General features: G+C 71.5%; 48 protein-coding genes and 3 pseudogenes (1 of these 51 running past the window's edge). 23 read left to right on the top strand and 28 right to left on the bottom strand.

Annotated elements, in window-relative coordinates; genetic code table 11:
• Positions 1 to 16: 16 nt before the first annotated feature.
• Positions 17 to 505: an ATP-binding protein gene (locus tag QC385_RS21425; protein ID WP_443032964.1), complete on the bottom strand. Its 489-nt coding sequence runs from the start codon at positions 503 to 505 to the stop codon at positions 17 to 19.
• 271 nt (positions 506 to 776) lie between these two features.
• Between QC385_RS21425 and QC385_RS21430 the strand changes: the two genes are divergently transcribed.
• Both QC385_RS21430 and QC385_RS21435 read left to right on the top strand, forming a co-directional pair.
• Positions 777 to 1,007, top strand: a complete 231-nt coding sequence (locus tag QC385_RS21430; RefSeq protein ID WP_279543137.1) for a DUF397 domain-containing protein — start codon at positions 777 to 779, stop codon at positions 1,005 to 1,007.
• Between the two features lie 125 nt (positions 1,008 to 1,132).
• Positions 1,133 to 2,047, top strand: a complete 915-nt coding sequence (locus QC385_RS21435; protein WP_279542918.1) for a helix-turn-helix domain-containing protein — start codon at positions 1,133 to 1,135, stop codon at positions 2,045 to 2,047.
• A 51-nt stretch (positions 2,048 to 2,098) separates the two neighbouring features.
• Here QC385_RS21435 and QC385_RS21440 read toward each other — a convergent pair whose 3' ends face one another.
• A complete protein-coding gene (locus QC385_RS21440) occupies positions 2,099 to 2,926 on the bottom strand; it encodes an SAM-dependent methyltransferase (protein ID WP_279542919.1) in 828 nt (275 codons plus the stop codon).
• A gap of 199 nt (positions 2,927 to 3,125) precedes the next feature.
• Between QC385_RS21440 and QC385_RS21445 the strand changes: the two are divergent.
• The 3 genes and pseudogenes from QC385_RS21445 to QC385_RS21460 all read left to right on the top strand — a co-directional run.
• A pseudogene (locus tag QC385_RS21445) lies at positions 3,126 to 3,605 on the top strand (zinc-binding dehydrogenase); the annotation flags it as partial.
• Positions 3,605 to 4,304: pseudogene (locus QC385_RS44280) on the top strand (MBL fold metallo-hydrolase). The pseudogenes QC385_RS21445 and QC385_RS44280, both read left to right, overlap by 1 nt.
• 148 nt (positions 4,305 to 4,452) lie before the next feature.
• A complete protein-coding gene (locus tag QC385_RS21460) occupies positions 4,453 to 6,135 on the top strand; it encodes a hypothetical protein (protein WP_279542920.1) in 1,683 nt (560 codons plus the stop codon).
• Between the two features lie 8 nt (positions 6,136 to 6,143).
• On the opposite strand, the gene QC385_RS21465 is transcribed toward QC385_RS21460, so the two are convergent.
• Positions 6,144 to 6,335 (bottom strand): hypothetical protein, encoded by a 192-nt coding sequence (locus QC385_RS21465; RefSeq protein WP_279542921.1) that lies wholly within the window; start codon positions 6,333 to 6,335, stop codon positions 6,144 to 6,146.
• Positions 6,336 to 6,341: 6 nt separating this feature from the next.
• On the opposite strand from QC385_RS21465, the pseudogene QC385_RS21470 reads away from it, so the two are divergent.
• Both QC385_RS21470 and QC385_RS21475 read left to right on the top strand, forming a co-directional pair.
• Positions 6,342 to 6,675, top strand: a pseudogene (locus QC385_RS21470) (FMN-dependent NADH-azoreductase); the annotation flags it as partial.
• A gap of 81 nt (positions 6,676 to 6,756) precedes the next feature.
• A complete protein-coding gene (locus QC385_RS21475; RefSeq protein ID WP_279542922.1) occupies positions 6,757 to 6,930 on the top strand; it encodes a CsbD family protein in 174 nt (57 codons plus the stop codon).
• 103 nt (positions 6,931 to 7,033) lie between these two features.
• Here QC385_RS21475 and QC385_RS21480 read toward each other — a convergent pair whose 3' ends face one another.
• The 4 genes from QC385_RS21480 to QC385_RS21495 are packed head-to-tail and all read right to left on the bottom strand — an operon-like array spanning position 7,034 to position 12,533.
• Positions 7,034 to 8,035 (bottom strand): ABC transporter ATP-binding protein, encoded by a 1,002-nt coding sequence (locus tag QC385_RS21480; RefSeq protein WP_279542923.1) that lies wholly within the window; start codon positions 8,033 to 8,035, stop codon positions 7,034 to 7,036.
• Positions 8,028 to 10,037, bottom strand: coding sequence for a dipeptide/oligopeptide/nickel ABC transporter permease/ATP-binding protein (locus QC385_RS21485; RefSeq protein WP_279542924.1), 2,010 nt, complete (start codon positions 10,035 to 10,037; stop codon positions 8,028 to 8,030). The genes QC385_RS21480 and QC385_RS21485 overlap by 8 nt, the downstream gene beginning before the upstream one ends.
• A 14-nt stretch (positions 10,038 to 10,051) precedes the next feature.
• Positions 10,052 to 10,978, bottom strand: coding sequence for an ABC transporter permease (locus QC385_RS21490; RefSeq protein ID WP_279542925.1), 927 nt, complete (start codon positions 10,976 to 10,978; stop codon positions 10,052 to 10,054).
• Positions 10,979 to 10,991: 13 nt separating this feature from the next.
• A complete protein-coding gene (locus QC385_RS21495) occupies positions 10,992 to 12,533 on the bottom strand; it encodes an ABC transporter substrate-binding protein (protein ID WP_279542926.1) in 1,542 nt (513 codons plus the stop codon).
• Positions 12,534 to 12,751: 218 nt separating this feature from the next.
• Here QC385_RS21495 and QC385_RS21500 point away from each other — a divergent pair, with 218 nt between their 5' ends.
• A complete protein-coding gene (locus tag QC385_RS21500) occupies positions 12,752 to 15,913 on the top strand; it encodes a glycoside hydrolase (RefSeq protein ID WP_279542927.1) in 3,162 nt (1,053 codons plus the stop codon).
• A gap of 67 nt (positions 15,914 to 15,980) precedes the next feature.
• Here QC385_RS21500 and QC385_RS21505 read toward each other — a convergent pair whose 3' ends face one another.
• A complete protein-coding gene (locus QC385_RS21505; protein ID WP_279542928.1) occupies positions 15,981 to 17,426 on the bottom strand; it encodes a glyceraldehyde-3-phosphate dehydrogenase in 1,446 nt (481 codons plus the stop codon).
• Between the two features lie 169 nt (positions 17,427 to 17,595).
• On the opposite strand from QC385_RS21505, the gene QC385_RS21510 reads away from it, so the two are divergent.
• Positions 17,596 to 18,498, top strand: a complete 903-nt coding sequence (locus QC385_RS21510) for a hypothetical protein (RefSeq protein ID WP_279542929.1) — start codon at positions 17,596 to 17,598, stop codon at positions 18,496 to 18,498.
• Positions 18,499 to 18,660: 162 nt separating this feature from the next.
• Here QC385_RS21510 and QC385_RS21515 read toward each other — a convergent pair whose 3' ends face one another.
• Positions 18,661 to 20,061: a CitMHS family transporter gene (locus QC385_RS21515; protein ID WP_279542930.1), complete on the bottom strand. Its 1,401-nt coding sequence runs from the start codon at positions 20,059 to 20,061 to the stop codon at positions 18,661 to 18,663.
• Positions 20,062 to 20,235: 174 nt separating this feature from the next.
• Between QC385_RS21515 and QC385_RS21520 the strand changes: the two genes are divergently transcribed.
• From QC385_RS21520 to QC385_RS21545, 6 genes are all read left to right on the top strand, one after another.
• Entirely contained in the window at positions 20,236 to 21,159 is a 924-nt protein-coding gene (locus QC385_RS21520; RefSeq protein ID WP_279542931.1) for a LysR family transcriptional regulator, read from the top strand.
• Positions 21,160 to 21,299: 140 nt separating this feature from the next.
• Positions 21,300 to 22,505, top strand: a complete 1,206-nt coding sequence (locus tag QC385_RS21525; protein WP_443032965.1) for a CaiB/BaiF CoA transferase family protein — start codon at positions 21,300 to 21,302, stop codon at positions 22,503 to 22,505.
• Entirely contained in the window at positions 22,495 to 23,460 is a 966-nt protein-coding gene (locus QC385_RS21530) for an HpcH/HpaI aldolase/citrate lyase family protein (protein ID WP_279542933.1), read from the top strand. The genes QC385_RS21525 and QC385_RS21530 overlap by 11 nt, the downstream gene beginning before the upstream one ends.
• 179 nt (positions 23,461 to 23,639) lie before the next feature.
• A complete protein-coding gene (locus QC385_RS21535) occupies positions 23,640 to 24,077 on the top strand; it encodes a Fur family transcriptional regulator (RefSeq protein ID WP_279542934.1) in 438 nt (145 codons plus the stop codon).
• A 67-nt stretch (positions 24,078 to 24,144) separates the two neighbouring features.
• Positions 24,145 to 26,370, top strand: a complete 2,226-nt coding sequence (gene katG, locus QC385_RS21540; RefSeq protein ID WP_279542935.1) for a catalase/peroxidase HPI — start codon at positions 24,145 to 24,147, stop codon at positions 26,368 to 26,370.
• Between the two features lie 164 nt (positions 26,371 to 26,534).
• Positions 26,535 to 27,317 (top strand): carbonic anhydrase, encoded by a 783-nt coding sequence (locus QC385_RS21545; RefSeq protein WP_279542936.1) that lies wholly within the window; start codon positions 26,535 to 26,537, stop codon positions 27,315 to 27,317.
• A gap of 46 nt (positions 27,318 to 27,363) precedes the next feature.
• Here QC385_RS21545 and QC385_RS21550 read toward each other — a convergent pair whose 3' ends face one another.
• Both QC385_RS21550 and QC385_RS21555 read right to left on the bottom strand, forming a co-directional pair.
• Positions 27,364 to 28,797 carry a Tat pathway signal sequence domain protein gene (locus tag QC385_RS21550; protein WP_279542937.1) on the bottom strand — a complete coding sequence of 478 codons (1,434 nt, stop codon included), beginning with the start codon at positions 28,795 to 28,797 and terminating at the stop codon, positions 27,364 to 27,366.
• Positions 28,798 to 28,923: 126 nt separating this feature from the next.
• Positions 28,924 to 30,642, bottom strand: coding sequence for a VanW family protein (locus QC385_RS21555; RefSeq protein ID WP_279542938.1), 1,719 nt, complete (start codon positions 30,640 to 30,642; stop codon positions 28,924 to 28,926).
• Between the two features lie 219 nt (positions 30,643 to 30,861).
• Here QC385_RS21555 and QC385_RS21560 point away from each other — a divergent pair, with 219 nt between their 5' ends.
• The 3 genes from QC385_RS21560 to QC385_RS21570 all read left to right on the top strand — a co-directional run bounded on the left by QC385_RS21560 (position 30,862) and on the right by QC385_RS21570 (position 33,787).
• The gene (locus QC385_RS21560) at positions 30,862 to 32,130 is read left to right on the top strand and encodes a glycosyltransferase family 4 protein (protein WP_279542939.1); all 1,269 of its coding nucleotides are present in this window, start codon (positions 30,862 to 30,864) and stop codon (positions 32,128 to 32,130) included.
• Complete coding sequence (locus QC385_RS21565; protein ID WP_279542940.1) at positions 32,127 to 32,963, top strand: transferase; 837 nt, start codon at positions 32,127 to 32,129, stop codon at positions 32,961 to 32,963. Before QC385_RS21560 ends, QC385_RS21565 begins: the two co-directional genes overlap by 4 nt.
• Positions 32,964 to 33,124: 161 nt before the next feature.
• Positions 33,125 to 33,787, top strand: coding sequence for a YceI family protein (locus QC385_RS21570; RefSeq protein ID WP_086846458.1), 663 nt, complete (start codon positions 33,125 to 33,127; stop codon positions 33,785 to 33,787).
• Between the two features lie 27 nt (positions 33,788 to 33,814).
• Here QC385_RS21570 and QC385_RS21575 read toward each other — a convergent pair whose 3' ends face one another.
• From QC385_RS21575 to QC385_RS21600, 6 genes are all read right to left on the bottom strand, one after another.
• Positions 33,815 to 34,315, bottom strand: coding sequence for a molybdenum cofactor biosysynthesis protein (locus tag QC385_RS21575; protein ID WP_279542941.1), 501 nt, complete (start codon positions 34,313 to 34,315; stop codon positions 33,815 to 33,817).
• Positions 34,316 to 34,372: 57 nt separating this feature from the next.
• On the bottom strand, positions 34,373 to 35,383 hold the full coding sequence (locus QC385_RS21580; RefSeq protein WP_279542942.1) for an MASE1 domain-containing protein: 1,011 nt from the start codon (positions 35,381 to 35,383) through the stop codon (positions 34,373 to 34,375).
• Between the two features lie 51 nt (positions 35,384 to 35,434).
• Complete coding sequence (locus tag QC385_RS21585; RefSeq protein WP_279542943.1) at positions 35,435 to 36,265, bottom strand: PP2C family protein-serine/threonine phosphatase; 831 nt, start codon at positions 36,263 to 36,265, stop codon at positions 35,435 to 35,437.
• Between the two features lie 85 nt (positions 36,266 to 36,350).
• Positions 36,351 to 37,136, bottom strand: a complete 786-nt coding sequence (locus tag QC385_RS21590; RefSeq protein WP_279542944.1) for a DUF817 domain-containing protein — start codon at positions 37,134 to 37,136, stop codon at positions 36,351 to 36,353.
• 27 nt (positions 37,137 to 37,163) lie between these two features.
• Positions 37,164 to 37,793 carry a hypothetical protein gene (locus tag QC385_RS21595; RefSeq protein ID WP_279542945.1) on the bottom strand — a complete coding sequence of 210 codons (630 nt, stop codon included), beginning with the start codon at positions 37,791 to 37,793 and terminating at the stop codon, positions 37,164 to 37,166.
• A gap of 19 nt (positions 37,794 to 37,812) precedes the next feature.
• Positions 37,813 to 38,811, bottom strand: a complete 999-nt coding sequence (locus tag QC385_RS21600) for an inorganic phosphate transporter (protein ID WP_279542946.1) — start codon at positions 38,809 to 38,811, stop codon at positions 37,813 to 37,815.
• A 150-nt stretch (positions 38,812 to 38,961) separates the two neighbouring features.
• Between QC385_RS21600 and QC385_RS21605 the strand changes: the two genes are divergently transcribed.
• The 4 genes from QC385_RS21605 to tpg are packed head-to-tail and all read left to right on the top strand — an operon-like array spanning position 38,962 to position 43,031.
• Positions 38,962 to 39,561, top strand: coding sequence for a DUF998 domain-containing protein (locus tag QC385_RS21605; RefSeq protein WP_279542947.1), 600 nt, complete (start codon positions 38,962 to 38,964; stop codon positions 39,559 to 39,561).
• A gap of 46 nt (positions 39,562 to 39,607) precedes the next feature.
• Complete coding sequence (locus tag QC385_RS21610; RefSeq protein WP_279542948.1) at positions 39,608 to 40,198, top strand: kinase; 591 nt, start codon at positions 39,608 to 39,610, stop codon at positions 40,196 to 40,198.
• 22 nt (positions 40,199 to 40,220) lie between these two features.
• A complete protein-coding gene (gene tap / locus QC385_RS21615; RefSeq protein ID WP_279542949.1) occupies positions 40,221 to 42,464 on the top strand; it encodes a telomere-associated protein Tap in 2,244 nt (747 codons plus the stop codon).
• A gap of 12 nt (positions 42,465 to 42,476) precedes the next feature.
• Complete coding sequence (gene tpg, locus QC385_RS21620) at positions 42,477 to 43,031, top strand: telomere-protecting terminal protein Tpg (RefSeq protein WP_279542950.1); 555 nt, start codon at positions 42,477 to 42,479, stop codon at positions 43,029 to 43,031.
• 96 nt (positions 43,032 to 43,127) lie between these two features.
• On the opposite strand, the gene QC385_RS21625 is transcribed toward tpg, so the two are convergent.
• The gene (locus QC385_RS21625) at positions 43,128 to 44,126 is read right to left on the bottom strand and encodes a phosphotransferase enzyme family protein (protein ID WP_279542951.1); all 999 of its coding nucleotides are present in this window, start codon (positions 44,124 to 44,126) and stop codon (positions 43,128 to 43,130) included.
• A gap of 210 nt (positions 44,127 to 44,336) precedes the next feature.
• Here QC385_RS21625 and QC385_RS21630 point away from each other — a divergent pair, with 210 nt between their 5' ends.
• Positions 44,337 to 44,690, top strand: coding sequence for a hypothetical protein (locus tag QC385_RS21630; protein WP_279542952.1), 354 nt, complete (start codon positions 44,337 to 44,339; stop codon positions 44,688 to 44,690).
• A gap of 34 nt (positions 44,691 to 44,724) precedes the next feature.
• On the opposite strand, the gene QC385_RS21635 is transcribed toward QC385_RS21630, so the two are convergent.
• The 10 genes from QC385_RS21635 to QC385_RS21680 form a co-directional block, all read right to left on the bottom strand.
• Positions 44,725 to 45,555, bottom strand: a complete 831-nt coding sequence (locus QC385_RS21635) for an urease accessory protein UreD (protein WP_279542953.1) — start codon at positions 45,553 to 45,555, stop codon at positions 44,725 to 44,727.
• 23 nt (positions 45,556 to 45,578) lie between these two features.
• The gene (gene ureG, locus QC385_RS21640; protein ID WP_279542954.1) at positions 45,579 to 46,292 is read right to left on the bottom strand and encodes an urease accessory protein UreG; all 714 of its coding nucleotides are present in this window, start codon (positions 46,290 to 46,292) and stop codon (positions 45,579 to 45,581) included.
• A gap of 41 nt (positions 46,293 to 46,333) precedes the next feature.
• Entirely contained in the window at positions 46,334 to 47,008 is a 675-nt protein-coding gene (locus QC385_RS21645; RefSeq protein WP_279542955.1) for an urease accessory protein UreF, read from the bottom strand.
• A gap of 95 nt (positions 47,009 to 47,103) precedes the next feature.
• Positions 47,104 to 49,101 carry an urease subunit alpha gene (gene ureC, locus QC385_RS21650; RefSeq protein ID WP_279542956.1) on the bottom strand — a complete coding sequence of 666 codons (1,998 nt, stop codon included), beginning with the start codon at positions 49,099 to 49,101 and terminating at the stop codon, positions 47,104 to 47,106.
• Positions 49,094 to 49,771, bottom strand: coding sequence for an urease subunit gamma (locus tag QC385_RS21655; RefSeq protein ID WP_279542957.1), 678 nt, complete (start codon positions 49,769 to 49,771; stop codon positions 49,094 to 49,096). The genes ureC and QC385_RS21655 overlap by 8 nt, the downstream gene beginning before the upstream one ends.
• 481 nt (positions 49,772 to 50,252) lie before the next feature.
• Positions 50,253 to 53,186 (bottom strand): hypothetical protein, encoded by a 2,934-nt coding sequence (locus QC385_RS21660; RefSeq protein ID WP_279542958.1) that lies wholly within the window; start codon positions 53,184 to 53,186, stop codon positions 50,253 to 50,255.
• Between the two features lie 2 nt (positions 53,187 to 53,188).
• Complete coding sequence (locus tag QC385_RS21665; protein WP_279542959.1) at positions 53,189 to 55,045, bottom strand: HSP90 family protein; 1,857 nt, start codon at positions 55,043 to 55,045, stop codon at positions 53,189 to 53,191.
• 120 nt (positions 55,046 to 55,165) lie between these two features.
• Positions 55,166 to 56,152, bottom strand: a complete 987-nt coding sequence (locus QC385_RS21670) for a hypothetical protein (RefSeq protein WP_279542960.1) — start codon at positions 56,150 to 56,152, stop codon at positions 55,166 to 55,168.
• Between the two features lie 178 nt (positions 56,153 to 56,330).
• The gene (locus tag QC385_RS21675) at positions 56,331 to 56,723 is read right to left on the bottom strand and encodes a DUF2267 domain-containing protein (RefSeq protein WP_279542961.1); all 393 of its coding nucleotides are present in this window, start codon (positions 56,721 to 56,723) and stop codon (positions 56,331 to 56,333) included.
• A 310-nt stretch (positions 56,724 to 57,033) separates the two neighbouring features.
• Positions 57,034 to 57,115, bottom strand: partial view of a MarR family winged helix-turn-helix transcriptional regulator gene (locus QC385_RS21680; RefSeq protein WP_279542962.1) — the 3' portion only. 389 nt of this gene lie beyond the right edge of the window; the window shows 82 of its 471 coding nt (coding positions 390-471); its start codon lies beyond the right edge, outside the window — the gene reads right to left on this strand; its stop codon occupies positions 57,034 to 57,036.

Consider the following 57,115-nt stretch of genomic DNA (forward strand, 5'->3'; position numbering starts at 1 on the left):
TTCCGCGGCAGTCGTGTCAGATGGGTGGACAGGTCGACAACCTGGCCCAGACCGTCTTGCCCGCCGGAGGGAAGGGGGTCCAGCCCCATTCCTCGGACAGGGCGGCGACGAGGCACAGGCCCCTGCCGTGCTCCTCCAAGGCGGAGCCGGCGGGCGCGTACACGGGCGGGTGGTCGTCGGGGTCGGAGACGGTGACCAGCAGATGGGTGGGGTCCAAAAGGAATCCGAGCCGGATCTCCGGCACACCCGGCACGCCCGCCGCCGGTGCCGCGTGGGTCGCGGCGTTGGCGGCGAGCTCGGTGACGACGAGCGTCGTGTCGTCGTAGCGGTGGCCGAGCGACCAGACGTGCAGCGTGTCGCGGGTGAAGGACCGGACACGCGCGAACCCCTCCCTGCTGCACTCGACGCGCAGGGCGGCCGAGGCGGTCAGGGCACCGGAGGGCCGCGGCACCGTCTCCGGCATCGGGGGCGGGGTCCCGAACGGCGTCGTCTCGTACGACGTCACCGAGGGCGGGCCGGGCGGGAATCCGGTGCTCGTGCCGGGCGCGCCTGCGTGCGCCGCAGCCTCACTAGGCGGCCGGAGCACGTGCTGCGCAGCTGATGACACGGCATCTCCCCGATGCGAGGTCAGGTCACGGCGCCAGCACGGGGGTTGACGCCGCAGCTATTATCCACGCTGACGGCGCTCCCGTGCAATTGCACGAGAAATTGCGTGACAATCAAGCCGTGTTGGGTACACGAGCCGGGACGTGAACGAGAACAGCGAGGAGACCGCGGTGCCACCAGTGCAGAACGGAGTGCAGGCAAGCTCGTTGGAGGCCTGCTGGATCAAGAGCCGGCACAGCAACGCCGAGGGCAACTGCGTCGAAGTCGCCCCTCTGGTCGACGGCGGGATCGCGATGCGCAACTCCCGTGACCCCGACGGGCCCGCGCTCGTCTACACGGCGGCGGAGGTGGCGGCGTTCGTGGCCGGGGCGAAGGACGGCGAGTTCGACCACCTGCTGTGAAGCGCGTACGCCGTGGTGATGTGGAGCTCAACTCCCCACTTGGTGGGGCTTCTCCGGGGGATGCGGGGCGCCCGGCGGGGTGCGATAGTGTAAATCGCCCTTGTGCCGGTCTGCTGGGAGTCAGGATGTCCGCCGCGTCGCATCGCATCTCCCGTCTGGAACCCTATCTGGACAGGCCCGAGCCGGCGCCGACTCTGCTGAAGATGCTGGTCGGTGTACAGCTGGCAGGCTTCCGTGAGGACGCCGGGCTCGCCCAGGACCAGGCGGCGCGCGCTGTCGGCTTCAGTGCCGCGAAACTGTCCCGCATCGAGTCCGGCAAGGGCCGCCGCCCGCCGACGGAGAACGACGTCCGCGCGCTGCTCCGGCTGTACGGCACCGACGACTACGAGGCCTCGGTGCTGCTCAAGCTGTTGCAGCGCGCCGGCGAGCCGGGCTGGTGGCAACGGTACGACAAGCGGCTGATGCCCGAGTGGTTCGACCGGCTGGTCGGACTCCAGGAAGCCGCCGCCACGATCCGTACCTTCGAGATCCAGTACGTGCCCGGCCTCTTGCAGACACCCGCCTACACCAAGGCCGTGGTGGAGCGGGGCCTGCCGAACGCGCCGGCCGGCGAGGTGGAACGGCGTGTCGAACTCCGCCGGCACCGGGCGCGGTTGCTGTTCCGGCCGGACGCCCCGCAGCTGTGGGCGGTCATCGACGAGTCCGTGCTGCTGCGCGTCCTGGGCAGCACCGAGGTGATGCGGGAGCAGCTCGCGCACCTCGTCGAGATGGCCGAACGCCCCAACGTGACCTTGCAGATCGTCCCGCTGAACGTCACGAACGCCTCGGCGCCCGCCATCCCGGTCACGTACCTGCGCTTCGGCGGTCTCGATCTCCCCGACGTGGTCTACCTGGAGCACATCAAGAGCGCGAACTTCCTGGAGGACCTCGACGAGACGGAGGAGTACCGGGTCGCGCTGGACCGCCTCGCCGACGAGGCGCTCACGCCCCGTGAGTCCCTGGAACTGCTGCGCACCACGATGGAGCAGCGCTACGCGTGACGTGCGAGTGCCTCGCGCGGGACGAGCCGCCTCCCGCGCGAGGCACCTGAGTCACTTCTCCAGGGGAATCCGCCCCACGCCGCCGAACTCGATCCACTCCTGGGTGAGCTGACGGGGCGCCACCTCGGTGTCCGGACGCCACGTGGACACCTCCACCAGCCCCGGCTCCAGGATCTCCAGACCCTCGAAGTACCCGGCGACGTCCTTCTCCTCGCGCACGCGGCCCCAGTGCCCCTGCGTCGCCTGGTCCATGAAGTTCGTGACGAAGTCACGGACCTCGGGGTCCTCGCTGACGAGCTGGCACATCACCATGAAACTGCCGGGGGCGAGCCGTTCCCGCACCCGGCGGGCCACCGCGATCGGCCCGTCGGTGTCGCTGTCCGGAATGCAGTGGAACACCGAGTTGAAGAGCACGCACACCGGCTCGGAGAAGTCGATCAGCCGCTGGGTGTCGGGGTGGTCGAAGATCAGGTCGGTCTCGCGCATGTCCGCGTGGATGACGCTCGTGCGCTCGTCCTGCTCCAGCAGCGCGCGGCCGTGGACCAGCACCATCGGGTCGTTGTCGACGTACACCACGTGGGTCGTGGGGTCGATGCGCTGGGCGACCTGGTGCACGTTGTCCTGCGTCGGCAGGCCTGATCCGTGGTCGAGGTACTGCCGGATGCCGTACTCCTCGGAGAGGGTCCGCACGACCCGCTGGAGGAAGCGCCGGTTGTTCAGGGCCAGGCGGCGCGTGCTGGGCACGACCTTGTCGAGTTCCTCGCACGCGGCACGGTCGGCCGCGTAGTTGTCCTTGCCGCCCAGGTAGTAGTCGTACATACGCGCTGCCGTCGGCACGTTCGCGTCGATCTCGGTGGACAACTGCTTCTCGGGCTGCATCGTTCCCCCTGCGTGGTGCCGTGCCAACGGACTGGCTGGACAGGAAGTACATCCTAGGGAGCGGGAGTTGGCCGCTGCCAGCCCAGTGCGAAGGTGCCCACGATCGAACGACCGGCTGATCGTCCCCCGCGACACCGTGTGCCCCCTGTGCCCCTCTTGTGTACTGAGCGTCACCGGGGGCTTCTGTGGTCACGGCGGGGGCGCGTCCAGGATCATCGCGGTGGACATCGACGACCGCAAGCTGGCCACCGCACGCGAGATGGGCGCCACGCACACGGTCAACTCGCGCGAGGGTGACCCGGTGGAGGCGATCCGTGAGCTGACCGGCGGCTTCGGCGCGGACGTGGTGATCGAGGCGGTGGGCCGGCCGGAGACGTACCAGCAGGCTTTCTACGCCCGCGATCTGGCCGGCACGTTCGTGCTGGTGGGTGTGCCGACGCCGGAGATGAAGCTGGAGCTGCCGCTGCTGGACGTGTTCGGCCGGGGAGGGGCGCTGAAGTCGTCCTGGTACGGCGACTGCCTACCGAGCCGGGACTTCCCGATGTTGGTCGATCTGCACCTGCAAGGCCGCCTGCCGTTGGACAAGTTCGTCACCGAGACCATCCAACTGGACGGCATGGAGAAGGCATTCGAGCGGATGCACCACGGTGACGTGCTGCGTTCGGTCGTGGTGCTGTGATGAGCGCGCGCATCGAACACCTCGTCACCTCCGGCACTTTCAGCCTGGACGGCTGCAGCTGGGAGGTGGACAACAACGTGTGGATCGTGGGCGACGACCATGAGGTGATCGTCATCGACGCCGCCCATGACGCCGACGCCATCGCCGAGGCGGTCGGCGACCGACGGCTGACGGCCATCGTGTGCACCCATGCCCACAACGACCACATCGACGCCGCGCCCGCCCTCGCCGACCGCACCGGCGCACCTGTCTTCCTGCACCTGGACGACCGGCTGCTGTGGAAACACACCCATCCCGACCGTGCCCCCGACGGCTACCTCTCGGACGGCCGCCGCCTCACCGTCGCGTCGACGGAACTCAAGATCGTGCACACGCCCGGTCACACGCCCGGCAGTGTCTGCCTGTACTCCGAGGATCTGACCACGGTCTGCACCGGAGACACAGCCCGGTCACACGCCCGGCAGTGTCTGCCTGTACTCCGAGGATCTGACCACGGTCTGCACCGGAGACACCCTCTTCCAGGGCGGCCCCGGGGCAACAGGACGTTCGTACTCGCACTTCCCGACGATCATCCGGTCGATACGCGACCTCCTGCTGACCTTGCCACCGGACACCAGCGTGCGGACCGGCCACGGAGGCAGCACCACCATCGGGGCCAAAGCTCCGCACCTCGGCTCATGGATCGAGCGCGGCCACTGACGGTGGATCCCGGGGGGAAAGCAGCATCGGCGCACTCTGTCGAAATGCGAAACGCGCTAATCTGGAGATACGAGAATTCATCGGTGATCGAGGGCGCGTCCGCAACCGCTATTCTCACGGCTCCCGGACGCTTTCCCAGGAGAAACCCATGGGCGATTATTACGACCTCGGCCCGCACAGCCGTCCCGTCACCACCTCCTCCGCTGAGGCTCAACTCTGGTTCGACCGTGGCCTGGTGTGGACGTACGCCTTTCATCACGAGGAAGCCGTCGTCTGCTTCGAAAAGGCGACCGAGGCCGATCCCGAGTGCGCCATGGCGTATTGGGGCATCGCCTACGCGCTGGGCCCGAACTACAACAAGCCCTGGGAATTCTTCGAAGGCGAGGAACTGGCGCGGACGGTGGAGCGTACGCACGCCGCCGTGGAACGGGCCCATGAGAAAGCCGTCCGGGCCACCCCCGTCGAGCAGGCCCTGATCGGCGCGCTGCGGGCCAGGTACCCCCAATCGGAGGCCGTCGAGGACTGCTCGGTGTGGAACGAGCCCTACGCGGACGCGATGCGCGCGGTCTACGAACTGGCGCCCGACGACCCGGACATCGCCACCCTGCACGCCGACGCGCTGATGAACCTCACCCCCTGGCAGCTATGGGACCTGACCACCGGGCAGCCGGCCGAGGGCGCACGGACCTCGGAGGCCAGGGCCGTGCTGGAAGGCGCGCTCGGGACCGACGCGGGCGCCCGGCACCCCGGGGTCCTGCACCTGTACATCCACCTGATGGAGATGTCCCCGACACCGGAGCAGGCCCTCACCGTCGCCGACCGGCTGCGCGGCATCGTCCCCGATGCCGGGCACCTGCTCCACATGCCCTCCCACCTCGACGTCCTGTGCGGGGACTATCGCCAGGTCGTCGCGGCCAACAGCGCCGCGATCGCCGCCGACGAGAAGTTCCGCCGCCGGGCCGGCGCGATGAACTTCTACACCCTCTACCGGGCGCACAACTACCACTTCAAGATCTACGGGGCCATGTTCCTCGGCCAGGCACAGGTCGCCCTCGACACCGCCGCCCAGCTCGAAGCCGCCATCCCCGAAGAGCTGCTCCGCGTACAGAGCCCCCCGATGGCCGACTGGCTCGAGGGCTTCCTGGCCATGCGCGTCCACGTACTGATCCGCTTCGGCCGCTGGGCCGACATCCTCGCCCTGCCGGTCCCGGCCGACCCGGAGCTGTACTCGGTGACCACCGCCATGCGGCACTACGCCCGGGGTGTCGCCCTCTCGGCCACCGGCGAGGTCGGCCGGGCGGAGGCCGAGCGCGAGCTGTTCCGCGCGGCGGTGGGCCGGGTGCCCGAGTCGCGGACGCTGTTCAACAACACCTGCCGCGACATCCTCGCCGTCGCGGCGGCCATGCTGGACGGCGAGCTCGAATACCGCAAGGGCAACCACGACCTCGCCTTCGCCGCCCTGGAACGCTCCATCGAGCTGGACGACGGCCTCCCCTACGACGAGCCCTGGGGCTGGATGCAGCCCACCCGCCACGCCTACGGCGCCCTGCTGCTGGAACAGGGCCGGGTGACGGAGGCCGAGGCGGTCTACCGCGCGGACCTCGGCCTCGACGCCACCCTGCCCCGCCCCCTCCAGCACCCCGGCAACGTGTGGTCCCTGCACGGCTTCCACGAGTGCCTGCTCCGGACGGGCAAGACCGCCGAGGCGGCTCTCGTGGCCCAGCAGTTGAAGATGGCGACGGCGCTGGCCGACGTCCCGATCCAGGCGTCGTGCTTCTGCCGCCTGGACACCGCGGGCGGCCCCCGGGCGGCCGACGGGTGCTGCCACTGACCCGCCGGTCAACGCCCCGTTGGCGACTGCGGTGCCCGACGCATCAGGGCGACGCCGTACACGACGAGCCACACCACCCACATCAGCCAGCCGGTGAGGCCGAGCAGCGGGTGGTCGCCCGACCGGGTGGAGCAGTGGTGGTGTGGGGTGCTGGTGCGCGAACTCCTGGCCTGAGGCAGGGTGCCGGCGGTTCCGGTCATGGCATCGCCGGGGCCCTCAGGTGCGCGTCGCCGTCGTGCACGGTGAGCCTTCCGGCAGATGGGTCTTGGCCCAGGCCGGACCACGTCGTGCTGATGGGCCGCACGGCGGGCGAGACGCAGTCGGCCAAGGGTATCCCGGTCACCATCGTCGCCGGCCGTGGCGGCTTCTACGCGCCGGGCACGCCCCGCGAGGGATACGAGTACCGTCCCGGAGCTCACCATGGCTCCGCCCAACCCGGCGATGGCCGAGCTGGTGCCGCTCTTCGAGGCCTCCCGCGAGCGAGCCCACCAGGACGCCGCCGCCAAGGCCAAGGAAGTCGCCGAGCGCCTGGCCGCCTGACGCCCGGCATGTTTGGACTGGCGCTCAGAGGCCACCCGGACCGTGACCCCGACGTCGGACACGGCTGGGAGTGAACGAATCGTGGCTGGAGAGAAGAAGGCCAAGGCGAAAGCCGAGCAGGCCAAGGGAAAGGCCAAGGAGACGGTCGGCCGGGCGGTGGGTAACGAGCGGCTGGAGGCCGAGGGCCGGACGAAGCAGTCGAAGGGCGACGCGCGGCAGGCCAAGGAGAAGGCCAAGGACGTTTTCAAGCACTGACGAGCGCTGCGTGAAGAGGGGCCCTGCCGCGGAGGCAGGGCCCCTCTTCACGCACCCGTCGGCGACCTCGGGGTGCCCCATCCCGCGACACACCAGTCGCATCTCAAACCCTGACCGCGGGTGTCTCCTCCAGAGGGAAGTGGCATGCCGCACCGTGGCGCGGCGCACCGGGCGGTGGTGCGGGGACCTCCTCGGCGCACCGGTCCCGTACCTGCCGGCACCGGGTCCGGAAGCGGCATCCGGACGGCGGGTCGGCCGGGGAGGGGATCTCGCCGGTGAGCAGGATGCGCTGCCGTTCGCGTCCGCCGCCGGACACGGGGGAGGGGGCCGCCGACAGCAGCGCCTCCGTGTACGGGTGGCGCGGCCGCCCGTAGACCTCCTCCGTCGGGCCCGTCTCCATGATCTTGCCCAGGTACATCACGGCGACCCGGTCGGCGAGGTGCCGCACCACCGACAGGTCGTGCGAGATGAACACGTACGACAGTCCCAGTTCGTCCCGCAGGTCGCACAGGAGGTTGAGCACCTGCGCCTGCACCGACAGGTCCAGCGCGGAGACGGGCTCGTCGCAGACGATCACCTCCGGCTCCAGCGCCAGGGCGCGGGCGATCCCGATCCGCTGCCGCTGTCCTCCGGAGAACTCGTGCGGGTGACGGCTCGCGTCCGACGCGCGCAGGCCGACCATCTCCAGCAGCTCGGCCACGCGGGCCGCCCGCTTCGACGCGGGTACGAGGCCGCGGTGGGTCAGCCACGGCTCGCCGATCAGATCGGCCGCGCACAGACGGGGGTTGAGCGAGCCGAACGGGTCCTGGAACACCATCTGCACCTTCCGGCGCCAGGCGAGCAGCTCCGCACCCGACAACGCGAAGGGGTCGACACCCTCGTACCGCACGGTGCCCGCGTCGGGCCGTTCCAGCCGCAGGAGGACCCTGGCCAGGGTGGACTTGCCGCAGCCGGACTCGCCGACCAGGCCCAGGGTTTCGCCGCGGCCCAGGGTCAGGTCCACTCCGTCCAGTGCTCGCAGCCGGGTGCCGCCTCGCACGGTTCGCCGGACCGTGAAGGTCTTGGCCAGACCGGTGGCCTCCAGCAGTGGCCCGTGGTCAGGCATCGGCCAGCTCCTTCCCGAAGTGGCAGGCGGCGGCCCGGCCGGCCGCGGTGCCGGTTAGCGCCGGACGATGGGTGGCACAACGCTCCCGGGCCATGGGACAGCGCGTACGGAAGGCACAGCCGGCCGGCACCGCACCGGGGTCCGGCGGGCTCCCCGGGATGGAGCTCAGCCTGGAGCCCCGGTGCTGCTCGGCCGGTACCGACGCCAACAGGCCCCGGGTGTAGGGGTGATGAGGTTTGCCGAACACCTCGGCGACCGGCCCCGTCTCCACCACCGTCCCCGCGTACATGACGGCGACCCGGTCCGCGTGCTCGGCGGCGAGCCCGAGGTCGTGCGTGATGAGGACGAGCGCCGTCCGCTGTTCGCCGCGCAATTCGCGCAGGAGGTCCATGATCTGCGCCTGCACGGTGACGTCCAGTGCCGTCGTGGGCTCGTCGGCGATCAGGACCCTCGGCCGCAGGGCGACCGCCGTCGCGATCAGCAGGCGCTGACGCATCCCTCCCGAGAACTGGTGCGGATACGCGTCCGCCCGGGAGCGGGCCTCGGGAATGCCCACCCGTTCCATCAGCTCCACCGCCCTGGCCTTCGCCGCGCGCCGGGACAGGCCCTCGTGGATGCGGAACGGCTCGGCGAGCTGGGTGCCGACCGTGAGGACGGGGTTGAGCGCGCTGAGCGCGTCCTGGAAGACCATGGCCACACCGGGGCCGGCCAGCCGGCGTCTGGCCCGTGCCCCGAGACCGAGCAGGTCCTCGCCGTCGAGGCGCACCTGCCCGCCCACCACCTCCGCCACCGGGTCGAGCAGACCGGCGACGGCGTGCGCGGTCATGCTCTTGCCGCAGCCCGACTCGCCCAGCAGCGCCAGCGTCTCGCCCGACCGTACGGAGAAGCCGACCCGGCGGACGACGTGGACGGGCCCGGCCGGGGTGTGGACGTCGACGGACAGGCCCTCCACGACCAGGACGTCGGCCGCAGTGGGCCGTTCGGTGCCGGCGGGACGGCTGCCGTCCGGAGCGGCGGTCGTGTCCGGCTCGGCGTCGGCACGATCACGCGCTGCCGGGTCCGCGCTCGCGCTGCGCGACAGGCGGGCACGCCACCCACTGCGCCGAACGCCCTCCCGCCACCGCTGCCCCGGGTCGGTCGTCATCCGGGCCCAGGAGGCGAGGGCGGTCGCCGAGACGGTCGTCAGGACGATCGCGAGCCCCGGGAAGAACGCGATCCACCACGCGCTCTGCAACTCCTGCCGCCCCTGGGCCACCATCAACCCCCAGCTCACGTCAGGCGGTTGGATGCCGATGCCCAGGAAGCTCAGCGACGACTCCGCCAGCATCACGAAGCAGAAGTCGAGCGCGGCGACGGTGAGCAGCGTCGGCAGCACACTCGGCGCGACATGCCGCCGTATGGTCGCCCAACCGCCGGTGCCGAACGTACGGGCCGCGTCCACGAACAGCCGGCTGCGCAGCTCCGCCGCCTCGGCCCGGGCCGTGCGCAGATACACGGGGATCCGGGCGACTGCCAGCACCAGCACGATGCTCGCCGCACTCGGCGAGAAGACGTACAGCACCACCACGGCCAGCAGCAGGGAGGGGAAGCTGAGGATCACGTCTGCCACCCGCAGCGACACGCTCTCGCGCCAACCGCCGTGATACCCCGCCCACATGCCCCACACCGAGCCGATCACCAGCGAGCACAGCACGGCCGGCACCGCCACGGCCAGTGTCGTCCCGGCCGCGGTCAGCAGCCGCGCGGCGACGGGCCGGCCGAGGGAGTCGCTGCCGAGGACGAAGGCCCAGCCGTGGTCGAGAGTGAAGGGCGGCCGGCCGGGGGCGCGCAGGTTCTGACGGGTCGCCAGGTCCTCGGCCAGCAGCGGTCCCAGGACGGCGCCCAGCGCGACCACGACCAGGACGAGGGCCGCCGCGCAGGCGAACCGGTCCCGGAGCAGCAGGGTGAACCACCGGCGCCGTACGGTCGTGGCGCCCGCCTCGGGTGTGGCTTTCTGAAGCATGTCCCGTCCTTGGCTCATGCCGCCGCCCGCTGCCGTACCCGCGGGTCGACAAGCGCGTGGCTGAGGTCCACCAGGATGTTGAGGGCGAAGATCGCCAGAGCGGTCAGGAGCACCGCCGCCTGAAGCACCGCGAAGTCGCGCTGGAGCACCGAGTCGATCATGAGCTTGCCGATTCCTGGCCAGCCGAAGATCGTCTCGACGACGACGGCCCCGTTGACCAGCCCCACGGCCAGATCGCCCGCGACGGTCAGCGCCGGTGCGGCGGCGTTGCGCAGGGCGTGCCCGAAGACCACCCGGGGCTCGGAGGCCCCCTTGGCGCGCGCCACCTTCACGTACGGGGCGGACAGTGCGGAGACCATGGCGCCCCGCACCACCTGGACCAGCACGCCGAACGGGCGGATCAGCAGCGTGGCCACGGGTAGCACCCACGCCGCCGCGCCGCTCGTGCCGGAGGTGGGCAGCCAGCCCAGCGTGACCGCGAAGACCAGCACGCCCATGATGGCGATCCAGAAGTCGGGGACGCTGGCCGCCGTGGAGGACAGGAAGCTCGCGATCCGGTCGGTCGCCGAGTTCGGGCGGTAGGCCGCCAGGCTGCCGATGACCACGGCGCCGACGATGGCGAGCAGCATCGTCCAGCCGGCGAGTTGGAGAGTGGCGGGGAAAGCCCGCAGGACGGCCTCGCCGGCGGGCTGGGCGGTGCGCAGCGACTCGCCGAAGTCGAGGTGGGTGACCTGGGCGAGGTAATCGCCGAACTGGCTGATCAGCGGGTCGTCCAGGCCGTTGCGGGCGGCGAACTCGGCCCGCATCTCGGGCGTCGCGCTCAGCGGCAGATACAGATTGGCGGGGTCGCCGGTGAGGCGGGCCAGGAAGAACACGCCGAGCACCACCACGAGGAGTGGGACGACGCTGGAGACCGCGCGGCGGCGCAGCAGGGTCAGCACGTGATGTCCTCCCTCAGTCCGCGCGCCGCATGTCGGCGAGTCGCATCTCGTCGTTGGTGGACGGGTCGGGCCGGTAGCGGACCTTGGGGGAGAGGGCCAGCAGGCCGGTCATGTTGGCCATGACGGCGTCCCGTACGACCTTGTCGTTCTGGTGGGTGAACGCGTCCGCGAACGCCTGTTGCCGTTTCCCGCCCGAGGCGAGCTCGGCCCGTTCGATGAGCGTGTCGAGCGCGTCGGTGCCGTAGCTGCTCTGGGCGCCCTCGCTGCCGTAGATCTGCGCCATCGTGAACGCGGCGTCCCCCGCCTGGTTGCCGTGCTGCGCCTGGAGCAGGGTGGGACCGGTGTCGCCGGCCGGGAAGGGGCGCAGCAGGTACTCCAGCCAGGCGTTGACGTCGAGCATCTTGATCCTGACCTTCAATCCGGCCTTGATCAGGCCGTCCTGGACGACCTCCATCGCCTCGGCGGCCTTCGGGTAGATGCCGTTGCGGCCGACGACGGTGAGCGTGGTGTCGGTGCGGACTCCGTCGGCGCGGGCCTCGGCGACGAGCTTCCGGGCGCGTTCCGGGTCGTAGGGCCACGGCCGCAGGCGCGGGTTGTGGCCGGTGACGCCCTTCGCCACGAGCTGACCGGTGGGCCGGCCGGCGAAGACCGCCGTGACCAGGCCCTCCCGGTCGATGGCGTAGTTGACGGCCTGCCGGACGCGGATGTCGTCCAGGGGCGGCTTGGTGGCGTCCATCCGCAGGTACGAGACCTCGTTGGTGGCGAACTCGACGGCCCGGTCGCCCGCCCCGTCCTCCGGCGCGAGCCCGATCGCGACATCCGCCTCGTTGTTCGTCACCATCGCCGCGCGCACACTGCCCTCGGCGCGCCAGACGTAGGTGGCGGCCTTGAAGTCGGGGGTCTTGCCCCAGTAGCCGGGGAAGCGCTTGAGCCGCAGGTAGCGGCCCTGGTTCCACTCGTCGATCCGGTAGGGGCCCGTGCCGACCGGCTCGCGCACGCGGGAATCCGGATCGGTGCTCGTGGGCACGACCTCGACGAAGGACAGGCGCAGCGGCAGGATCGGGTCGGGCTTCGCCGTGGTGACCCGGAGCGTGGTGTCGTCGACGGGCGTGGCGGTGAGCTCGCTGTCCGCGAAGATGTAGCCGTCGACGTTGCAGTCGATCCCCGAGTCCGTGGCGCGCTTGACGGAGAAGGCGGCCGCCGCCGCGGTGAACGGCGAACCGTCGTGGAAGGTGACACCCCTGCGGAGGGTGAAGGTCCACGAAGTGGCCGAATCGCGGGTCCACTTGGTGGCGAGGGCGGGTTCGAGGCGCCCGGTGGACGGTTCCCGCTCGGTGAGCGCCTCCGTGATGTTGGCCCGTGTCACCCGGCCCGTCGCGGTCAGCGAGGCGTCACAGGGTTCGAGCGTCGGCGGTTCCTCGGGCAGGACGATGCGCAGGGTGTCCGGGCCGCCGCCGATGGGGTCGGCACCGGCCACCGAGCAGCCGGAGGCGGCCAGCAGGACGGCGAGGGACGCGACGATCGGACGACTGCGGGATAAGCCTGAACCGGTCACTGTGCCTCCCGCGTTGGCTCTCGTACACAACAGAGAACGTCGTTTAGATATGTGGACGATCTGTGGGCGATCATTATTGGACCGGCGAGGCGGAGCGCGTCAAGGGGTGTGCGTCGGTTCCCAACTCGTCCCGCCTCTTGACGTGTTGATTGCCGTCCTAAAACATTCGGGAAACTCGATTGGTTCTGCGCGGTTCTGTTCGCTCTCGAAGGGAATTCATGTCCAGCAGACATCGCCTCGCCCGGGCACTGGCGGCCGGCGTCCCCCTGGTTCTCGGTGCGGGACTGGTGACCGCACCTCCTGCCGCTGCCGCCGAACCGCCCGGCAGCGCGGTCACGGTGCGGATCGACCCGTCCTACCGGCAGCAGGAGTTCGAAGGGTGGGGGACAAGCCTCGTCTGGTTCGCCAACATCACCGGCCGCTACCCGGAACCCATCCGGCAGAAGCTCGCCGACATGCTGTTCGGCCAGGACGGCCTCCGCCTCAACATCGCGCGCTACAACATCGGCGGCGGCAACGCCCCGGACGTCCGCAAGGACTACATGAAGACCGGCGCGACGATGGACGGCTTCTGGAAGGCACCCGAGGGCACCACCAGACAGGACACCGACTGGTGGAACCCCGACAACCCCGACCACTGGGACTGGTCCGCCGACCCGGGCCAGCGCTGGTGGGTGGACCGCGTCAAGAAGAAGGTCACCCGCTGGGAGGCGTTCAGCAACTCCCCGCCCTGGTTCCAGACCGTCAGCGGCTACGTCTCGGGCGGCTTCGACGCCAACACCGACCAGATACGGGCCGACCGCGTCGACGACTTCGCCACCTACCTGGTCAAGGTGACCGAGCAACTGGAGAAGAAGCACCGCATCAAGTTCGACACCATCGCCCCGCTCAACGAGCCCAACACCAACTACTGGGGCACCCAGATCGGCCCCGACGGACAGCCCACCGGCGGCCGCCAGGAGGGCGCGCACGCCGGCCCGGAGCTCCAGCAGAAGGTCGTGCTGGCCCTGCACCGCGCACTGGAGAAGTCGGGAACCCGCGCGACGATCTCCGCGATGGACGAGACCAACCCGAGCACCTTCGTGCGCAACTGGAACGCCTACGACGGCTCGGCCCGCGCCGCCGTCGACCAGCTCAACGTGCACACGTACGGCACCGGCATGCGCACCAGCGCCCGGGACAGCGCCAAGGCCGCGGACAAGCCGTTCTGGATGAGCGAGGTCGAGGGCACCTGGGGGACCGGCACCGACTTCACCGGTATGGATCCGGGGCTCGGCATCGCCACCCGGGTCGTCGAGGACATCCGTGAACTGGAGCCGTCAGCCTGGGTGTTGTGGCAGCCCGTCGAGGACTCCATTCCTCAGGCGGCGGCCGGCAAGAACTGGGGCAGCATCCACATCCCGTTCAACTGCACCGCGAAGGACACCCTGGAGACCTGCCCGGTCCGGGCCAACACCAAGTTCCACACCCTGCGCAACTTCACCCACCACATCCGGCCCGGCGACCACTTCGTCAAGGCCGACGACCCCTCCAGCGTCGCCGCCGTACGCAAGTCCGGCCGCGGGGCGACCGTCGTGCACGTCAACAGCGGCACCACCCCGCGCGCCGTCACCCTGGACCTCTCGCGGTTCAAGCGCGTCGCCCCCGGCGCCACCGTCACGCCCGTGGTGACCAGCGCCGGCGGAGCGCTCGTCCGCGGCACCCCGGTGAAGGTGAAGGACGACTCCGCCACGGTCACCGTCCCGGCGAAATCGGTCACCACCCTCCTCGTCGACGGCGTGTCCGGCACCGCCCAGGACGCCGCGCTCGTCCAGCCGGGCCACGTCTACCGCCTCCAGGGAGCCCAGAGCGGCAAGTCCCTGGCCCCGTCCGCCGACGGCGACGGTGTCGTCGTCCGTACGCCCGACCCGGCCGCCAAGTCCCAGCTGTGGTCCGTGAAACCGCTGACCCGCGGAGACGGCAACCGTGACCGCTACGCCCTCGTGAACGCGGAGACGGGCGACCGCCTCGCCGTGCGGAACGACGAGGCCCTCCTGGAGGACGCCGATACACTGGCCGCGCAGTGGATCATGTCGACCACCGGGGACGGCACCTGGACCTTCGTCAACGCCGCCACGGGCCGGCTGCTCGACGTCGTCGGGCAGTCGACGGCGGACGGCGCCCGCGTGTCGGCCTCCCTCCCCACCTCCAGCGCGAACCAGCGCTGGGCCGTGACCGACGAGACGGTGCTGCGTACCCAGCCGGCCAAGGCGTTCACCGTCCCCGGCCGCGCGCCCGAACTGCCCGGCACCGTGACGCCCGTCTTCCGGGACGGCGCCCGGGGCGCCCTCCCCGTGCGGTGGACGCTGCCCTCCGAGACACGCTGGAGCAAGCCCGGAACGGTACGGGTGAAGGGCAGGGCGACTGACGCCCTCGGAAGGACCGTCCGTGCCGAGGCCGTCGTCACCGTGGACACCATCGCCGCCACCCTCCCGGCCCGTGCCAAGACCTACACCGGCGGACGGCCCGGCCTGCCCGCCACCGTCACCGGCGTCGGACGGCATGGCGGAACCGCCGAACTCCCGGTCACCTGGGACCCCGCACCCGACGGCGCGTTCGACGACGCCGCAGTGGTGACCCTGCGCGGCACCGCCCACGTCCCCGGCGGTACCGAGGCGGCGGCGACCGTACGCGTCCAGGTCACCGCGCCCCGGGAGAAGAACGCCGCGCCCGACGAGGGCGTGACGGCCGGCGCGACCTACACCGAGAGCGGGTACTCAGCCGAGGGCCTGCGCAACGGAAACACGTCCGAGAAGGCCTGGTCGAACTGGAGGTCCGGCACGAAGAACCCCTCCGACACCATCACCTTCACCCTGCCCGAGGCGCGCGATCTGACCCGGGTCGTGACCCACTTCCACCGCGACGGCACCAACGTCAGCTTCGCGGAGTCCCTCAAGGTGCAGGTCCGCGGGGCCGACGGCACCTGGACCGACGCGAGCGAGACCGTGCCCGTCGGCACCGAGGGCACACCCGTCGCGGACGTCCCGGTGCGCGCCTCCGGGCCGGTGACCGGGGTACGCGTGGTCATGACGGCCCGGCCGGGCGGCTACATCACCCTCGGGGAGATCGAGCTGTTCGCCAGGACACCCGGCGCCTCCTCGGACGCCGCCGCCGCGTCGATCGAGGTGGACGGCGTGGCGATCGGCGACTTCGACCCGGACCGGACCGGCTACCGGGTGAGCACCGACCGCCCGGACCGGGCGAAGGTCACCGCCACGCCGCGCGACCCGTACGCGGACGTGACCGTCCGCAAGGAGTCGTCACGCGTGGCCCTCGTGACCGTCAGCAGCGAGGACGGCTCGAAGACACGGCAGTACAGGATCGAGCTGGCCCGCTCCTGACGCATGAGAACGCGGGGCGTGCCAGCCGGACACGCCCCGCGTGGTCCTCAGGGATCAGGCGGAGGGCTCAGACCGCCGGAGCCGGGTACGTCGGGTACTCCACCCCGGACACGTGCTGCACGACACGGATGACCTGGCAGGAGTAGCCGAACTCGTTGTCGTACCAAAGGTAGAGGATGGCGTTGTCGCCCTCGACCTTGGTGGCGCCGGCGTCGACGATCGAGGCGTGGCGCGAGCCGATGAAGTCGCTGGAGACCGCGTCGGGGGCGCTGATGAAGTCGATCTGGCGCTTCAGCGGCGAGGTCAGGGACACCTCGCGCAGGTAGTCGAGAACCTCCTGGCGGGTGGTCTCCCGCGCGAGCTGGAGGTTGAGGATCGCGATGGAGACGTCCGGCACCGGGACCCGGATGGAGCTGCCGGTGATCTTCGCCTTGAGGTCCGGCAGCGCCTTGGCGACGGCGGAGGCGGCACCCGTCTCGGTGATGACCATGTTGAGCGGCGCGGAGCGGCCCCGGCGCTCGGACTTGTGGTAGTTGTCCAGCAGGTTCTGGTCGTTGGTGAACGAGTGGACGGTCTCCACGTGGCCCCGCTGGACCCCGAACTCGTCGTCCATCGCCTTCAGCGGCGGCACTATCGCGTTCGTCGTGCAGGACGCGCAGGACAGGATCTGCTCGTCCGGCTTGATGGTGTCGTGGTTGACGCCGTGCACGATGTTCGGGACGTCGCCCTTGCCGGGCGCGGTCAGCACGACCTTGTCGATGCCGGGACGCAGGTGCTCCGACAGGCCCTCGCGGTCGCGCCACTTGCCGGTGTTGTCGATGAGGATGGCGTCCTTGATGCCGTACGCCGTGTAGTCGATCTCCGACGGGTCGTTCGCGTAGATGACCTTGATCGCGTTGCCGTTGGCGACGATCGTGCTGTTCGCCTCGTCGACGGTGATCGTGCCCTGGAACTGGCCGTGGATGGAGTCGCGGCGCAGCAGCGAGGCGCGCTTGACGATGTCCTGCTCCCCACCGCCGCGCACGACGATGGCCCGCAGCCGCAGACCGTTGCCCGAACCGGACTTCTCGATCAGCAGCCGCGCCACGAGCCGGCCGATGCGGCCGAACCCGTAGAGGACGACGTCACGCCCCTCGCGGCGCTCGATCTTGTTGGTTCCCGTGGCACCGGCGACGGCCTCGGCGGTGAACTCCGCGACCGACAGACCGCGGTCGTCCTCCCGGTACGTCGCGGCGAGCATGCCGATGTCGATCTGGGACGGCCCGAGGTCGAGCTCGGCCAGGGTCTTCAGGAACGGCAGCGTCTCGGTGACCGAGAGCTCCGCGCCGGCGATCTGCCGGGCGAACCGGTGCGTCTTGAGGATGCTGACCACCGACTTGTTCACCAGGGAGCGGCTGTGCAGCAGGACGGTCACGTCCCGCTCCCGGTGCAGCTTCCCGATGATCGGGATCATCGACTCCGCGATCTCCTCGCGGTTCTTCCAGTTGGTGAACGAGTCGTCGTTGACAGTCACAGATCCATCTTTCGAGCTAGGCGGCGCTCATATGTTAAACCGTCGATTTCCGGATCATGAACGGGGTGCCTCCGGAACGCTCCGCCCCGCCGGAACGCCGCGCTCCACGAGCCCTTCGCGGCCTTGCCTGGGATGATCGGAACAGCGCCTCCATGCGAAAGGGACGCTCATGGACTTCGACGCTGTGGCCGACGAGTTGTACGCCCTGCGGCCGGAGGAGTTCACCGCCGCCCGCGCATCGGCCGTGGCCGCCGCCCGAACGGCCGGCGACCGGGAACTCGCCGAGCGGATCGGCACGTTGCGCAAACCCAGCCTCGCCGCCTGGGCCAGCAACCTCCTGGTCCGCAGCCGGCCCGGCGACGTCGAGCCCCTGCTCCGCCTGGGCGAAGGACTGCGGCACGCCCATCACGCCCTGGACCGCACACAACTGCGCGAACTGAGCCGGCAGCAGCACGCGCTCATCCGCGCCCTGTCCGCTCAGGCCCGGCAGCTCGCCGTGGAGGCCGGCCATCCGATCGGCGAAGGCGTGCAGCGTGAGGTCGAGAACACCCTGCACGCCGTCCTGGCCGACCCCGAGGCCGCCCGGGCGTGGGCGAGCGGCCGGCTGGCCAAGCCGCTCAGCGCCGCCGTCGGCTTCCCGGCCGTCGCGCAGAGCGCCGTCGCGACGAGCACCGTCACGCAGAGCGCCGGGACGCAGCGTCGCCCCTCCGCCGCGACGGCCCCCTCCCGCCCGGACCGCAAGGCCGGCGAGGAACAGCGGCGACGGCTGGCCCGGGCCCGGCGGGACGCCGAGGCCGCCGACCGGGAGCTGCGGGCCCTCAAGGACGAGGCCGCGACCGCCGGCCAGGCCGCTGAGGAGGCGAAACAGCAGGTCTCCCGCCTCCAGCGGCGCGTCGACGAACTCACCGAGGACCTGGCCCGCACCAGGGAGGAGCACCAGCAGGCCCGCTTCGCCGAGCGGTCGGCCCGGGAACGGGCACGCACGGCCGACCGCCGTGTCCGCGAAGCCGACCGCAAAGCCGCGACGGCCGCCGCCCAGCTCGAACGCCTGACCTCGTCGGACGACCGGTAGGCGGGCCGGCTCCCACGGGGCGGGTGCCTGCGGCCTTCCCCTCCCTGGGAACCGGTCCTCCGGCGGCCGCCGCTGTCGGCCCGTACGGCCGGCCCGGCCCGCCCGCGCCGCTCCGGGAGAGCCCCGCCGCGGCTGGCGACCCAGCCCGGAGGTGAGCACCGCTCAGAGGGAGAAAGCGCCGGTCAGCACGGCACCGGCGGTCATCACCAGCGTGGTGGCGAAGGCCCAGCGGAAGATGAAGCGCTGGTGCTCGCCGAGCTGGACGCCGCTCATGCCGACCAGGATGAACGTGGCGGCGGTCAGCGGGCTGAGCGGGAAGCCCGTCGTCATCTGGCCGAGAACGGCGGCCCGGGCGACCTCGGCCGGGTCGGTGCCGAAGCCCTGGGCCGTCTCGGCGAGGACGGGCAGGACGCCGAAGTAGTAGGCGTCCGGGGTGAAGACCAGACTCAGCGGCATGCCCGTGACGGCCACGAGGACCGGCAGATGGCCGCCGAGGGAGTCCGGTATCACGGACACGAGCGCCTCGGCCATGTCGTCGATCATCCCGGTTCCGGTCAGGACCCCGGTGAACACACCGGCCGCGAAGATCATCGTGGTCACCAGGACGACGTTCTTCGCGTGCCGGTCGAGCAGCGCCTGCTGCTGTTCCCACGTGGGGTGGTTGACCAGGAGGGCCACCGCGAACCCGAGAACGAACAGCACCGGCAGGGGCATGACCTCCAGGATCAGCGCCACGAGGAGTACGACGGTCAGCAGCAGGTTGAAGACCGTCAGCCAGCGCGGGGCGGGCGCCGCGACCCGGACGGCACCCGGCCCGTCACCGGGGGCGGGGGCCGTCGCGGGAACCGGCTCGTCACCGGGTGCCGGGGCCGTAGGGGCCATCGGCTCACCGGTCGCCGTAGCGGCCATCGGCTCACCGGCGGCGGTTTCCCCGCCCGGTCCCGTGAGAGCGCCGAGGCGCCGCCGCTCCCGGCGGCCGATCAGCCAGGACGCCACCAGGACCCACGCGATCCCGAACCCCATCGCGGGCAGCACGGGCGTGAAGACGTCCGAACTCTCCAGCTTCAGCGCCGCCATGGCCCGCACCGTCGGCCCGCCCCAGGGAATCATGTTCATCACGCCCGCCCCCAGGCACACGACGCCGGACAGCACCAGCGGACTCATGCCCAGCTTCCGGTAGACGGGCAGCAGCGCGGAGACGGTGATGAGGAACGTGGAGGCCCCGTCGCCGTCCAGGGCCACGCACAGCGTGAGGACGGCCGTGGCGACGGTGACGCGCATCGGATCACCCTTGGCCAGCCGCAGCAGACCGCGGATCAGCGGATCGAACAGACCCGCGTCCACCATGAGGCTGAAGTACAGAACGGCGAAAGCGATCATGATGCCGGTCGGCGCCACCTTCGACAGCCCGTCGAGCACCATCCCGCCCAGCTCACCCGCGAACCCGCCCGCCAGCGCCGCGAGGACCGGAAGCACCACCAGCGCGACCAGCACCGAGACACGTCTGGTCATGGTGAGCAACAGGAACAGGGCGATCGTGGCGAAGCCCAGGACTGCCGGCATGGTGGCGCTCGCTTTCTCGGTCGCGGTCCCCGGCGCGGGGAGCGGGGCGTAGCGGGACCTACGGGGATAGCCGAGAGTGTCCGAGCGCCGGATGATCCATGTCCAGCATCAAACCGGCATCTGTCGATGCGATCCACGCATCAATCGGCCCGCTCTGACGTACGCTTCCCGGCCATGGATGCCACCCTGCGTCAACTGACGGCGTACGCGGCCGTCGCCCGGGCGACCAGTTTCACCGCGGCGGCCGCCGAGTTGGGCGTCTCGCAGTCGACCCTCAGCCGCGCGGTCGCCGACCTGGAGCGGCAGGTCGGCGCACAGCTGCTCGAACGCGACACGCGCAACGTGCAGTTGACCGCGGCCGGTACGGAAGCGCTGCGGATCGCCGAACAGATACTCGGCGCCCACCGGGCGGGGATGAAGGAACTGGACCGCTTCCTGCTCGGCGAGTCCGGCACGGTCGCCGTCGCCACTCTGCCGTCCGTCGCCGCGGTACTGCTTCCGCAGGTCATCTCCGGCTTCCGCACGGAACGGCCGCGCGTGTCCGTACGCCTGCTGGACGGCCTCGAACGGGCCGTGCTGAACCGGGTCCTGTCCGGCGACGCGGACTTCGCGATCACCACGGTCGGTGTGCCGCCCGAGCGGCTGGAGCACCGCCCGCTGGTGCGGGACCGTTTCGTCGCGGTCCTGCACGAGGACCATCCGCTCGCCGCACGGGACGAGGTCGGCTGGGCGGACCTGGCCCGCGAACCGTTCCTCGCCGTCGGACGGGACTCGAGCGTACGGCGGCTGACGGACGCCGCGTTCGGCCAGGTCGACGCGCATGCCGTCCCTGCCGCCGAGGCCGGCAGTGTCGCCACGGTGGGCGGACTGGTCGCCGCTGGCCTCGGCGTGAGCGCACTGCCCGCCTTGGTGCTGCCCCTGCTGGGCATCGGGCCCTTCGTGTTCCGGCCGCTCGTCGACCCCGTGGTCGACCGGCGCCTCGACATCGCCCTGCGCGCACGCCGCACCCTGCCGCGCGTCACCGAGCACTTCCTGGAGACGCTCGAGGACTTCCGTGCCCAGGGCAGGGACCTGCCGCCGGGAGTGTCCTGGGCCTGAACCGCCGTCGAGAGCCTCGATCCATGCACGGAGCGCATGGATTGATGGTGTTCTTTTGCTGGACAGGCATTTGTGCGGCTCGGCAGTCTGAAGAACCGGACCAGCTGAGCCGAGGGGACGCATCCGTGCGGGACAAGGACATGCCGAACGCCACCGGACAGGGGCAGTTGTGCGGGCTGAAAGTGGTCGAGTTCGCTCATGTGGTGGCCGGCCCGCTCGCGGGGTCGATGCTCGCCGACCAGGGCGCGGACGTGGTCCACGTCGAGCCCCCGGGCGCCGGTGACGCCGCCCGCGCGATGGGCCCCCGGCGCAACGGTGTTCCCCTGTGGTTCAAGGTGGCCGCCCGCAACAAGCGCTCGGTCACGCTCGACCTGCACCACGAGTCGGGTCGTGCGGTCGCCCACCGCCTCGTCGCCTGGGCGGACGTCGTCATCGTCACCCTGCGCGCCGGGCGCCTGCGCCGCTGGGGTCTCGACTGGGAGTCCGTTCACCGGATCAACCCCAAGGCCGTCCTGCTCCAGATCTCCGGCTTCGGCGCCACCTCCAGTCAGGCTGACGCCCCCGGCTTCGGCAAGATGGGCGAGGCCCGCAGCGGCGTCGTCCACCTGACCGGTTCCCCGGACGGGCCGCCCGTCCACACCGGCTTCTCGCACGGCGACGCGGTGACCGGCCTGATGGGCGCCTACGCCGTCCTGGCCGCTCTCCACCGGCGCGACCACGACCCCGACTTCGACGGCGAGTGGATCGACCTCGCCCTGTTCGAGCCCCTGTTCCGGCTCGTGGAGTGGCAGGTCATCGTCCACGACCAGCTGGGAACCGTGCCGCAGCGCTCCGGCAACCAGCTCGCGGTCGCGCCCGCCGCCGTGATCAACACCTACCGCTCCCGAGACGAGCAGTGGATCACCGTGACCTCCGCGACCCTGCGCTCGGTGCGCAACGTGGCCCGGCTGCTGGACCTGCCGGAGGAGGAGTTCGCCACGGCGGAGCAACAGCACGCGCGGCGAGGAGAGTTGGACGACGGACTGCGGGCGTGGGTGGCCGACCGCACCGCCGCCGACTGCCTGGAGGCCTTCGCCCGCGCCGAGGTGGTGGCCTCCCGGGTGTTCGACGCTGCCGACATCGCCGCCGACCCGGTCTACGCCGAACGCGGCGACATCGTCACCGTCGACGACCCCGACCTGGGCGACGTCCGGATGCAGGCCGTCATCCCGCACTTCCGGCAACGCCCCGGCCGCATCTGGCGCACCGGACCCGCACTGGGGCAGGACAACGACCTCGTGTACCGGGACTGGCTCGGCCTGAGTGACCGGGAACTGGCCGACCTGGAGAAGAACGATGTCGTCTGACCCCCTCGCCGGCGCTACCGACGCCGCCCGCACACCCACTCCGGACGAACCCCACACCACAACCCCGCCCCGCCCCCCACTCCGCTCCCTGCTCTTCGTCCCCGGGCACCGCACGGACTGGCTGCCCAAGGCGCGTGCGGCCGGGGCCGACGCCGTCGTTCTCGACCTGGAGGACGCGGTTCCCGCCTCCGACAAGCCGCTCGCCCGTGCCCGGGTGGCCGAGGCCCTGGCGGAGTCCGCCGACGAACCGGCCGGCGGCATGGCCCTGTTCGTCCGCGTCAACCCGCTCGGCGACTGGACCGCCGCCGAGGAGCTGCGTGCCGTCGTACGCCCCGGACTGGCCGGGGTGGTCCTGCCCAAGGTGCACACCGCCGTCGACGTACGGCTCGCGGACCGCCTCATCGGCTGGTGCGAACACGAACGCGGCCTGGCCGCCGGTACGACGGCCCTCGTCCCGTTGCTGGAGTCGGCCCGCGCCCTGCACGACGCCTACGACATCGCCGCCGCGGCCCCCCGTGTCGCATACGCCGGCGCCCTCACCGCCCCCGGCGGCGACGTGGAACGCGCCGTCGGTTACCGCTGGAGCCGGCAGGGCACCGAAACCCTGGCCCTCCGTTCCCGCGTCCTGCTCGACGTCCGCGCCGCCGGGGCGCCGTGCCCGGTGACCGGACTGTGGACGGACATCACCGACCTGAAGGGCCTGCGTGCCTGCGCCGAGCAGAACCGCGCCCTGGGCTACGAGGGAATGATGGCCATCCACCCGGCCCACATCCCCGTGATCAACGAGGTCTTCAGCCCCACACCCGAGGAACTCGACCACTGCACCCGACTCGTCGCAGCCGTGGAAGCGGCCCAGCGTGACGGAATCGGCGCCCTCACCTTCGAGGGCCGGATGGTCGACGAGGCCATGGCCGAAACGGCACGGGCGGTGCTGGCGCGACACAGCCACGGCTGACACCATCCCGCCACCGCACCGAAGCCCGATCATCGATGCTGTGACGGAGCTCACAGTGTGCCAACAAGGGCGCAACGCCAAGGCGTACACGGGCCACGCCCGGCCGCACCTGCGCGACACCAAAATTGAACTCTTCGTTTTCTTGAATCGCTCGTGTTTATGCGGCTAGGTTGTCCGCCATGACCGCATCCCGGACCCCGACCACCGCCGAGGAGCTGCGCGGTGCCGGCCTGAGAGTGACGGCCGCCCGCGTCGCACTGCTCGAGGCCGTGCGGGACGGTGACCACCTCGGCGCCGAGTCGATCGCCTCCGAGGTACGCGGCCGCGTCGGCCACATCTCCGTCCAAGCCGTGTACGAGGGACTCCACGCACTCACCGCGGCCGGACTCATACGCCGCCTCGAACCACCCGGCAGCCCGGCCCTCTACGAGGGACGGGTCGGCGACAACCACCACCACCTCGTGTGCCGGTCCTGCGGGACCGTCGCCGACGTCGACTGCGCGGTCGGCCACGCCCCCTGCCTGACCGCGTCCGACGACCGCGGCTTCGCCGTCGACGAGGCCGAGGTCATCTACTGGGGCCTGTGCCCCGCCTGCTCCACCGCCCGCAGTTCCTGAGCACGTGATCCACCCGAGCACCGCGATCCACCCGAGCACGCGATCCACCCCGTCCGGAAGGATTTCCATGACTGAGAACCACGACGCGATCGTCACCGACCCCAAGCAGGAGGAGACGAGCGGCGGCTGCCCCGTGGCCCACGGCCGCGCCCTGCACCCGACCCAGGGCGGTGGCAACCGTCAGTGGTGGCCGGAGCGCCTCAACCTGAAGATCCTTGCCAAGAACCCCGAGGTGGCCAACCCCCTCGGTGGGGAGTTCGACTACGCGGAGGCCTTCCAGGCCCTCGACCTCGCGGCCGTGAAACAGGACATCGCCGAGGTGCTGAGCACCTCGCAGGACTGGTGGCCCGCCGACTTCGGCAACTACGGCCCCCTGATGGTCCGTATGGCCTGGCACAGCGCGGGCACCTACCGCATCAGCGACGGCCGCGGCGGCGCCGGCGCCGGCCAGCAGCGCTTCGCCCCGCTCAACAGCTGGCCGGACAACGGCAACCTCGACAAGGCCCGCCGTCTGCTGTGGCCGGTCAAGAAGAAGTACGGCCAGAGCATCTCCTGGGCCGACCTCATGATCCTCACCGGCAATGTCGCCCTGGAGCAGATGGGCTTCGAGACCTTCGGCTTCGCCGGTGGCCGCGAGGACGTCTGGGAGCCCGAGGAGGACGTGTACTGGGGCCCCGAGACCACCTGGCTCGACGACAAGCGCTACACCGGCGACCGTGATCTGGAGAACCCGCTCGGCGCCGTCCAGATGGGCCTCATCTACGTCAACCCGGAGGGCCCGAACGGCAACCCGGACCCGCTCGCCGCGGCCCGCGACATCCGTGAGACGTTCCGCCGCATGGCGATGAACGACGAGGAGACCGTCGCCCTGATCGCCGGTGGCCACACCTTCGGCAAGACCCACGGCGCCGGCCCGGCCGACCACGTCGGCGCCGACCCCGAGGCCGCCTCCATGGAGGAGCAGGGCCTGGGCTGGCGGAGCACCTACGGCACGGGCAAGGGCGGGGACGCCATCACCTCCGGCCTGGAGGTCACCTGGACCTCGACGCCGACCCAGTGGAGCAACGGGTTCTTCAAGAACCTCTTCGAGTTCGAGTACGAGCTCGAGCAGAGCCCGGCCGGCGCCAACCAGTGGGTGGCGAAGGACGCCCCGGAGATCGTCCCGGACGCGCACGACTCCTCGAAGAAGCACCGCCCGAAGATGCTCACCACCGACCTGGCGCTGCGCTTCGACCCGATCTACGAGCCGATCTCCCGCCGGTTCTACGAGAACCCGCAGGAGTTCGCGGACGCCTTCGCCCGCGCCTGGTTCAAGCTGACCCACCGTGACATGGGCCCGAAGTCGCTGTACCTCGGCCCGGAGGTCCCGGACGAGACCCTGCTGTGGCAGGACCCGCTGCCCGAGGCCGAGGGCGAGGCCATCGACGCCGAGGACATCGCGACCCTCAAGACCAAGCTCCTCGAGTCGGGTCTGTCCGTCTCGCAGCTGGTGTCCACCGCCTGGGCCTCGGCGTCCACGTTCCGCGGCAGCGACAAGCGCGGCGGTGCCAACGGCGCCCGTATCCGCCTCGAGCCGCAGCGCGGCTGGGAGGTCAACGAGCCCGACGAGCTGGCCCAGGTCCTGCGCGTCCTGGAAGGCATCCAGCAGGAGTTCAACTCCGGCGCCGGTGCCAAGAAGGTCTCCCTGGCCGACCTGATCGTCCTCGGTGGCTCCGCCGCCGTCGAGAAGGCCGCCAAGGAAGCCGGCTTCCAGGTGGAGGTTCCCTTCGCCGCGGGCCGTGTGGACGCGACGGAGGAGCACACCGACGCCGAGTCCTTCGAGGCGCTCGAGCCGACCGCCGACGGGTTCCGCAACTACCACGGCAAGGGCAACCGCCTGCCGGCCGAGTACCTGCTGCTGGACAGGGCGAACCTGCTCACCCTGAGCGCCCCGGAGATGACCGCCCTGGTCGGCGGCCTGCGCGTCCTCGGTGCCAACTACCAGCAGTCCCAGCTCGGCATGCTCACGAAGACGCCCGGTTCGCTGACCAACGACTTCTTCGTCAACCTGCTCGACCTGGGCACGACGTGGAAGGCGACCTCGGAGGACCAGACCACGTTCGAGGGCCGCGACGCCGCCACGGGCGAGGTCAAGTGGGCCGGCAGCCGCGCCGACCTGGTCTTCGGCTCGAACTCCGAGCTGCGGGCGCTCGCCGAGGTCTACGCGAGCGACGACGCGAAGGAGAAGTTCGTGAACGACTTCGTCGCCGCGTGGGTCAAGGTCATGAACCTCGACCGGTTCGACCTGGTCTGATCGCACCCGCCTGACAGGACGCCCCGGGCCGGCCGGCCCGGGGCGTCCCGCGTTGTCTGAGAGATCGTCAAAGGCCGTTCAAGGTAAGAACATCACTTACCCAACTCTCACCATGAAACGGCAAGGAACGCGTCCGCGCCCGGATCCGGGCATACGTTCTGGCCGTGAACACAGATTCCGCTGCCCACAGAGGCGCCGGCCATGAACCGCACCCCCTCGCCGGTCCACGGCCGACCACCGGCGGCCCCGTCCGCCGCACTCTCCTGCGCACCGCGCTGACCGGGGCCGCGGCCCTCGGCGCGGGCATCGCAGCCGCCCGCCCGGCCGCAGCCGCGACGAGTGCCCCCGCCGCCGGCCCACGGCCCGGCACCCCGCAGGAGGCCCTCGCGGAACTGGCCGCGGGAAACCGCCGCTGGCGCGCCTTCCGCGAACGCCACCCGCACGAAACCCCCGCGATCCGGCGGACGTTGACCACCGCCCAGCACCCCTTCGCCGTCGTGCTCGGCTGCATCGACTCACGCGTGCCCCCGGAGCTGGTCTTCGACCAGGGGCTGGGAGACCTGATGACCGTACGCACCGCGGGCGAGGTCCTGGACGAGGCCGTACTCGGCAGCGTCGCCTACGGCGTCCTGGAACTGGGCATACCGCTGGTCGTGGTGCTCGGACACCAGTCGTGCGGCGCGGTGCGCGCCGCGGTCGAGGCGGAGCAGTCCGGCGGGCGCCTGCCCGCCCACATCCAATACCTGGCCGACCAGATAAGCCCGGCCATCGACCACAGCACGGAAGGGGAGGCGCGGATCGACGCCACCGTCGACGCCAACGTCCGCCTCGTCCGCTCGCGACTGGCCGCGGAACCCGACCTCGCCGCCAAGATCGGCTCCGGCGCGCTGGCGATCGTAGGCGCCCGCTACGAACTGACCAACCAGGTGGTCCACCGCGTCAGTTGAGGGGCTGCCCGGCCCGCTGTTCGCCACAGCGGGCCGGGTTGACGTGTCACGCCCGCAGCGGATTGAAGCGCGCCGCCGCCATCAGGTACCAGGCCGTCGCCCCCGTGTGCCGGTACGGGTAGTAGCCGAAGCCGAACCCGGTGTCCAGCGGACTGCTCGCGGACACCACCCCGGCCCGCTCGGGCAGCGCCTCGCCGCCGACGGTCTGACCGGCGCCCAGCAACTCCTGGGCCTGCTCGGTCGACGCGAGCAGGCGCCGGGCACGCGCCTCGTCACCACGCTTCCCACGGTCCCGCAGAGCGAGCGCGAGATGAGCCGTCCCCTCGAACCACACGCCGTTGCGGTCGGGTCTGGGCTGGCCCTCCGCGATCGGCGCGTCCTCGTTCGCCACGAGGCTCGCGGAACTGAAGGTGACGCCCTCGTACGACTGCCCCGCGGGCACCGTGCTGTTCGTGCGTCCGGCGTGGTCCCGGACGGCGAGCTCCGCCACGGCCCAGCCCAGCGAGCGGGCGTATCCGCCCGTGCGGGAGCCGAGCGCCAGATGGGTCCAGGTCTGGGTGTCCTCGGGAATCGGGGACTTGTTGACGGTCACCCCGTCGTTGGTGCCGGTGTAGAAGAAACCCCCGGCCGGTTCCCACATCCGCTTCACGAACGCCTCGGCCCGCCCGCGTCGCTCCAGCCACACCCGGTCACCGGTGAGTTGGGCGAGTCGGCCGAAGAGACACACCAGGTCGGTGTTGTGCTCGGTCGAGGTGAACGGCAGCTTCTGATTCGCCCCGTCGACCCCGAACTTGTAGCCGCCGAGAGGCTCGTCGGTACGACCCGTCCGCTCGATCCACTCGCCGATCCGCACGGCACCGGCGAGGAAACGACGCGCCCCGGTACGGCGGGCGAGGGCGCTCAGGGCGATGCCCGCCCAGGCCATGTCGCCGACCGCCGTGCCGGTGAAGCCGAACTGGGTACCGACGTTGGCCGTGCCGTCCGCCCGTACGAAGCCGTCGGGCTGCGGCGAGCCGTCGTAGAAGGTGTACGGCCCGACGTTGTAGGCCTGCCGGAGCCTGCCGTCGTCGTACGCCGGGTCGTGTGTCTGCGCGTAGAGCAGGGCGTCGCCCAACGCCGTTGCCCTGGCCAGGCTTTCCGGCCTGCGGGCCGCGAGGTGGGCCAGGACCGCCAGGGCGTTGTCGTACGTGAACGCGGTGCTGAACAGGCCCGCCTGGTCGGTGTAGCTCTGGGTCAGGCGAAGGCTGCCGTGGTCGGGATAGGCGTCCATGGCGGCGGCGAGGAAGGCGCGCCCCCGGGCCGGGGCCGACAGCGGGCCGGCACCCTGCGAACCCACCGCCCCGTCCCGGCCCGCGGCGCCGTCCGAACTCGCCGCGAGGGCCTGCCCGGACGCTGACGCGGCGATCCCCGCGGCGCTGATGCCGAGGCCGGCACCGATGAGCGAACGCCGGCTCAGCGCCGGGCCTTGTCTGCCAGTCATGGGACTCCTTTGAGAGCGCTCTCAGCACTGGGCGCTCATTGTGCTGGGGCCCAGGGGGCGGGTCAACGCCCCGGCGCTAAAGGAGACTTCCGCGGTCGTTTCACGGGCAGGCGAACGGCGGGTGGATCACTCGCAGACGATCTCGTTCCGCGGCGTGTAGTGCGTGCGGAACGGCTCCCGCCGCACTTCCCGGCCGTCATCGTAGAAGACCCGCTCCACGGTCACGTCGAACCCTTCGAGCGGCGTCTGCGGCACGCACTCCTTGTCGTCGCTCACCTTCTTCTCGGGCTTCTTCACCTCGGTGCGCGGACCCTTGACCGACTTGATCTCGTCGTACTTCCTGGTGCCGAGGAAGGAGACCGTCACGGACGTGTCCGTGGACTCGGCCTGGATGTAGATCGCCTTGCCGGAGTCGTTGGTGAACCGCAGGTCCAGGCTGCCCCAGGCGACCGTCGCCTCGCGGCCCTCCGGGTAGCGCTCGATGTAGAAGGAGTGCGCGCCGTGCTCCACGGGCTTGACCCCGGCGAAGAACAGCGCGTTGTACACGGTCGTCGCCACGGCCGAGACACCGCCGCCCGAGGCCTTCGTGAACTGGTCGTTGAGGATGATGATGCCCTCGACGAAGCCGTTGGCCTCGGTGCGCTCTCCGACGGTCCGGTTGAAGCTCCACGTCTCGTCCGGCCTGACGAGGGAGCCGTTGATGAGTTCCACGGCCCGTCCGACGTTCTTGGTGCGGTATTCCGCCGGTTCGAAGTGGACGGTGAAGGAGGACATCTTCTCCGTCAGCCCCAGCTCCGCGGCGTTCTCGCGGGTGATCTCGGGCTGGGTCCGTTGTACGGCCACCTCGCCGCTGCGGTCGGAGCCCGACCTGGTGAGCAGCGGCAGCACCGCCTTGCCCAGCGCCTTGTCGGTGACCTCCTGGCCCACCGTGGCGTCCTCGGCGACGACGGCCTTGTCGCCGTCCGGCCGCAGCCTGGCGTTCGCGGCGGTGGTGGTGACGTCGTCCAGGGGAGCGGCCACGGCGGGCTCGTCGCGCAGCCCCTTGGCGTCCAGCTCCGGTCTCAGTCTTCCGCTGCCGTCCGGCCGCATCGCCAGGTGCTCGCCCAGCACGGCCTGCCCGACGGTGAACCGCTTGTCGCCCGCGGTGAGCGTGACGGGCGCCGACACGGCCGGCTCGGCGAACGTGCGCACCGCCCGCCGTACCTCGTCGGCCGTGATCTTCGGCCGGGTCTCGCGGGCGGGCAGCGGCGTGACCGAGCGGGTGTCGCCGCGCAGGAAGGAGGAGCGCAGCGGGCCGATCGCGCCGTTCACGTCCAGGGCGTACCCCGTGCGGGGCGCGACCTGCTCGACCCGTCCGCCGTCGAAGGAGACGGCGCCGTCCCGGACCTTCTGGTCGAGCCCCTTCGCCAGCCGGCCGAGGGCGGCCCGGGCCTTGTCCTCGTCGAGGCGCACGACCGGCTCGATGGCACCGCCCGAGCGGAAGAACCCGCCGATCACGCTGAACGGATCGGCGCCGGTGCGCGCCGCCCGGTCGACGGTCTCCCCGATGTCGAAGGAGAGCCCGGCACGCCGCGGATCGACCGTGCCCGTACGGTCACCGACCTTCACGGACAGCTCCCGCGCCCCGGCCGAGCCCAGGTGCCGCTCCAGCTTCCGCACCGCCTCCGCACGGCTCAGGCCTCCGATCTCCACCCCGCGCACCGTCGTACCGGAGTCGATCTCCCCGCCCGTCAGCGTCAGCCCGGCGAGATACAGCCCGCCCACGCCCACGGCCAGCGCGCCGCCGGCCAGGGCGAGGGGCGGAAGGGACGTGATGCGGGGGACGGAGGTTATTCGGGGGCGCATGAGTCTCCTGGAGATCGATGACGACGGTGCACCCGGTGACGCGGCGCTGCTGCGGGCAAACACATCAAGCTATCCACATGCGGGCGCCAAAGCGGTATGGCCCAGACCACTTATGTCCGAGATCACGCCGGAACGGGCTGGTCCGTGCCCGCTTCCCCACAGGGCCACAGAGTGATAACGGCGAACAACTGTCCGGTGGTTGGGGTCGTCTACGCCACCATGAAGATCTCTTTCCTGATTCACAACGCCTACGGAATCGGAGGCACGATCACCACCACGTTCAACCTCGCCGGGGCGCTCGCCGAGCGGCACGACGTGGAGATCGTCTCCGCGTTACGTCACCGGGAGCACCCCAATCTCGTCCTGGATCCCCGCGTGCGCCTGCGCGCGCTGGTGGACCTGCGCAAGGAGGTGGACCATCCCCTGCACCAGAGACCGGCGAAGGTGTTCCCGGCCGCCGAGTACCGCCACCGCCAGTACAGCGAGCTGACCGACCAGCGGATCGGCGAGTGCCTGGAGGCGCTCGACACCGACGTCGTCATCGGCACCCGGCCCGGCCTCAACGTGCACATCGCGCGGCAGGCCCCGCAGCGCGTCCTGCGCGTCGGCCAGGAGCACCTCACCCTCGACAACCACCCGCCCGGGCTGCGCGCCGCGCTGCGCCGCGCCTACCGCCGCCTCGACGTGATCACCACCGTCACGGAAGCGGACGCCGCCGCCTACCGGCGCAAGATGTGGCTGCCCGGCGTCCACGTCGAGGCCCTCCCGAACAGCGTCCCCGACCCCGTGCTGCCTCCCGCCGACGGCACCGCCAAGATCGTCATCGCCGCCGGCCGGCTCGTTCCGGTGAAGCGCTACGACCTGCTCATCGAGGCGTTCGCCCAGGTCGCCGCCGCTTTCCCGGACTGGCGGCTGCGCATCTACGGCAAGGGCGAGGAAGAGCCCGGGCTGCGGGAGCTCATCGAACGGCTCGGCCTGTGGAACAACGTGTTCCTGATGGGGGCCGCCACCCCCATGGAGGCCGAATGGGTCAAGGGCTCCATCGGTGCGGCCGCGTCCAACTTCGAGCCGTTCGGCATGACCATCGTCGAGGCGATGCGCTGCGGACTGCCCGTCGTGAGCACCGACTGCCCCTACGGTCCCGGCGAGATCATCCAGGACGGAGCCGACGGCCGGCTGGTGCCGGTCGGCGACGCCGGTGCCCTCGCCTCGGCGCTGCTGGAACTCGTCGGCGACGACGAACGGCGCCGTCGCATGGGCCGAACCGCCCTGGAGAACGCGCGCCGCTTCGCCCCGGGCCCCGTCGTCGCCCAGGCCGAACGCCTCCTGGAGGAGGCCCGCACGGCCCGGAGCACGGGATCACGGACCGCCACGGGGCCGGACCACCGAACCACCAGCGCACTGATCGGCCGGGGCCACGCCGCCCGCGACGCGGCCCACGCCGCGGCCTCCGGCGCACTGCGCGCGCTACGCAAGGGACGCCGATGACCACGCACCTCGACACCCACCTGCGCACCCACTGCGCGATCGACCCGGACGGCCGCATCACCTTCCGTCTCCCGCCGGGCCCGGCCTCCCGTCCCCGGCTGCTGCTCCGGCTGCGCCCCAAGAAGGGCCGCCCCGAGACGACCCCGCGCCTCCTCGACCTGGAGCCCGGCCGGGCCGACGGCGACCTGCACGCCGTACTGGAACCGGACCCGGCCCTCGACGAAGGCCGCTGGGACCTGTACCTGCTGCCGGAACCGGAAGCCGAACGACAGCGGCTGCGCCCCGGCCTCAGAGACCTGCGGGCCCTCGTCGACGGCCACCTCCGGGACCGGCCCTCACCGGTCGCCGTCAGAATCCCGTACGTCACGAAGGACGGCTTCCTCGCGCTCAGGGCATGGCGGCGCACCGCCCACGCGGAGGCACGCGCGATCGGCGTCACGGAACAGGCCATGACGGTCGAGGTCCGCCTGCACGGCGCCGAGCTCCAGGAGGACGCCACCGTACGGCTGCGCCTGCGGGGGAGCGACACCGTACGGGACCTCCGCCCCCGGATCGACGACGACGGCAGAGGCTTCTCGTTCACGGCCGGGCCCGACGACCTGACCGGTGGCACAGCGGCCCCGGGCCGGATCTGGGACGCCTTCGTCCGGCCCGCCGCCGACGCGCCGCCGATCCGGATCGGCAGGCTCCTCGACGACGTGGCGGACCGCAAACACGTCTTCGTCTATCCGGCGCTCACGGCCGGCGGATCCTCTTCGCGCCCCTACTACACCGTCGACAACGATCTCGCGATCGAGGTGACTCCGGCCGAATCGCCGATATGCCCGAAATGAAAAAACCAGGACCCCGGGATGGCTATTTCGTCGGTACATCGCGACAGGCATGTGTGGATTCTGTGCAAAGCGGCGGCAAAAAGGCCAGAGTCTCGTCCACAACAGCCTTGAACGCCAAGGGGACTTGCGGCAATAACCAAATTCAAGTACCTAGATGAATCATGAACCTGTTCAACCGCGTGGTGCCGTCCCGCCGGCAGGCGCCGCCAGTCCCCCCACAGCGTCCCGCAGGAGCACCGGCTTCCCCCACCGCCGTCCTGCCCGACCCCGACCTGGTGAACCTCACCGGAGAATGGGTCGTCGACCCTGCTCACAGCAGGATCGGCTTCTCCGTCCGGCACGCCATGGTGACCACCGTGCGCGGTTGTTTCCTGGAGTACGAAAGCCGCCTCTACTTCGACGCGCGCAACCCCGCTCGGTCACGGGCTGACCTCACACTGTTCACCTCCAGCGTCGACACGGGAGTGGAACAACGCGACGCCCACCTGGTCGGCCGTGACTTCCTGGATGCCGCGGCCTATCCGCGTATGCGTTTCACCAGTACCGCGGTGGAACAGGCGGGAAGCGACCTCTATCGCATGTCGGGCGACCTCACCATCAAAGGCATATCGCGGCCGGTCGTACTGGAGTTGACCTACATCGGACACGTCACCGACCCCTTCGGATATGAAAGGGTCGGATTCGACGGCACCACCACGATCAACCGCTCCGACTGGGGCCTGACCTACAACAGCAGGCTGGCCGAGGGAGGCGCGATGGTGAGCGAGAAGGTGCGCCTGCAACTCGACATCGCCGCCATCCGCACGGCCCCGGGGGCCGGCTGAACACATGCCGGGCGGCTGGGGTACGCCTCAGGGCCCGGCGTCGTCGGGCCCGGCCACGACGCGGAACGTCGCCGGGCCCAGCGTGATCACCCCGTCGCTCAGCGGCGTGCACCGCACACCGCCCCGCCCGCGCAGGGCGAGCTGTGCGCCGGGGCCGATGGTCACGTCCATCCAGGCGCAGGGCCGGGCCGGCCGGTTCACGGCGAAGACCACCGGCCCGGTGCCGCAGTCGAGGGCGATCGTCGAGCCGACGCAGGAGTCGATGTCGACACCTCTGAGCAGGACGTTGCGGCGGGTGTGCCGGAGGTCGGCGTCCGCCGGGAGGTTCTCGAAGGCCATGAGGGTCACCGCCGCGTTCCGGTGGGCGGGCCGGGCGTAGTAGCGGTCCCCGACCAGCCCCAGACCGCGGCGCACCTCCACCTGGGGGACGCGCTCGTCGGACGGGCCGGGGGAGGGGCCGTCCGACGGCCGTCCGGCCAGCCGGTGCGCGGGCGACACCAGCAGTTGCAGCACCTCCACCTCGGTCATGGCGTCAACCGTACGCCTCGGCAATCACCGCCTGGTGGGCTCGGCGGAGACGTGCGCTCACTCGTCCTGTCGCCGCCCGAGCCCGCCGTCCTCCAGAGAGGCCCGGCCGTCCGCCGACTCGCCCGCCGTGAGGTGCTCCAGGACCTCGACCAGTTCCTGGCACGCGCGCTCCACCGAACGCCGGGTGTTGATCTGCTCGGTGATCACGGCCGACAGGATCAGAGCCGTCAGGGCCATCGCCCCGTTGAACGCCTGGAGCTTGATCATCACCTCGACCCTGGTCAGCTGCTCGAACGGCCCGGACCGGTCGGTCGCCGCCACCGTCGCCATGACCGACGCGAACAGGGCGCACAACATGCTGCCGGCCAGCTGGAAGCGCAGAGCCGCCCAGATCAGCAGGGGATAGATCAGAAAGAGCAGACTGAACGGGCTGTGCGCGGCCAGCGGAACGACACAGCAGATGATCAGCGCGAGGCCCGTGGCCTCCTTCCAGCGCGCCAGACGCAGCGGCGGGCGGACGCGGGACAGCAGGAGCAGCACCGGGGTGACGATCAGTACGCCCATCGCGTCCCCGACCCACCACGCCAGCCACACGGCCCAGAAGCTCGCCCAGTCGAGCTTGCCGGTGACCAGCAGGAGACCGGCGCCCACGGTCGAGCTGATCAGCATGGCGGCGAACGCGCCCAGGAACACCAGGGCGAGACCGTCGCGCAACCGCGACAGATCGGTACGGAAACCGGCCCGGCGCAGCAGCAGGTACCCGACGACGGGTGCGGCCGTGTTGCCCGCCAGGACGCCGAGGGCCGACGGCGTCAGGGAGGTGAGGGACAGGATGACGAAGAGGGCGCCCAGGGCGATCCCCGGCCAGCAGCGCAGCCCGAAAACCAGCAGGAAGGCGACCGAGACGCCGGTGGGAGGCCAGATGGGGGTGACGACCGAGCCCTCGACGACCAGTTCCCGCAGCAGGCCCAGCTGCCCCGAGGCGTAGTAGCAGGCGGCGACAGTCAGCGTCTGCAGAGCGACGACGACCGGCGTACGCAGATCCCGGCTATCCACCACAGCAGCCATGAGACACCGAGGCCGCCGCGACGGCGAGGCGAGAGCGGGGGCCCTGCGGCCCTATGGCTGAGCCCCCGGTCCGTCGAGGCCGACCACCAGCACGGCGGCGTCGTCGTCGTGCCCCACACGCTCGGCACCCTTGATCAGGGCGGCCGCGAGCGCGTCCACGTCCATGCCCGCCACCGCCGCGATCCCCGCGAGCCGCATCACCTGGTCCAGGCCCTCCTCGAGCGGCAGCGAGGGCCCCTCCACGACACCGTCCGTGAGCAGGACGAACACGCCCCCCGTGGTCAGCTCGTACCGGGTCACCGGATACGGCGTCCCCGCCTGGATCCCCAGGGGCGGCCCGCCCTCGTCCGCGGTGACACCCGACTTCCCGTCCGCCGTGGCCCAGACGCACGGCAGGTGCCCGGCCCGCGCGCTCTCCAGCACCCCGGCACACGGGTCGAGCCGCATGAAGGTGCAGGTGGCGAACAGGTCGGAGCCCAGGGACAGCAGCAGATCGTTGGTCCGGGCCAGGACTTCCCCCGGATCGCTGGTGACCGAGGCCAGGGCCCGCAGGCCCGCCCGCACCTGCCCCATGAAGGCGGCCGCCTCGATGTTGTGCCCCTGGACGTCACCGATGGACAGCCCGATCCGGCCGTCGCCCAGCGTGAACGCGTCGTACCAGTCGCCGCCCACGTTGAGCCCCTGGCACGCGGGGGCGTACCGCACGGCGAGATGCAGCCGGCTCGCGACGGGCAGGTCGCGCGGGAGCATGCCGCGCTGAAGCGCGATGGCCAGCTCGACCCGTGACCGCTGCATCTCGGCCTGTGCGCGCGCCTGGGCCGTCAGGGCCTCGAGCCTGGTCAGCAGCTCGTCTCCGTCGTCCGTGGTGCCGGTGCGGGACATTGATCACTCCGGCGAGGGTGGCCACGATCGGTGACGACCCTCGAAGGCAAATCATCCAATTTATGTCCATAGGATGATACGTGGCTCACCGCCCCGAGCGCCGCCCGACCGCCGCCAGGACGAAGGTGACGCTGATCAGCAACGCCCAGGCGCCGAACTTCGCCACCCCCACCGGCTCCCAGCCGTGCTCCTGGTACGGGTAGCGCCAGGCGCCGACGAGGGTGGCGAGGTTCTCCGCCACCCACAGGAAGAACCCGATCAGGACGAACGACAGGGCCAACGGCATCCGGCGGCGCACACCCCGCACCGTGAAGCGCACCGACGTCCCCGCGGTCACGGCCAGCAGCAGTCCCGCCAGCACCCAGCGCGCGTCGGGCAGCCAGTGATGACTGAAGAAGTTGACGTAGACGGCCGCGGCCACCACCGCCGTCGCCCGCGGGCGGTAGCGCGCCAGCTCGAGATCGAACAGGCGCCAGGCCCGGCACACGTAGCTGCCGACAGCCGCGTACAGAAACCCGCCGTACAGCGGAACACCGGCGAACTTCAGCACGCCCGGCTCCGGGTAGCTCCACGAACCGAGCGACACCTTCACCAGCTCGAAGGCCAGCCCGATCACGTGACAGACCGCGATGACGGCGACGTCCCGCCCGTTCTCCCACCCGCGCAGCCAGAACACCAGCGTGAGCAGCACGCCGTAGACCACCAGCAGGTCGTAGCGCGCCACGGGAAGGTCGGGCAGCAGGGCGGACACGGCCACGCCGGACAGCAGCGCGATGGCGAACGCGCACGCCCGGGTCTGGGTCCAGGCGAAGTCGAGCACCTGCCGAACCGGCGCGGTCCAGGGGCCGGGGAAGCTTGTTGTAGGGATCATGGTGCCCTGTAGGACGGGCCCGCGCCCCTACCGGTTGCAGCGCTCTTCCGCCGTCGGCACCCGCCCGCGCCGGTCCACGCCGTCCCGGGCCTCGGTCACGGCCTTCCGCAGCAGCCGGGCCAGACGCTGATCCGCGTCCGGCGCGGCGCACAGCACCCGGAGAGCGTGTTCGAGGTGCCGCCGCCCCGGCCCCCGCCACCACAACAGATCGGCGACACGGCCCGGCAGCCCGCCCGCGCGGACGTGCGCGAGCCTCTCGCCCCGTCGGCGGCAGGCACGGCCGCGCCGCGCCAGACGTTGGGAGGCGGGACGCAGCACGCGCGCCTCGTCCACGACCGTGCCGACGAGCCGCGGCGCATACGCCCGGTCCGCGGGACGGGCGTCGGCGAGCTCGGCGGCCAGCGGCCACAGGGCACGCCGGGTGGCGTCACCGACGCTGTCGTTGACCACACGGGCCAGAGCCGCGAGCACCGGATGCGTACCGGCCGGGCTGTCGGTGAACCGGTCGCCCGCCAGCAAGGCGGCGCTCTCCATCAGACAGGCACCGTCGTCGGGGTGCAGATGCGCGAAACGCCCTGGCGCCGGGAGGCCGCCCGGAGGTCCGGCAGGGGCCTCGCGGGGCGGCGGGTCCGGCGTGTGCGGCGGAAAGGCGATCATGTGGGCCTCCGGGCTGGGATCACAGACCGGTGACGGCGTGCAGAATGAGGTAGATCGCGGCGGCGGGAAGCCCGGCGCCGAAGAACGTGAGCAGCCAGGCGATGACGATGGAGCGGGCCACTTGCCAGCGTACGGCCGAGGCACGCCGGGTGGCACCGGCACCCAGGATGGCCGCGGTGATCGTCTGTGTGGTGGAGATCGGCGCCTTCAGCAGGAACGCGGTGGTGTAGAGGACGGCCGCGGCGGCGGTCTCGGCGGCGAACCCGCGCGGCGGGTCGAGGTGGACGATGCGCCGGCCGAGGGTGGTGATGATGCGACGCCCGCCGCTGTAGGTGCCGGCGGCCATGGCGGCCGCCACGGCGGCGATCACCCAGATCGGAACCGAGAAGTCGTCCTGCCAGCCCGCCGTGACCAGAGCGAGCACGATGACACCCATGGTCTTCTGCGCGTCCTGCAAACCGTGCCCCAGCCCCATCGCGGCGGCGGAGACGGTCTGTGCCATACGGAACCGGCGCGTGGTCCGCCGGGGCGTCGAGCGACGGAACAGCCACAGGATGGCCACGTGCAGGAGGTAGCCGAGAGCCACACCGACCAGCGGGGAGAACAGCATCGGCAGGAGGACCTTGTCCACGATCCCGGACCAGTGCACGGTGGCGGACGCGGCGAGCGCGGCACCGACCAGCCCCCCGATCAGCGCGTGCGAGGACGAGGTCGGCAGCCCCCGCCACCAGGTGAACACGTTCCACCCGATGGCCCCGAGGAGCGCGCACAGGACGAGCAGCAGACCCGAGTCGTCCTCGGGCGCGGCGATGATGCCGCTGCCGACGGTCTGGGCGACCTCGGTCCCGAGGAAGGCGCCGAAGAAGTTCATCACCGCGGCCATCATCAGCGCCACGCGCGGGGTCAGGGCCCGGGTGGAGATCGAGGTGGCGATCGCGTTCGCGGCGTCGTGGAAGCCGTTGGTGAAGTCGAACGTCAGCCCCACGATGATGATCAGCACCACCAGAGTGAGCTCCATGACCGATCACCTTTCCGCGGGCAGAGCGCCGGGCCGCCACAGGCGCCGTCGGCGCACGGAATCCATCGTGCCGCGAAACCCTCGGACGGACCCGCCCGAAGCGGCGGTAGTGGTACGGGAAGTGCGAGCGATCCGCTTTACGGTGTCCTGGTGCGATCTGTCCCGAAATGGGTCCTGCTGTCGTCGGCGTGCGCCCCTGCCGTGCTGATCATCGGCTGGATGGTGGCGGCGGCACTGCAAGGCCCCGCCTACGACCCGGCCGCTCAGACCATCAGCGTCCTGGCGGCCCCCGGAGGTTCCGGCCACTGGGTGATGACAGGCGCGTTCACCGCCCTGGGCACCTGCCACCTGCTCACCGCCTGGGGGCTGCGCCCGGCCGCGGCCCCCGGCCGGGTGGCGCTGGCGGCCGGGGGAGTGTCCGCCCTGGTGGTGGCCCTGGTCCCGGCGCCGAGCAGCGGCGGCTCCCTGAGCCACGGCTCGGTCGCCGCCATCGCCTTCATCGTCCTGGCGGCCTGGCCGGTCCTGGCCGCCCGGACCGGTGACAGCGTCCCCTGGGCCCTGCGGCCCTTACCCTCCCTGGGAGCCACCGCGCTGATGGCGGTGGGCGCGGCATGGTTCCTGCTCGAACTGCATCTGCACGGCGTCGCCGGTGTGGCCGAACGCGCGGTCACGACTCTCCAGTCGGTCTGGCCCTTCGTGGTGGCCCTCTCCTGCCTGCGCCAGTCCGCACGCGCGGCGCCCCCGGGATGACGACCCGGCCCCATGCGGAGCGGCCGTCGATAAGGTGACCGCCGTGATGGTGGGCAGCGAAGAAACCCGGCTGGTCGTTCTGCGCGGCAACAGCGCCTCGGGCAAGTCGTCCGTCGCGGCCGGCCTGCGCGAGGAGTTCGGCCGCGGCCTGGCCCTCGTCGCCCAGGACAACCTCCGCCGCGTCGTGCTGCGCGAACACGACGTGCCCGGTGCCGCGAACATCGGCCTGATCGACACCGTGGCGCGCTACGCCCTGGACGCCGGATTCCATGTCGTCGTCGAAGGCATCCTCTACGCCGACCGCTACGGCGGCATGCTCGGCCGGCTGCGTGCCGACCACCGCGGCGCGACGCACCACTACTACCTGGACGTACCGTTCGGCGAAACCCTCGCCCGGCACGCCACCAAGCCGATCGCCGGCGAAGTCGACGAGACACGGCTGCGCGACTGGTACCGGCCGCTCGACCTGCTGCCCGACGGGGTCGAGACGGTCATCGGCGCCGACAGCACCCTCGCGGCGACCATCGACCGCATCCTGCGCGACACCGGCCTGTGCCGTCAGGCGGATACCACGCCGGGCGTCCACACGAACGCCGTACGTACGCGCTTCGTACGCGAAACCGACGCTCCACGCTAGGGTGGCGAGTCGGAGGTGCCCGATGTCCGAGCTGTTCGACGCGGTCGACGCCCTGGTGGCGTCCCGCTCCCCGCTGCCGCCCCCGGCGGAGCGCAAGCGGCTGCGCCAGGCCCACGGCCTGACGCTGGACGAGGTGGCCGCCGCTCTGCAAGTACGGCGCGCGACGGTCAGCGGCTGGGAGGCCGGCAAGACCGAACCGCGTCCGCCGGAGCGCGACGCGTACGCCCGCCTGCTCAAGCAGCTCGCCCAGCTCTACCCCGCCACCGACGCCGCGGACACGTCGGTTCCCGAGAGGCCTGCCGACCCCGCCCCTGCCGTGCCGGTGCCATCGGCAGCTGAACCGCCCCGGGCCGCCCCCGAAGGATCAGCAGACCCGGCCCCGGAGGCTGCTCCCGGGAACGCCGCACCCCGCCCCACCGGTCCGGCCACCGTGCCGCGTCCGGCGGCCGGGGCCACGACCAGGCCGTCGTCGACGTCGCGCCGCCCCGGCACCCGGAAGGCGGCCCCGGCGGCCCCCCCGGCCATCGACACCGACCCGCGGTTCGCGAACGGCCCGCTGCTCGTCATCGACGCCGACGACGGCTCCCAGGTGACCGGCTACGGCATCGGCGGCCTGGTCCTCGACGTGCCCGCCAAGTCACTCCCCGCGCTGGTGGAGTGGACGCTGAAGGAGGCCCAGCTCGGCGCGGGCAGACTGCACGGCTCCGGCAAGGACGCCGACCCGCTGCTCGTGCTCACCGAGGCCGCGTGCGAGCGGTACGGGCTCCCGGTGGAGCTGTCGGACGCCGAGCGGCTCGCCGGACGCCTCCCGGACGGCCACAAGATCCTCAGGCAGCTGGACCGGGCCGACTGGCGGCTGACGAAGCGGGGCTTCGGGCCGTGGGCGCGGATCTACCGCCCCGCCCAGGGCCGGCAGCGTCAGTGCGTGCAACTGTGCATCCCCTCGTGGAACGCGCTCGACGCCCGCACCTGGGGCCACGCCGCACAGCTCGAACCGGCGGAACTCGCCCGCGTGCTGGGCACCTACGCGGCCCGCGTGATGACGCCGCGCGGCTCCACGGCCGTCACCGGCCTGGAGCTGATGACCGCCCTCAATCCGCCGACCCGGGCGAGCGAGGCGGACGAGACGGGGAAGCGGCACAAGGAACACCGGCCCGGCTCGCTGGGCGAGCACCCGATCGACTGCGCACCGTGCGAGGCCCCGGACGGGCATCCACTGCTCGCCGGTCTGCCCCGCTTCCACCAGCGGGGCCCGGACGAGATGCTGTTCGAGGAGGCGTACGACTGGGCGCGTGAGCTCACCGACGCCGAGTGCATGCGGCGGTACCTGGTCGGCATCGACGTCAACCTCGCCTTCGGCGCCGCCGCCAACGGAGCCGTCGTCGGCCTGGCGACGCCGCCCGTGCATGTCACCCACCCCCCCTTCGACCCGACGCTGCCCGGGGCATGGCTGGTCGACCTCTCCCACGTCGACCTCTCCCGCGTCCTGGTCGGCAAGCAGTGGCGCCGGCTGGAGGGCGCGCTGCTGCCCAGCCCGTTCACGCCGACCGGCGAGCGCCCGCAGGGCCCGGCCTGGTACGCGACTCCGACCGTGGCGTACGCGATGGAGCTCGGCTACGACGTCACCCCGACCGAGGCCTGGGTGAGGGAGGACAGGGGCAGGTTCCTGGACGGCTGGTACAAGCGGCTGCGCAACGCGTACGTCGACACCATGGCGGACCTGGGCGTGGGCGAGAAGCTGCGCGCCCCGCAGTTCCTGACGGCGATGGACGGCTACAGGCAGCGCGATCCCGAGATGGCGATCGTCCTGGACGCGATCAAGTCCACGGTGAAGGGCGGCATCGGCAAGCTGCGCGAACGGGCGCGTGGCGGCGGCTGGAAGCCCGGGCAGCCCTGGCCCGCCCTCTCCCGCCCGACATGGCGGCCCGACATCCGCGCCGCCGTCATCTCGCGGGCGCGGATCAACATGCACCGCAAGATGCTCAGCCTGGCCGCGGCGACCGGCCAGTACCCGGTGGCGGTCCTCTCGGACTGCGCCGTCTACGCCGCCGACGGTCCCAGCCCGCTCCACGTCCTGCCGTACGACGCCGATGACAAGACCGTGCCCGGCAGCTTCCGGCTCGGAGTGTCGCCGGGGATGGTCAAGCACGAGGGCACCCAGACCACGCTGTGGGCCGAAGCGGTGCGGGAGAAGCACGGGCAGGTCCTCAATCTCGCCCGGTACATCAAGACCGGTGAGGTCACGGCCAAGGACGACGGGGAATAGGGGAGCGAGCCGATGGACACGGTCGGGGACGGTCTCGACGCCGCGCTGCGGAAGGCGTTCACACGCCCGATCCCCAGGAGCGCGGGGGCGCAGATGCGCTATCTGGTCAGGCAGCTCAAGGGCACCAGGCCCGTGGCCGAGTTGCTCGGCATCACCCAGCGCACCGTCGAACGGTATGTGAAGGACCAGATCAAAAAGCCCCGCGCCGACCTCGCGCGGCGCATGGAACGCGAGGTCACAGCGCGATGGCAGCCCCAGATCCGGGCCAGGGCCAAACAGACGGCGGCCACCACCGACGGCATCGTCATCGACACCCGCGCCCGGTTCGGCTACACCGCCGCCCCCGGCACCACCGACGACGCCCGGCTGCGCCATCTGACCGTCGCCCTGCCCCCGCAGTACGCCGCCCGCCTCTTCGAGGCGAAGGAGGCCGGCGGCACGGAACAGCAACTGCGGAACATCGCCGCTGAGGCACTGGGCGAGGTGTACTTCCGCGACAGCGGCCGCCGCGCCCACGGCCTCGAAGTCGAGTTCACCGACGTGGAGCACCTCGAGTTCGACCTCTGACCTGGAGGCTCCGGAAGCGGTGGCGACGCTGGTCTCCGACTTCGTTCGAGGACTGCTTCAACCGTCGTGACAGCAGCGGTCGAGCCTCTCTGGCGATCACTCGGCCCACCCCTGGCCGATGCCGATCACGAGTTGGCGGTGAGTGCGGGCCATGTCGGCCAGATCGGCGCGCAGGTCGGACAGCCAACCCGGTTCCTGCCGGGCGGGTTCGCCCAGCGCGCGGGTGATGCGCACGAGAGAAGCCGCGGCGTGCAGGCCGGCGAACAGCGGCAGGCGTCCCAGGTCCTCATCGTCGAACGGGCGCACGCCGCGGTAACCGTCGAGGAAGGCGTCGAACCGCGCCCGGTGCCCGGTCGCGGGCCGGCCGGTGTGGTCGGTCAGGTCACGCACGGCAAAGGCGACGTCGGCGGCGTACCAGGAGAGGGCGGCCTCGTCGAAGTCGTAGGCGATCGGGCCGCCCTCTTCCCAGGCCATGTTGTCCAGCTCGAAGTCGCCGTGCACCACACCCCAGTGGTCCGCACCACGCGGCAACTCGCTCATCACGTCGGCGAGCCGCGCCGTCGCCTCGACCAACTCGGCGTCATCGGCGAACAGTTCGCCGATATCCGACAGTTCGTCGAACGATTCGGGCAGCCCGGCGCCCAGCCCGGCGGCATCGCGGTGCAAACGGGCCAGTGCCTGCCCCCACTGCCGCGCTTGCGATGCGGTGAGTTCGCTGACGTCGACTTCCGCACCGGGCGCCGGTTCCACCACCATGGCGTGCATGGCACCGAGACCGGTCGCCACGGTCACGGTCAGTGCCCCGGACTCGGCGGCGACCGGCCGCACCACCGCCGAACCGCCGTCGTTGAGCCGTGCCATCAGCTCAGCCACCACGGCCAGGGACTCCGGTCCGCGGCAGGAGCCGGGCACGAACCGCAGGTACCGCCGTCGGCCGTTGTCCGGGAGCACGCAGACATGTGAGGCACTGGAGCGCCACCACCTGGCGGTACCGGCCGGGTAACCCCACTGCGCGGCGACCTGGTCGGCGATCGGGCTGTCCCATGCGGCGGACACGGTCCGCTTCAGTCGGTCGATCTCGGTCAAGGGCATCATGGCGAGTCAGCTTCGATCACGCGGCCGACAGTCACAAGCCGATTTCCCGAACAGCCGGACAAAAAGAGCCGTACTCAGGCGGCCGCAGACCGAGGTGTAACACGGCGGTGCTCGCGCGGCGCAGAAGTAGGCAGAAACAGGCCAGTCCGAGGCTGAATTTCACTGCCTTGTGCGGCCTTGCCTACATCGCGCGCGAGATTGGAATTTTTCGTGAACGGTACCGACCCGGTTTCCGGATACCAGACCTACGACCAGCCCCAGGGCCCCGGCCGCCCCGAGCGCAACCCGGCCACCGCGCGCCGGGTAGCGCTTGTCACCTGCACGATCGCCGACGTCGCCGCCGGACTGCTGGGCCTGTGGATCGTGCTCTACCTGCTCGACGCCAACCAGGCGAATCCCTTCGTCGAGTTCGTCCACGGAATGGCGGACTGGCTGTCCGGATGGGCACAGGACATTTTCACGATGGACACAGAGGGTCTACGCGTTGTCCTCAATTACGGCCTTCCGGCGGTCATCTATTTGCTGATCGGCCACGGAATCGCAGCCCGGCTCAACCGGGCCTGATGGCATTACCTCGAAAGACCGGCCAGTCCCTGCCCTACGACCCCAGTCCACGGCACGGGCTCGTGCTGAGGGCCCGTCGCAGTGCCTCGTCGAGGAGACGTCGTAGCCGGGTGGCGGTGTCCGCCACCGCGGTGGCGAGGAGCGCCGGGCCGGCCAGGGGGACCAGCACGCCCTGGGCGTGGGTGCCGGTGTCGCCGAGGAGGACCGGTGGGAGGGCTGCCGGGGCGAGGGACGGGTCGACGACGAGGAGTTGTCCGCAGGCGCGGTGCGAGCCCATGACGGCCGGGCCGTCCCAGGCGGCGTGGCGGCCGCCGTAGGAGGTGTGCTGGTCGAGGAGCGGGCGGTCGGCGCGGAGCACGGTGAGGCGGGTGGTCAGGTTTCCGCTGGGCTCACCGGTGCGCCCGAGGATCTGTTCGTCCCTCAGGACGAGGCGGGCGGTGGGGGAGAGGTCGACGGCGCAGGTCTGGCGGAGGTTGCTGCCGGCGGCGCTGATCAGGGGCTGCGGCAGCCAGTGCAGGGTGGCGTCGTCGCCGACCGTCAGGCGGATGTCGTAGGTGGCGCAGTCGTCGGTGGGGCCGCGCAGCGCGATGGTGGAGGCGGCTCCGGTGATCTGGAGGCGGGCGTACGGTCCCACCTCGGCGTGGAGGGCCAGCCGGTCGCCGCCGAGGGGGCCGCTCATGGCGCCGATGACGTCGACCCGGGCCAGGCCACCGCGTGGGCGGAGCCGTTGGAGGTGAAAGGGCCCGTCGCCGCTCAGCAGCGGAAGGGTGGTGGTGCGGCCGTTGTGGCGGGCCCGCAGCCGGGCGGTCGCCACGACCGTGGAGGCGTCCGGGAGGGGCGCGGGCTTTTCGGTGAGCGTGCTCATGTCTCCTGCCGAGGCGTGGGGGATCAGCGCGTGGCGGTGGCGGGCTCGGGCCGCGCGGTCCCGTGATGCCAGGAAGTCAGGCGTTGCAGCACCCAGTCGGCGACGGGCCGGACGCCGTCGTCGCCGGTGAGGGAGGTGAAGACGACGGGCAGGCTGCCGCGCCGCCGGCGCGCGTCGCAGGCCATGGTGGCGAGGTCGGCGCCCACGTGCGGGGCAAGGTCGGTCTTGTTGACGACCAGGAGGTCGGCGGTGGTGATGCCGGGGCCGCCCTTGCGGGGGATGTCGTCGCCGCTGGAGACGTCGATGACGAAGATCTGCGTGTCGACGAGGCCCTTGGAGAAGGTGGCGGTGAGGTTGTCGCCGCCGGACTCGACGAGGATCAGGTCCAGGGCCCCGAGGTGGTTCTCGAGCTCCTCCACGGCCTCCAGGTTGGCGGAGATGTCGTCGCGGATCGCCGTGTGCGGGCAGGCCCCGGTCTCCACGGCGGTGATCCGCTCAGGGGGCAGGACGGCCTCGCGGAGCAGGAACTCGGCGTCTTCACGGGTGTAGATGTCGTTGGTGACCACTGCCAGGGAGTACCGGTCGCGCAGGGTCCGACAGAGGGCGGCGACCGTGGCGGTCTTGCCGGAGCCGACCGGACCGCCGAGGCCGATCCTGAGAGCGCGTCGGGTGCCGTCAGGGTGGTGGGTGTCGGCGGAGACGGCGCCGGGACCGTCGTGGGTGTGGTCGAGGTGCATGGGAGTGAGCTCCTTCGGGTGTGCGGAGTCCGGATTCGGCATCAGGAGGCGAAAAGACGCGTCGGCCAGGCGGCGTGCTGCTCGGCGGTGATGTCGAGCAGCGGCGACGACGCGGCCGGCAGGACGCCGGGTCCCTCGTCGGTGACGCGGGCGGCGGCGCCGACCGCCTCATGGGCGACGGCGTCGACGTCGTCGCAGAGACGGGCCAGGACCGCGGTGGCATCGAACGGGTCGAGGCCGAGCAGCCGTACGGCGGCGGTGGCGGGGCCCGCGACGTTGCCGAAGGCCGCGACATGCGCGGCGTCCGGCGCGGTGAGGCCGGCCGCTTGGGCGGCGACCCCGAGCACGACGGGCTGGTGGGCGCCGCCCGGCAGATCAGACGCGAGCCGCTCCAGCGCCTCGCACGGCCAGGCCGCGCGGGCCGCGCGCAGCAGTTGCCGGCCCAGCTTGCGGGCCGTGGCCCGCAACGCCGGGGCGGGCGTACGGGCGTCGGCGGCCTCGTCCAGGACGAGTGGGTCGTGCCCGGCGGCGGCCGCGGCCGCCAGTGCGGCGGCGGTGAGACCCGCGGTGTGCAGGCGGCCGCGGCAGAAGGCGTAGAGGGTGACGGGATCGTGGACGGCGCGGGCTGCGACGGCGGCCTCGACGCCGCCGGAATGCGCATGGTCTCCTGCCGGGAAACGGCCGTCGGCGAGGACCAGGAGAGCGGTACGGCTCATGGACGCGTGGCCATGCCTTTCGAAGGCGTGGCGGAAAGTACGGGACGTGCGGCGTCCGGCCTGCCGGGCCGCCCGTCCCGTCGTCCGCCGCACGGTCAGAGGATGAAGTAGCGCTGCGCCATGGGAAGTTCCGACGCGTAGTGCGTGGGAGCGGGCCGCTGGGTGCACGGCCCCTCGTCGTCCTGCGCCTGTTCCTCCTTGTGGCGGCGCAGTTCGGTGATGCAGGTGTCCTCGATGAACACCTCGTAGGTGTCCGGGTCGACCCGGATGTCCGGTGTGGCACTGTTGAGGACCATGTCCTGTTTGAACACCTGACGGGTGTCCTTGATCGCGTACAGGGACTTGCCGATGCCGAGTTCCCGCGCGGTGACCGTGGCCTGCGGGCTCACGAAGTTGACCGAGTTGGCGCCCGGCGCCTTCCCCGTGGCACCCCACATGGGGCGGGGCAGGACGGGCTGCGGCGTCGGGATGGAGGCGTTGGCGTCACCGACCTGCGCGTAGGCGATCTGCCCGCCCTTGAGGACGAGGTGCGGCTTCACACCGAAGAACTTCGGCTCCCACAGCACCAGGTCCGCCAGCTTGCCGGGTTGCACGGATCCGATCAGGTCGTCCGCGCCGTGGGCGATGGCGGGGTTGATCGTGTACTTGGCGACGTAACGCCGGGCGCGGAAGTTGTCCGCCTCGCGCCGCTGCTGTTCCTGCTCCGCGGCGGTGCCTTCGCGCAGCTGGCCGTAGCGGGTCTTCATGACATGCGCGGTCTGCCACGTCCGCATGATCATCTCGCCGATGCGGCCCATGGCCTGCGCGTCGGACGACATGATCGAGATGGCACCCATGTCGTGCAGCAGATCCTCGGCCGCCATCGTCGAGGGCCGTACCCGGGACTCGGCGAAGGCCCGGTCGGCTTCCAGCTCCGGGTTGAGGTGGTGGCAGACCATCATCATGTCGATGTGCTCCTTGACGGTGTTGACCGTCAGGGGGCGCGTCGGGTTGGTGGACGCGGGCAGGACGTTCTCCTCCCCGCAGAGGGTGATCATGTCCGGGGCGTGGCCGCCACCGGCCCCCTCGATGTGGAAGATGTGCAGGGGACGGCCCTTGAACGCGGCCTTGGTGCTCTCCACGAAGCCCGCCTCGTTCAGCGAGTCCGCGTGCAGGGCGAGTTGCACGCTGTTGGTGACGAGGCCGTCCGTGCGGTCGTCGTCCTCCGGGGTGTTCCTGCCCTCGCACACCTTCAGGCAGGTGTCGATGACCGCGGGGGTCGCGCCCCAGTCCTCATGGATCTTGAAGCCGATCACGCCGGCCTTCACCTGGTCGAGCATCGACTCGCGGGACATGGTGTTGCCCTTGCCCAGCACTCCGATGTTGACCGGGAACTCGTCGAGCGCCTTGAAGAGACGCCCGACGTGCCACTTGCCCGGGGTGACCGTGGTCGCGGTGGACCCCTCGGCGGGTCCGGTGCCACCGCCGATCAGGGTCGTCACCCCGGACGCGAGGGCCTCGCCGACCTGCTCGGGACAGATGAAGTGGACATGGGTGTCCACCCCGCCCGCGGTCAGGATGCGGCCCTTCCCCGAGATCACCTCGGTCTCCGGGCCGATCACGAAGTCCCTGGGCCCGTCCGTCCGGCCCTCGTGGATCCTGGCCATGGTCTCCGGGTTGTACGCCTTGCCGAGCGCGCTGATCCGCCCGTCCCGGATCGCGACATCCGCCTTGACCACGCCCCAGTGGTCCAGGATCACCACGCCGGTGATCACCGTGTCCGGCGGGCCGTCCTCGCCGTCCCCGCGTGGCGTCGCCGACTGCCCCATGGACTCACGGATCACCTTGCCGCCGCCGAAGACGACCTCGTGTCCGCTCCTGCTCGCCAGCGGGCTGACCTTGCCCGTGCCGTCCTCCGGGCGGTTGTCGTCGTCCCCGGGCGCGGGAACGGGCGGCGGGTCCGCCGGCTCCTTGCCGAGACCACCGGACCAGTCGTCGGTGACCTTGATGCGCAGCGCGGTGTCCGCCAGCCGGATCTCGTCGCCCGTCGTCGGGCCGAAGAGGTCCACATAGACCTCGCGCTCGGTCGCCCGGGTGTTCGCCCGCTCAGCCACGGTCGTCAACTCCCTCACCGTCGGAGCCGTCCGGAGCCTGGTCCTGAAGCACCCCGCCGACCAGCCCGCGCAGCCCCAGCACCTTCCGCTCGCCCTCGATGCGCACCAGCTCCACCGTGCGGCGATCGCCCGGCTCGAACCGTTCGGACGTGCCGGCCGCGACGTTGAGCCGCTTGCCGTACGCCAGTGCCCGCTCGAACTCGAGGCCCGGGTTGGCCTCGTAGAAGTGGTAGTGCGACCCGATCTGCACCGGCCGGTCGGTCGGGTTGTGCACCTCGACCTCGGTGACGTCCAGCCCTGGGTTCAGCGGCACCGCCTCGTCGACGAAGTCGACTTTGCCGGGGTGCAGTTCGATCTCCTCGCGCGGCTCGTCGAACGGGTCGTGGATCGTCACCAGCTTCGTGCCGTCCGGGAATGTCGTCTCGACCTGAACGTTGTCGATCATCTCCGGGACACCGGCCATGACGTCGTCCCGGGTCAGGAGCCCCCGTCCCGAGTCCATGATCTCGCCGACGGTCCGGCCGAGCCGCGCCTGGTCGTAGACGTGGGCAGTGAGCAGCGCCACGGTCTCCGGGTAGTTCAGTTTGATCCCTTGCTGTCTGCGCTGCCGCGCCACGCCGGCCGCCACATGGACCAACAGGCGCTCCTGCTCATGGGGGGTGAAATGCATGGTGCCCTCTCTGTTCCAGAGGCCAACGTCTGCCGACGGCGCGGGCACGCCGGGCTCACCGAAGCCAGAGTTCCGGGCCACGCTGCGCCACGTCCGATCGTGCTGGCTCCGGCCCGGCGCGTCGACGCGGACGACGCGCATTCACTTCGGACGAGCGGCGGAGCGAACATGTCGACGAGGGCGCCGGAAAAGGGAGTTCGCATCGGGAATCGGCGACATCGGGCCAACCCGGTTCGCCGGTCTCGGGGGGCGCGACACACGAACGTTTCTGCGCCGAGGCGGTGGGCCCCATGGCCTGGAGGCGCACGCCCGGCCGGGCAGGAGCCGCTCTGTCCTCACGGACACATACCGCCGCGCCCCGCCCATACCCGTTCAGAAAAAGGCACTTACGCAGATGTCCGCTCCCCGCAGTGGCCGGTTCTGGGCGGGCGGTGTCCCCGGTGCCGAGGCGGGAGCCCGCCCCGGCACCGGGGACGCCGTATCACGCCTCGTCGCGCAGCCGGGCCGCCAAGGAGGTCAGCGGCTCGGTCTCGTCGGTGTGCCCCAGGGCCGTGAGGCGGGCGACCGCCGCGTCCAGGCGGGCGAGGGCGGGGGCCGGGCGCTCCAGATAGATGCCCTCCACGGCACCCGCGAGCCGGACGCACTCGGCCCACTCCCCGGCGTGGTCCTGGTCCGCTCCTGGCTCGCCGAGCAGGGCGAGGGCCTTCTCCAGGGCGGCCAGGGCGTCCTCGTACGCACCGGCGTAGGCGTTGACCCGCCCGTACTCGTAGGCCAGGGCCGAGTCCAGGGAACGGCCGCGGGCCTCGTACCCGGCGGCGCGGGCCTCATCGGCGACGCGGCCGGCGTCGGCGAGGAAGGCGAGCGCCTCGGCCAGACCGTCGGGGCCCTGCTGCTGGCCTTGGAGCCGGGCGAGTTCGCGCAGACAGTTGCTGAGCTGCTCGTAGCGAGGGTCCCGGGCGTGGGCGGCGAGTGCCTGCTCCGCGGCTTCGCGGGCCCGGCCGAAATCGCCGGACTCGCCGAGGAGTACGGCGGTCTCCGCGGCGATCATGGCGTGGCTTCCCGGGTCGTCGTCCCAGCCGGCCGACTCGGCCGCGAGGGCGACGAACTCCGCCGTGGCGGCCTTGAGGTCGTCTCCCGCGTGCAGCGCGCGGGCGCGGGTCAGGCGCAGTTGGGCGACGAGCCGGTCGTCCAGTTCTCCGGCGGTGACGTCCGGTTCGGCCAGGAGGGAGTCGAGCAGTGCGATGCAGTCCTCGACGCGGCCGAGGTCGAGGCTCAGCTGGGCCGCGTTGCTGTAGGTGCAGAACGCGTCGATCCGGCTGCCGTGGCGCAGGTCCAGCTCAGCCGAGCGCGTCAGATGCCGCAAGGCCTCGTCGGGACGCCCCAGGAACATGCAGGCCTGGGCCAGATCACCGTGGAGGCGGGCGGCGTCGACCGCGTCGGCCGGCCAGTCGGCGGCCAGCCGCAGGCCTTCGGCCAGGTCCGCGTGTGCGGCCTGCACGTCCTGGAGACCGAGCTGGAGCCGGCCCCGCAGCCCGAGCGTGCGGGGCAGGTGCCAGGCGGGGCCGTGCGCCTTCAGCCGGTCGATGAGGGCGTCGATCTCGGTGACCGCGGCGGGCAGGTCGCCGGAGAGGGCGTACGTGCTGGCGCGCAGCAGCAGGGCGCCGGAGACCTGCCCGACGACGTCGTGCCGGGTGGCGAACGCGTGCAGCAGCTCCACTTCGGCGAGCACCGGCGCGACGTGCTCCTGGCTCCCCGAGGTCTGCAGGCGCAGGCCGAGCGCGGTCGCCCGCATCCGCAGCAGGCGGGCCTCCAGGTGCGGGGCGAGGCCATGCGTCCCCTCGTGCAGGCGGACGATGGACGCGTGGGCGGCGGTGAGCGCGGCGGCCTTCGCCTCGGTCGCGTCGGCGCCCTCCACCGGGACCTCGGCGGCGGCGAGCAGGGCACTGGCGCGGGCGAGCGCCGCCTGCCCCGGCAGTCCGGCGTCGTCGTACAGGCCCGCCACCTCCTCGTAGAGGTCGGCGGCGACGGCGAAATCGTCCTTGTCGCCGGCCCGGCTCGCCTCGTCGGCCAGCAGGTCCGCGCGCAGCCGTACGAGCGGGCCGACGGCCGGGTCGTCGGGGTGGGTGTAGTCGCGGGCGGCGACGAGCGTGCGCAGCCGCGCCCAGCAGGCCCTTGCGTCCGGGTGCCCCTGCTCGTCCAACGCCCTGGCCCGGGCGATGAGTTCGGGCACCGACTCCGGTACGGCGGCGGCCGTACCGGCGGTCGGCGCGGCAACCGGGGCGGCCGGGGCCACGTCGTCGAGGCCGCGGGGACGCAGGGTCAGTTCCAGCGCGTCCAGGAGCGGGGCACGGTCCAGGCGGGCCCTGCGGCGGTCGGTGTGGGCCGTGGTGCCGTTGCGGGCGTCGAAGCGGGCGGCGAGGTCGTCGGCGCGGCCGCGCACCTCGGCGCGCAGTCCGGCCACCGTCCAGGTGCGGCCCGCGTAACCCGCGGCCGGCAGTTCGCCGTGGCCGAGGAGCTCGACGCGCTGGAGGAGGACCTCCACGCCGGTGAGGAAGCCGAGCAGGTCCAGTGGCGAGTCGACCTCCCCGAACAGACTCCGGTTCTCGGCGAGCAGCTCCAGGCCGCGAGCCTCGTTGCCGGTCAGCGCGCAGAACTCCAGGTGACGGCCGACCTCCTGGGACATCGAGGGGTTGCGGCGGCAGCCGCGGTAGCCGGCGAGGTGCAGTTCGCGGGCCCGGTCGGCGCGGCCGGTGCGCAGGAGGGGCAACAGCGCGTGCGAGACGGAGCGAGCCGGCTCCTCCTGGCAGGACTCCTTCCCGGCCAGGACGGGCTCCCACGTGCTCAGCGCCCGCTCGTCGTCGCCCGCCGCGAGGTGGTACAGGGCGCGCTCGCAGATCTCGCAGGCCTCGCAGTCGCTGAGTCGGGTGCGGGTGCGTCCCGCCCACAGCTCGTAGGCGGGGGTGGTGTCCTCGCCGACGTGGGCGGCGAGCTGGTACGCCTGTGCGTAGTAGGGCTGGAGGCCGAGGTCGGCCTTCTCGTACCGGTCGCGCATCTCCGTGAGCCACTGGCGCAGACTGGCCAGCGGTATCTCGGGCAGCTGGCGCAGGGCGTGGGCCACCCACTTGAACCGCCAGAACAGCATGTGGCGCAGGCGCTCGTCGAAGACGTCGGGCTGCTCGTCGAAGAGGGTCAGCAGACGGGCGAAGACGACGGGCGACTTGCGGGGTTCGGAGCCGTAGGTGTACGCCTCCTGGAATTCAAGCAGCGCGTGGACGAGCGGGACGGGCTCCGCGAACTGCTCGGCGGCGTCGACCAGTTCCTCGGCCGTGACGGTGCGGGTGCGACCGTAGGGGCGCCGGTCGTTCTCCTGGAGCGCCTGGTACAGCTCGTCGGTGGTCTGGGGTGCGGTCGGCATCGTCAGCTGTCCTTGCGGAGGGCGTGGGCGAGAAGGTCGAGGAAGGAGCGGTTGATGAGGCTCGATTCGGCGGGCCTGAGCGGGCGCCGGGACAGCATCGCGGCCTGCCCGTAGAGGGCTTCGGCGCTGGTGCGGGCCAGCTCGGGCTCGTCGATGGCGACGGCGGCGCGGACCAGCGGGTTGAGCTGGTTGAGGATCAGCTGGGCCCGCGGGGCCTCCTGGCGCAGGGCGCCGAGGATGTCTCCCCACAGGCCGCCCTCCTGCTCGCGGGCGAGCTGGGAGCGGGTGCGCTCGTGCCGGGCCTCGCGGCTGTCGACGAGGAGGGCGGGGGCGTTGGCGGGCTGGAAGGTGCGCAGCGCGACGTCGCAGTCGAAGACGGCGAGGGCGTCACGGGCCAGGGCGAGGTAGGCCGCGGCGGCCAGTTCCGTCTCCCGGTCGACCGGGTCCAGGTGGGCGGTGAGGGTCGCCGGGTCGAGGTCGGCGACCGTCGCCTCGGGCCTGATCTCGGGCAGCCGGTGGACCAGGTCGCGGTCGTAGGTGTAGCCGCCGTTGACGACGCCGAGCCCGGCGGCCGAGGCGATCGCCGCGACCTGCCGGAACTCCTCCACGCTCGACGTCACGAGCACGGTGCGGTGGGTGCGCGCGAACTCGTCGAGGGTGGTGTGCCCGTCGGTGGTCTCGAACGGCAGCCAGGGCAGCAGCATCCGCAGGATCTCGTCGTCGTGCACGGCGAGCGACTTCACGGCCAGGTGGTGGGCCTGGAGGAAGCGGGCGAGCAGGTCCGGGTCGCTGGCGGCGGCCCGGGCGATCCACGCGCGCAGCCGCTCGGCGAGGGCGTCGCGGACGGCGGCGAGGGTGTCGTCCTCGTACAGGGACTCGCGGGACGCCGTCGGGCGCAGGCTCTCGGCGTCGACGACGCAGCGGACGAAGAACGCCCATTCGGGCAGGATCTCCTCGGCCTGCTCGGACAGCAGCATGCCCTTGACGTGCACCCGGTGACCGTGGCGGCGCCCGGCCGGCACCGCCTCGGGCAGCACGCACGCGATGCCCTTGAGGCCCACGGCCGGCAGGTCCAGTTCGATGGTGTCGAGCGGCTTGAACCCGAAGACCTCCTCGCCGTACGCGGCCAGCGCGCGGGAACGGGCTCCCGGTGTGGGGTACGTACGCGCCCAGGGCGCGGGCTCGGGGTTGACGGGCGCCCCCGGCTCACCCGGGCCGCCTGTGCCGTCGTCGAAGGTCACCGGGTGGCGGAGCAGGGAACCGAAGTGCCGGGCCAGCGCGTGCACCTGTGCCGGCCGGGTCCACTCGCCCGCGTCGGCGCGCGGCGTCAGCGTGACGGTGGTGCCGGGCCGGGGGCGGGCGGAGGCGGGCAGGGTGCGGACGGTGTAGCTGCCGTCGCCGCGCCCCCGCCACTCCACGGCCGGTGCGTCGGGGGTGCGGGCGGAACGGCTCAGGACGTGGATCTCGTCCGCGACCAGGAAGCAGGAGAGCAGGCCGATGCCGAACTGGCCGATGAAGTCGCCGCGTTGCTCGGCGATCTTGTCGGCGCGCTTGCTGCTGCGGCCGATCGTGGCGAGGAAGGTGTGTACGTCGGCCTCGGTGAGACCGACGCCGTCGTCCTCGACGCGTACCACCGAACCGTCGGCGTACAGGCGGATGCCGAGGGCGCCGGCGGGTGCGGCCGATTCGAGGCCGTGCCGGGCGGTCAGCGCGTCCACCGCGTTCTGCATCAGTTCGCGCAGGTAGACGCGGGGGCTGGAGTAGAGGTGGTGGGAGAGGAGATCGACGAGGCCGCGCAGATCCACCTGGAAGGTGCGGTCGGCGCCGGCCGGGTTCGCGGCGGTGTCGGGCAGAGTCATCGGGCAGTCCGGAGTGGGAGAGGTGGCGGGCGGGATCGGGGCCGGCGCCTGCTCAGGCGCGGCGGTGAGGGTGAGCCGGAGCGTGCTCGTACGCGGCGATGCCGGTGGGCCGGCGTGTGCTCAGGCGCGGCGGTGGTGGCGGGCGAACTGCTTCTCGGGCTCCGCGAAGTAGGTCCAGGGCCAGCTGGTGTAGGCGCCGTCGAGCGTCTGGAAGACGCGGCGGACCGTGTGCCGCTCACCGGCCAGCGACAGGGCCATGGCGAACATGTTGAAGTCGTGCTGCCAGCCCGGGCGGTACACGTAGGCCGGGTGGAGGATGCTGTGGTCGGCGGCTTCCCGCAACTGCGCCTGGATCTCGGCGGTTTCGAGGTAGTCCCCGCGCTCCGCCTCGACCCACTCCTCGATGTGCGCCATGGCGATGACGCAGCCGAGGCGGTGCCCCTGCGGGGCGCGGGCGACCGCTTCCTGGGCGAACGCCAGGGCCTGGCCCGGCTCGCCGCCCCAGCGCGGCTGCAACTGCGACACCCACTCCAGGTGCGTCTCCAGGTCCAGCGGGTCGCGGCGCAGGGCGGCGTCGCGCCGGGTCTCGTTGACGGCGGGGCCCAGCGACATGCCCCGGCCGGAGGTGAGGAGGCGGCGCCACGGGGTGACCCAGTCCGGCCGCAGCTCGGCGGCCTCGAGCAGCTGCTCCTCGGCGATCTGGAGCCGCTCGTGGAAGACCCGCCACTGCTCCTGCGTGACGTCGACGGCACGAGCGGCGGTGCGCGCTTCCCAGCCCCAGCTGATGTGGCGCGTGCCGGATATCAGCAGGGCCGTCGCCCGGTGCTCCTTGTCCTCCTCGACCGCCCGGCCGATCCAGTCCTGCACACCGTCCAAGTCGGCGAGTTCACCGAGGACTTGGTGGTCGCGGCCGAGATCGAAGGGGGCCAGCGCCGCCTTCACCGCCTCCCAGTCACCCGCGTCGGCGGCCTCCACCAGCGCGAGCACCCGCGCGTCCCCGAGCGCGCGCAGCGTGTACATCCCGTGCTTCTGTCTGCGCGGGACGGGCAGGGCGTGCGGATCCGTCACCGGTCTCTCCGCACCCCTGCCGAACAACTTGCCGAACATGCCGCGCCCTCCCCTGATCCCACGTGATCGTTCGGTGCAGCATATGCGGCCCCTATGACACCGCTTCCACAGGGTTTTCACCGGCACTTCACCGGCGAGTGCGGCAGGCGTGACGAGACCGGCAGCCGGCCGGCCGGCGTACGCCGCGCTCGGTGCACGCCGGCCGACCGGGTGTGTGTCAGCCGGCGAGATCGGCCCTGCCGAACAGGACGGCATAGCCGGAGGGGAGCTGGCTGAGGATCTGGTTCAGCTCGCCGCCGCTGACCGCGTCGGCCAGGGCCGTCAGGACGGCGCCGGCGTCCCACTCGGCGGTGCGCGGCCGGGCGCCGACACCCTCGGCGACCCTGCGGTAGAACTCTTCGATCCCGAAGCTCTCGGCCTGCTGCGGCTTGGCTGCGGTCAGCGTCTGCCCGAGCGGTCCGGGCAGCTGCGAGGCGAGGACGTCCACCTCGCCGGGGCTGATCCTCTGGGCCAGCACGCTCAAGACGGCTTCGGTGACCTTCGAGGCCTCTTCCTGGCTGTTGTATTCGCCGAGCTCGCGTACGCGGGCGAGGTACTCGTGGTACTGCATCGTTCGTCACCTCCGCTTGCTGGCGCGTCGACGGCATCGGTGCGATGCCCTCTTTTCCGGTACCCGGGTAGTCGGCGGCGGTCACCGTCGATGCTGATGGTGCGCCCTGAGCGCGGTCAGCCGCGCGCGACGGGGAAGGGCGGCGCACCGCCGTCGGTGGAAGGCCGTACGCCTCGGTCGCCCTCGTGCGCGCTCCTCGCGGGCGGAGCCGGCCCCGCGACCTCCACATGGGCCGGGCGCAGCAGGTGCCAATTCGGTCGCCCGCGGCCCGCTATCTGCTGGTGTAGCGCGTCGGTGGCTCTATGGTTGGTCAGCCTTCCCGCAGACGTGCGGTCTGTTCGGTGCCGACGTCGGTGATGCGTCGCAGATAGCGTTCGATCACGTCGAGTTCG

The sequence above is a fragment of the Streptomyces sp. DH10 genome, from assembly GCF_029813805.1.
In the GTDB taxonomy this organism is placed as follows: domain Bacteria; phylum Actinomycetota; class Actinomycetes; order Streptomycetales; family Streptomycetaceae; genus Streptomyces; species Streptomyces coeruleofuscus.

Excerpts from the sequence above, each read along its gene's own strand:
- QC385_RS21435 (WP_279542918.1), top strand. The coding sequence starts at position 1,133 with ATGTCCGCCGCGTCGCATCGCATCTCCCGTCTGGAACCCTATCTGGAC.
- QC385_RS21440 (WP_279542919.1), bottom strand. The coding sequence starts at position 2,926 with ATGCAGCCCGAGAAGCAGTTGTCCACCGAGATCGACGCGAACGTGCCG.
- QC385_RS21460 (WP_279542920.1), top strand. The coding sequence starts at position 4,453 with ATGGGCGATTATTACGACCTCGGCCCGCACAGCCGTCCCGTCACCACC.
- QC385_RS21465 (WP_279542921.1), bottom strand. The coding sequence starts at position 6,335 with ATGACCGGAACCGCCGGCACCCTGCCTCAGGCCAGGAGTTCGCGCACC.
- QC385_RS21480 (WP_279542923.1), bottom strand. The coding sequence starts at position 8,035 with ATGCCTGACCACGGGCCACTGCTGGAGGCCACCGGTCTGGCCAAGACC.
- QC385_RS21485 (WP_279542924.1), bottom strand. The coding sequence starts at position 10,037 with ATGCTTCAGAAAGCCACACCCGAGGCGGGCGCCACGACCGTACGGCGC.
- QC385_RS21500 (WP_279542927.1), top strand. The coding sequence starts at position 12,752 with ATGTCCAGCAGACATCGCCTCGCCCGGGCACTGGCGGCCGGCGTCCCC.
- QC385_RS21510 (WP_279542929.1), top strand. The coding sequence starts at position 17,596 with ATGGACTTCGACGCTGTGGCCGACGAGTTGTACGCCCTGCGGCCGGAG.
- QC385_RS21515 (WP_279542930.1), bottom strand. The coding sequence starts at position 20,061 with ATGCCGGCAGTCCTGGGCTTCGCCACGATCGCCCTGTTCCTGTTGCTC.
- QC385_RS21520 (WP_279542931.1), top strand. The coding sequence starts at position 20,236 with ATGGATGCCACCCTGCGTCAACTGACGGCGTACGCGGCCGTCGCCCGG.
- QC385_RS21525 (WP_443032965.1), top strand. The coding sequence starts at position 21,300 with ATGCCGAACGCCACCGGACAGGGGCAGTTGTGCGGGCTGAAAGTGGTC.
- QC385_RS21530 (WP_279542933.1), top strand. The coding sequence starts at position 22,495 with ATGTCGTCTGACCCCCTCGCCGGCGCTACCGACGCCGCCCGCACACCC.
- QC385_RS21535 (WP_279542934.1), top strand. The coding sequence starts at position 23,640 with ATGACCGCATCCCGGACCCCGACCACCGCCGAGGAGCTGCGCGGTGCC.
- katG (WP_279542935.1), top strand. The coding sequence starts at position 24,145 with ATGACTGAGAACCACGACGCGATCGTCACCGACCCCAAGCAGGAGGAG.
- QC385_RS21550 (WP_279542937.1), bottom strand. The coding sequence starts at position 28,797 with ATGACTGGCAGACAAGGCCCGGCGCTGAGCCGGCGTTCGCTCATCGGT.
- QC385_RS21555 (WP_279542938.1), bottom strand. The coding sequence starts at position 30,642 with ATGCGCCCCCGAATAACCTCCGTCCCCCGCATCACGTCCCTTCCGCCC.
- QC385_RS21560 (WP_279542939.1), top strand. The coding sequence starts at position 30,862 with ATGAAGATCTCTTTCCTGATTCACAACGCCTACGGAATCGGAGGCACG.
- QC385_RS21565 (WP_279542940.1), top strand. The coding sequence starts at position 32,127 with ATGACCACGCACCTCGACACCCACCTGCGCACCCACTGCGCGATCGAC.
- QC385_RS21570 (WP_086846458.1), top strand. The coding sequence starts at position 33,125 with ATGAACCTGTTCAACCGCGTGGTGCCGTCCCGCCGGCAGGCGCCGCCA.
- QC385_RS21575 (WP_279542941.1), bottom strand. The coding sequence starts at position 34,315 with ATGACCGAGGTGGAGGTGCTGCAACTGCTGGTGTCGCCCGCGCACCGG.
- QC385_RS21580 (WP_279542942.1), bottom strand. The coding sequence starts at position 35,383 with ATGGCTGCTGTGGTGGATAGCCGGGATCTGCGTACGCCGGTCGTCGTC.
- QC385_RS21585 (WP_279542943.1), bottom strand. The coding sequence starts at position 36,265 with ATGTCCCGCACCGGCACCACGGACGACGGAGACGAGCTGCTGACCAGG.
- QC385_RS21590 (WP_279542944.1), bottom strand. The coding sequence starts at position 37,136 with ATGATCCCTACAACAAGCTTCCCCGGCCCCTGGACCGCGCCGGTTCGG.
- QC385_RS21595 (WP_279542945.1), bottom strand. The coding sequence starts at position 37,793 with ATGATCGCCTTTCCGCCGCACACGCCGGACCCGCCGCCCCGCGAGGCC.
- QC385_RS21600 (WP_279542946.1), bottom strand. The coding sequence starts at position 38,811 with ATGGAGCTCACTCTGGTGGTGCTGATCATCATCGTGGGGCTGACGTTC.
- QC385_RS21610 (WP_279542948.1), top strand. The coding sequence starts at position 39,608 with ATGGTGGGCAGCGAAGAAACCCGGCTGGTCGTTCTGCGCGGCAACAGC.
- tap (WP_279542949.1), top strand. The coding sequence starts at position 40,221 with ATGTCCGAGCTGTTCGACGCGGTCGACGCCCTGGTGGCGTCCCGCTCC.
- tpg (WP_279542950.1), top strand. The coding sequence starts at position 42,477 with ATGGACACGGTCGGGGACGGTCTCGACGCCGCGCTGCGGAAGGCGTTC.
- QC385_RS21625 (WP_279542951.1), bottom strand. The coding sequence starts at position 44,126 with ATGATGCCCTTGACCGAGATCGACCGACTGAAGCGGACCGTGTCCGCC.
- QC385_RS21635 (WP_279542953.1), bottom strand. The coding sequence starts at position 45,555 with ATGAGCACGCTCACCGAAAAGCCCGCGCCCCTCCCGGACGCCTCCACG.
- ureG (WP_279542954.1), bottom strand. The coding sequence starts at position 46,292 with ATGCACCTCGACCACACCCACGACGGTCCCGGCGCCGTCTCCGCCGAC.
- QC385_RS21645 (WP_279542955.1), bottom strand. The coding sequence starts at position 47,008 with ATGAGCCGTACCGCTCTCCTGGTCCTCGCCGACGGCCGTTTCCCGGCA.
- QC385_RS21655 (WP_279542957.1), bottom strand. The coding sequence starts at position 49,771 with ATGCATTTCACCCCCCATGAGCAGGAGCGCCTGTTGGTCCATGTGGCG.
- QC385_RS21660 (WP_279542958.1), bottom strand. The coding sequence starts at position 53,186 with ATGCCGACCGCACCCCAGACCACCGACGAGCTGTACCAGGCGCTCCAG.
- QC385_RS21665 (WP_279542959.1), bottom strand. The coding sequence starts at position 55,045 with ATGACTCTGCCCGACACCGCCGCGAACCCGGCCGGCGCCGACCGCACC.
- QC385_RS21670 (WP_279542960.1), bottom strand. The coding sequence starts at position 56,152 with ATGTTCGGCAAGTTGTTCGGCAGGGGTGCGGAGAGACCGGTGACGGAT.
- QC385_RS21675 (WP_279542961.1), bottom strand. The coding sequence starts at position 56,723 with ATGCAGTACCACGAGTACCTCGCCCGCGTACGCGAGCTCGGCGAATAC.